Raw genomic sequence first — 57,671 nt, 5'->3', positions numbered from 1 at the left:
TGCTTCAATGCTTGGAAAACAAAATATAATTCCAAAAGAAGCTAGTCAAAAAATAACTTCTGGTCTTCTTGAAATATTAAAAAGACTTGATAGCGGAGCTATTGAAATTGACGAAACTTCTGAAGATATTCATAGTTTTGTTGAAGGTACTTTAACATACTACATCGGTGAATGTGGCAAAATGGTTCACACTGGTAGAAGTAGAAATGACCAAGTAACATTAGATTTAAGATTGTATTTGAAAAAATACATCTTATCTCTTAAACAAGATATCATAGCTTTAGAAGAAGTTCTTTTAGAAAAAGCTAATGAAAACATAGATACAATAATGCCAGGATACACTCATATGCAAAAAGCTCAACCAATAACATTTGCTCATCATATTTTAGCATATGCTGAAATGCTTAAAAGAGATTTTGGAAGATTAAGCGATTGCTATAAGAGAGTTGATGAAATGCCACTTGGTTCAGGTGCATTAGCAACATCAACTTATCCTATTGACAGAGAAGCTGTTGCTCGTGATCTTGGTTTTTCAAAAGTTACATTAAACAGTTTAGATTCTGTTTCTGATAGAGATTATGTAATTGAAACACTTTCTTGTCTTTCAATTATAATGATGCATTTATCAAGATTCTCAGAAGAAATAATTCTTTGGTGTACTAATGAATTTAGCTTTATCGAACTTGATGATGGTTATAGTACTGGAAGTAGTATTATGCCTCAAAAGAAAAATCCAGATGTTGCAGAATTAGTTAGAGGTAAAACTGGTAGAGTTTATGGAGATCTTATAACTCTTTTAACTGTAATGAAGGGAATCCCTCTAGCTTATAACAAAGATATGCAAGAAGATAAAGAAGCTCTTTTTGATGGATTAGATACAGTTACTCTTTCACTTAAAACTTTCTGTGGAATGATTAAAACAATGAAAGTAAAGAAAGATAATATGAGAAAAGGTGCAGGACTTGGATTTACTAATGCTACTGATGTAGCTGATTACTTAGTAAAAAAAGGTATGGCATTTAGAAACGCTCATGAAGTAGTTGGGGAAATAGTTCTTGATTGCATAAAACAAAACAAAATGATTGAAGAATTAACTATTGAAGAACTTAAAAACTTCTCTCCTATTTTTGAAGATGATATATATCATGCAATAGATTTACTAACTTGTGTAGAAGAACGTAAAGTTATTGGTGGACCTTCTACACAATCAGTTAAAATGCAAATTAGTGCATTAGATAATTTTATAAAAGAGTTCAAAGAAAACATCTAATATTATTTCTTTAAAACTCAATAGCAAACAATAAAAAGTATATTTTTCAATAATATTGAAAAATATACTTTTATACAAACTTAATACTTTTTATTTTAATTGTTTGTTATTATTAATTAAAATTAAGGGGGATAACATAAAAATGGTTAAAGTAGGAATAATCGGTGCTACAGGATATGTTGGTGCTGAACTTCTAAGATTATTATTATCTCATCCTAAAGTTGAAGTTGCAGCTTTGAGCTCAGTTTCTTTTGAAGGACAAGAAATTAGTAATGTATATAAAACTTTTTTAAATAAAACAAATTTAATTTGTAACTCTATGGATGACGTAGTTGAAAAATGTGATGTTATATTTACTGCTCTTCCTCATGGATTAAGTGAAGATATAGCAAAAAAAGCAATTGAAAATAATAAAATTTGTATTGATATGGGAGCAGATTTCAGATTATCAAATGAAGATGATTATGAGAAATGGTATGGTAAAAAATTCTCACAACCTGAATTACATACAAAAAGCGTATATGGTCTTCCTGAATTAAATAAAGAAAAAATCAAAAACTGTTCTTTAATTGCTAACCCTGGTTGCTATCCAACAACTATAGAATTAGGATTAATGCCATTACTTAAAAATTCATTAATAAAATTAGATGGCATTATTTGTGATTCTAAGTCTGGAACCACTGGTGCAGGAAGAAGTTTGGCTTTAAATACTCATTTTCCTGAAGAAAATGAAACATTTGCTCCATATAAAGTTGGAGCTCATAGACATACACCTGAAATTGAGGAAACTCTGTCTGTTATGGCAAATGATAAAGTAAGCATAACTTTCACTCCTCACTTACTTCCAATAAACCGGGGTATACTTTCAACTATTTACTGTACACCAAAAAATAAGGTAAATCTTGAAGAAATTTATAAATTATATGTAGAGTTCTATAAAGATAAACCTTTCGTTAATATTTTACCTCTTGGTGAAATTGCTTCAATTAAAAATGTAAGATTATCAAACGATTGTTATATTTCTTTACATTTAAATCATAGAGAAGATCAAATTATAGTTGTAAGTACAATAGATAACATGATTAAAGGTGCTGCAGGACAAGGAATTCAAAATATGAATATAATTTTAGGTTTTGATGAAACAGAAGGCTTAAACTTAATTGCACCAGCATTTTAATCATTTAAGAATTAACAGTTATTAATAGATTTTCATATTTTATCAAGTGACTTAAGGGGGTTATACATTTGGATATAAAATATATAGATGGCGGAGTTACAGCTCCTAACGGTTTTTTAGCTTCTGGAATACATTGCGGACTAAAGAAAAGTGATTTAAAAAAGGATTTAGCTTTAATATATTCAGAAGTACCAGCTGCGGCAGCTGGAATGTACACAAAAAATAAAGTAAAAGGCGCTCCTATTTATATAACCAAGGAGCATTTAACTAATAAAAAAGCTCAAGCAATAATAATTAATAGTGGTAATGCAAATACTTGTAATGGAAATGACGGATTAGAAAAAGCTAAGAAAATGACAACTCTTCAAGCTAAAGAATTAAATTTAAAAGCAGATGATATTTTAGTTGCATCTACAGGAGTAATTGGAGTTCCTTTAAATATAGATGCTATTAAAAATGGTATACCACTACTTACTGAAAAATTATCAAAAGATGGTTTTGATGATGCCTCTTCTGCTATCATGACAACTGATACATTTAAAAAACAATTAGCTTTAGAATTTTATATAGGTGATAAAAAGATAACTATAGGGGCAATGGCTAAAGGTTCTGGTATGATTGAGCCAAATATGGGAACAATGCTTTCATTCATAACAACTGATCTTTCTATATCACCAGAATTGCTAAATGAAGCGTTGCAAACAATTGTTAAAGTAACTTATAACAGAGTCAGTGTTGATGGAGATACAAGTACTAATGATATGGTGTTAATGCTAGCTAATGGATTAGCTGAAAATTCTACAATAACTGAAAAAGATGAAAACTATAATGCTTTTGTTGAAGCACTCTCTTCATTAAATACCATTATGGCTAAGAATATCGCTAAAGATGGTGAAGGTGCAACAAAGTTATTAGAATGTCAAATCATAGGTGCCGCTAATGAACAAGATGCTGTAGTTCTTGGAAAGAGCGTAATTAATTCTAGCTTAGTAAAAACAGCAATGTTTGGTAGCGATGCAAACTGGGGAAGAATTCTTTGTGCATTAGGATATACAAATATTGATTTTGATCCTGAAAAAGTCGATGTTTCATTTGAAAGCAGTGCTGGTTCAATTGATGTTTGTAAAGCTGGCAGTCCTCTTCCTTTTGACGAAGATAAGGCAAAAAAAATTTTAAGCCAAAAAGAAATTATTATTAAAGTAAATTTATATTTAGGTGATTCCAGTGCTTATGTTTGGGGCTGCGACCTTAGCTATGAATATGTAAAAATTAACGGTGATTATAGAAGTTAAATCAGTTAAAAGTTAATAATGATCAGTTAACAGTTGAGGATGAGATTTCCACGAAACTTTTTTAATTAATAATGAGTTTGTTCCTTCACTGTTAATGCGCATTAAAGAAAATAACAAGTCCAAAATGCCATGATTATTTTGTATCAGGCAAGGAAGTGGATTTGTCTCATAGCGAGCTATTAGAGGAATACGCTAACGTGAGCAGACATCTCAAATCTATGATTTGATGATGTTCGCTTACTCAGTGACCGTATGCGAATCGAGCTTCCTTTGATGCAAAATAGGCTTGGCAAATGGACTTGTTATTTTTTTGATTGTGCCTAACTCTTACTTCTTAACTATAAACTGAATTTGAATGGGGGTTTTAATTTGAATCATAATGAAAGAGCTGAAATATTAGTTCATGCTTTACCTTATATACAACAATATTACGGTAAAACCATTGTTGTAAAATATGGTGGAAACGCAATGATAAGTGATGAACTTAGAGAAACTGTAATAAATGATATTATTTTAATGAAATGTGTTGGGATTGAACCAATTGTAGTTCATGGTGGTGGTCCTGACATTTCAGATTTTTTAAATAGATTAGGTGAACAAAGCAAGTTTATCAATGGTTTAAGATATACAGATGAAACAACAATCGATGTAGTTCAAATGGTTCTTGGTGGAAAAGTGAATAAGAACTTAGTATCTTTAATCGAGAAATTTGGCGGAAAAGCTATTGGACTATGTGGTATGGATGGTTCTCTTCTTAAAGCTAAGAAAATAAAAACCGATGTAGATTTAGGTTACGTAGGCGAAATAACTAAAGTTAATATAGAAGTTTTAAAGATGGCTATGAATTCTGGTTACATTCCTGTTGTTGGTAGTGTTGCCTTAGGAGAAGATGATAATAAACCATATAACATAAATGCAGATATATGTGCAGCAAAAATTGCTGCTGCATTGAAAGCCGAAAAATTAATGTTACTTACTGATGTTCCTGGAGTTTTAATGGATCCAAAAGATACTTCTTCTCTACTTAGCATTTTGAGATTACATCAAATTCCTAAATTATGCATTGAAGGCGTAATAAAAGGTGGTATGATTCCTAAAATTGATTGTTGCGTTGAAGCAATTAGAATGGGTGTTGAAAAAGCACATATTATTGATGGACGTATTCCTCATTCTATTCTTTTAGAGTTATTCTCTAATGAAGGAATTGGAACAATGATCTATTAATCAGTAAAAAGTTAGCAATTAATAGTTAACTTTTCACTGATAACTAATTTAAAAAGGGGGCAATTTTATGTCATATGATTTTAATGAAGCAAAAGAACATATTGTAAATAGCTATGGACGTTTAGATCCTGTAATAACTCACGGTGAAGGAGTTTATCTTTACGATAAGGATGAAAATAAATACTTAGACTTTACAAGTGGTATTGGTGTTAGTAGTTTAGGCTATGGAAACCAAAAATGGATTGAAGCTACTACTAATCAATTAAAAACTCTTGCACATGCTTCAAATATATTCTTCACAGAACCAAGTGTAAAACTTGCTAAAGAATTAACTGAAAAATCAAATATGAAAAAAGTATTTTTAGCTAATTCAGGTGCTGAAGCAAATGAAGGTGCAATTAAGTTAGCTAGAAAATATAGCTACGATAAATATGGTAATGGAAGAAGTACAGTTCTTACATTAATACAATCATTCCATGGTAGAACTATAACTACTTTAAAAGCAACTGGACAAGAAAAGTTCCATCAGTATTTCTACCCTTTTACTGAAGGTTTTAATTATGTAAAAGCGAATGATATAGAAGATTTTAAAGATAAATTAACAAATGATGTTTGTGCTATAATGCTTGAAGCAATTCAAGGAGAAGGCGGCGTAGTTCCTTTAGATAAGGATTTTGTTCAACAAGTTGTCAAGATATGCAACGAAAAAGATGTGCTAGTAATCTTTGATGAAGTTCAATGCGGAATAGCAAGAACTGGTAAAATGTTCGGATATAACAATTTTGATGTTGAAGCTGATATAGTTTCTGTAGCTAAAGGTCTTGGTGCTGGTCTTCCTATAGGGGGTGTACTTTGCTCTTCTAAAGTTCAAGATGTGTTTAAGCCTGGAGATCATGGTTCAACATTTGGTGGTAACCCTGTAGTATGTGCAGGTGCTTTAGTTGTTCTTGATGAACTATGCAATAAAAAATCCTTTGAAGACATAGCTGAAAAGGGTGCATATGTAAAAGAACTTTTAGAAGAATCTAAAAATCCTCAAATTGTAGATGTACGTGGTTTAGGATTAATGATGGGAATAAAAGTAAAATGTGCTCCTTCATTAGTTCAAAAAGAAGCAATAAAAAAAGGTTTGCTAGTTTTAACAGCTGGTAAAGATGTAGTAAGATTACTTCCACCACTTGTTATATCAAAAGAAGAATTAAAAACTGGTATAGATATTATTCTTGAAGTTTTATCTAATATACAAGATTAGGCACATGAAAGAAAATAACAAGTCCAAAATGCCATGATTATTTTGCACCAGGCAAGGAAGTGGATTTGTCTCATAGCGGGCTATTAGAGGAATCCGCTAACGCAGCATGATGCAAAATAGGCTTGGCAGATGGAATTGTTATTTTTTTGATTGTGCCTTAAAGAGATAAAAACAAATAATCATTAGTGGAGGTATTTTTGTGGAAAAAGATTTATTAAAGATGGATGATCTTTCTAAAGAAGATATTTTAGATATATTAAATTTAGCTGATCAATTAAAATATGAACAAAAACATGGTATTGAACATCCTCATTTAAAAGGTAAAAGTCTAGGAATGATTTTTGAAAAATCATCTACTAGAACTAGAGTTTCTTTTGAAACTGGTATGTATCAATTAGGTGGAAATGCTTTATTTTTAAGTAATCGTGATTTACAAATAGGTCGTGGCGAACCAATTGAAGATACTGCAAGAGTTCTTTCAAGATTTATACAAGGTATAATGATCAGAACATTTTCTCAAGAAGAAATCGAAAAATTAGCTAAGTATTCATCAATTCCAATTATTAATGGATTAACAGATGATGAACATCCATGCCAAGTATTAGCTGATTTGATGACAATAAGAGAAAATAAAAACATTCTTGAAGGATTAAAAATTGCTTTTATAGGCGATGGCAATAACATGGCTAACTCTTTGATGATTGGTTGTTTAAAAGTTGGAATGAATTTTTCAGTTGCATCACCAAAAGATTACACTTCATCTGACAAATACTTAAATAGAGCAAGGGAAATCGCTGAAGAAGAAGGTGTTAATTTTACTGTAACTACTTCTCCATTTGAAGCTGCAAAAGATGCTGATGTATTAATTACAGATGTTTGGGCTAGCATGGGACAAGAAGAAGAACATAATCTAAGAGCCAAGGCTTTCGAAGGTTTTCAAATAAATAAAGAATTAATGGCTGTTGCTAATAAAAATGCAATGGTACTTCATTGTTTACCTGCTCATAGAGGTGAAGAAATAACAGCTGAAGTTTTAGAAGAACATGCAGATTCTATCTTTGATGAATCTGAAAATAGATTACATGCACAAAAAGCTGTACTTGTTAAATTAATGAAATAATTAATTATTATATATAAACAACTTAGGATCTAGGCTTATGTGGTAATCAACCGAAAGAAAGGAAACTATTTTACTCGGTTGCTAGATAATTTGGCTGTGGATTTCTAGCAGCAGAAGTTGTACCCATTCCCGCATGCTCCCAAGGCAAGCTTGTGACAAGCAAAAATGGAACAACTCCTGCTGAAGAAATACCTACAACCAAATTATCAACGCAACACTACGTAAAATAGTTTCCTTTCTTTCTATGATAAAATATATTTCAAAGTTCAAATCTAGTTCGTAGTTTGTGTATCTATATGCTAATTTAATTAAACAAAATTTCACAACTAACAATTCATTATAAATCAATATGCTAAGTATCTAGTTGTTCCATAAAACTTCCTAACGAAATGCTTCACAAAAACATATTCCTAATTTCTAGCTTTAGTTATACATTCAAAGTATAAACTTAAATGCTAGCTTGCTTATTTATATAATATTAAAAATTAAATGCATACCTTGTTTCCCAAAATATAATGCTCTCTTTAAGTTAACATATAACATTACTAAAAATTAAATCTACATTTAAACTAAGCAATGTATGACTGAATCATATTTAACCATATACATACTAATATATATTTCCCTAATAATACAAGTATGTTGAAATAAATAACAATAAATTAATTTTACTATAAATTTAATTTATTGTTATTTATATATTTATTTATTGCTTAATAGCCCAAAATCTTTAAATGGATAGAATACAAACTGGAACTTTCCTTTTATATCAGAAGCATCTACATACGGATCCTTCCAGTATCTCGAATCTGCTGAATCCGGTCTATTGTCTCCTAGGAAGAAATACTTTCCTTTTGGTACTTCAAATGTTCCATTATATTTATCTTTATTTTTCACATAATCTTCTTTTAATTCTTCTCCATTTACAAATACTGCTCCATTTTTTATCTCTATTTTATCTCCTGGCAGCCCTATTAATCTCTTTACTAAGTTTTCATTAAATTCATTTGAGTAAAATACAATTATGTCCCCCCTCTTTAAATTTTGAGCATCATGTACTATGCTTACTAATCCTTTATCATTTATATTTATTGTTGGAATCATCGAACCTGTTGGTACATATACATTAAAAAATAAAAATTTATTAATTAACAATGCTAATATTATGGCACTAACTATCGGCAATACCCATTCTTTTAAAAATTTATTTATAACTAGCTTCTCTCTTTTTGTACTCTTATTTCTATCCAAAATCCTACCTCCAAATTAAGTAAATTCATTTAATTAATCTTTGTTTTATTATATTCTTTAAATAATCATTACCATGTATAAATTACTCAAAATAAAAAATATCCTCAAATTTTTTATCTAATGCTATGCAAATCAATAATGCTAATTTAGCACTTGGACAAAATTGTCCTGTTTCAATTGAACTTATTGTTTGTCTTGATACACTTACCATTTCAGCCAAATCTCCTTGTGATAATTTTTTTTCAGCTCTAGCAACTTTTAATCTATTCTGTAAAACTAGTTTTTCTTCCATAACTTTCCTCTCTATCTATAGGTCGAAATAATAAATTGAAGTAATAAAATTGCAGAGCTAACACTAAAAAGAATACCCGATATTAAAAATTTTGTATGATTTAAATAATGATACTTGTAAAATGACTCTGTTGCTGCATATGCCGTAAATATTCCCCAAACATCACCTGTAGAAATACCATTATAATGCTTAAAAAATGCCAAAAATACAATAACTAAACTAAAAACGATTTTCGCATTTATTCCAGCTTTAGCACTAATGTATTCCTCTCTTTCATCTTCTTCATTTTTATTATATCTTTTATTTCTTGATAGTATTTCCTTTTTATCCATTGTATATCTCCCTTTCTATTATCATTATAATTAGTGTATCTTATCACTAGTTTACCTGTCAAGTATACTTGTCATTTTTCCATCAATACTTGTCATCATTAAATATAATCACAAATTCATTGTGAATTTTAATCTTCTTTAATATGTAATTTGGGGAATTTATTTTAATAAAATACAGATCAAAAATATATAAATTATTCTTTTTCTATCTTTCAATTTTACATAAAGTATATTCTATATATTTAAATTTATATACTCTGATATATCTGATGTAACATAAGCTCAAATTATTTTTTATAATAAAAATTCTCTTGTTGAGTATTCAATTTTAAATATTTCCTATCAAAAAAGGAGAATCATTTTTTGATTCTCCTTAAATACATATTTTATTAAATAATTTATACTATTTATTTTGTTGTTCGAATTTCTTCATAAATTCTACTAAAGCTTTAACACCTTCTATTGGCATAGCATTGTATATACTTGCTCTCATACCGCCAACAGTTCTATGGCCTTTTATATTTTCAAATCCTGCTTCTTTAGCTTCCTTTACGAATTTAGCATCTAATTCATCAGATCCAGTTACAAAAGGTACATTCATTAAAGAACGATCTTTCTTTACAACTGTTCCTTTAAATAAACTATTTGAATCAAGATAATCATATAATATAGAAGCTTTTTCTTCATTAATCTTCTTCATAGCTTCTAATCCGCCTTTATTCTTAATCCAGTTAAATACTTTTCCACATATATATATTCCATATGCTGGTGGAGTATTATATAATGAATTATTATCAGCATGAGTTTTGTATTTTAACATAGTTGGAGTTCCTGGTAATACATCATCTGTGATTAAATCCTCACGAATGATTACAACAACAACGCCTGCTGGTCCTGCATTTTTTTGAACACCTGCATAAATTATTCCAAACTTTGATACATCTATAGGTTCAGATAAGAAATCTGATGAAACATCAGCTACTAATACTTTATCTCCTGTTTCAGGCAGATCATTATATTTAAGTCCATGCACTGTTTCATTGTGGCATATATAAACATAATCTGCATCATCAGAAATCTTTAGATTCTTTAAATCTGGTATATATGTGAAGTTCTTATCTTCTGAAGATGCTATAACGTTAACTTTTCCATATATTTTTGCTTCTGCTATTGCTTTTTTAGACCATTGTCCTGTTTTAATATAATCTGCAACCTTATTTTTCATTAAATTCATTGGAATCATTGCAAATTGTTGTGATGCCCCACCTTGAAGGAATAATACCTTATAGTTATCTGGAATATTCATTAATTCTCTTAGTGTTTTTTCAGCATCCCCAATTATGCCTTCAAACGCTTTAGAACGATGACTCATTTCCATGACTGACATTCCAGTCCCCCTGTAATCTAACATTTCCTCTGCTGCTTCTTTGAGCACCTCTTCTGGTAATACAGCTGGTCCTGCTGAAAAATTATATACTCTTGACATATAAAAGCCCCCCTGTTTGATTTTTATTTTCTAATCTATAATATTATACCATAAATAATATCAATATGGCATATTTTCACGATATATTTATTACATTATTAATTATTTTTGCACTTTTTTATTTTTTCTTAATGTTATAAACATTAGAAAACCATCAAACTTTTCATGAAAATAAATTTTTTTGTCTATTAATTTTGTTAGTGTTTACTTTTCTATGTAATTTATTACATTCTTCACTACTAAATTAATAGTTCCATCACCATTTCTTTGTATTTCAAATTTACTTGAATCATGATAAGTCTCTTCATTTATATATAAATCTATTTGCTTATCTATATTAAGTCTCACTCTTTTTAATTTTTTATCAACCCAAGTTTTATCTACTGCAACTTCTTCTAATCCTTGTTGCTTTATATAGTTAGAGAAATCTTCTTTTACCTGTGGTTGTTCTTTAAACAATTCTGCTGAAAATTCATCTATATTTATAGTATCTTCTTCTTTTAATTTAGTTTTTATAGCTGTTCTAATCTCTTCTGCTTTTCCTGCATCTTCTGTAACATTTTTTCTAGTCCAATTTTCAGCCGCTTTGACAAATGTTCTTGTCATATCTCTCTCATTTGTAACAATAGTTGCACCTAAAAATGTATTAATAAAATAATTTGCTCCATATTCATCTTCATTACTGCTCTTTTGCTTATCTAAAATCATTAAATTATAATTATCCTCATCTTTTATAGGTTTAATAAAAGCAGCCTTTTGTATCTTTTGTCCACTTCCTGGCAGTCCAGCTACTTGTGGAACTATCCCAATTCCAATCTTTTCATTTACAAATTGAACTTCATGAGTAAAATTCTTAACATAATCCATTTTAAGTATTCCTATCATTGGCCCTTGATCTGTAACTATTGATACTATTATTAAATCTCCAGCTGGAATATTTATGTTTCCTTTCATTATTATAAATAATTGTCTTGCAAGCTCTTTTGATAAAACAACTAAATCTGTAGTTATTCCAATCAAATAATCTTGAACTACTTCTTTAACTATATTCCTCTCGGGATTAAATCTTCCATACTTTAATTCGTCATCTTTGAAACACTTTTCTATATGCTTATATAAAAAAGCATATATATCTTCATCTAAGTCTAAACTATATTCATTTAGAATAGGTTCTTCCCCATTGCTATCTAATATATGTATAACTGCTTCATTTATATTAATGTCATTTATGTATTCCATTTGAGATTCACCATCCAATTAAATTTATTAGACATACCAAAAATAGACTCAAATATGAACTCCTATTTTTTAATATGTCTTAACTTAGTTATTATAATATTTAATTCTAGTAAAAAAAAGACTTGAATATATGAACTATACTAGAAATTATAGTAATTATAATATAAGATTAAACTATCTAAATACTAATTTTTTAATCTACAGGAGGATATTTTATGCAAGAATTAGAAACTCGAATAGTTGATATAGATGTTGATCACATAAGACAAATCTTAATTTCAACTGGTGCACAAAAAGTTAAGATGGAAGATCAAATTAATGATATCTATGATTTTGAAGATGGGAGATTTCTAAAAGAAAAAGGTTATGCTCGCATAAGAACTGTAAATGATAGACTTAATAATAAAATTGTATATTTCATGACAACAAAAAAAATGCTATCTCAAGAAAGATTTAAAGTTATGGAAGAAAATGAAACTATAATAGATGATAAGATAATGGGTGAAGGTATATTTAAATCTCTTGGTTTAATTTTAAAAGAATCAAACAAAAAATATAGAGAAAGTTATAAAATTTTCGATTCCTTGATTGAAATAGATATAAATGATAAAAGCTTTTGTCCATTTCCCTATTTAGAGATAGAAACTTCTTCTGAAGAAAAATTAGAAAAGATAGTTAATATCCTTGGTTATACATTAGAAGATACAACCTCTGCAACTATCTATGATATTTTAGCAGAAAGAGGATTGCTTAATAATAATCCTAAGGGTATTTAGGCACATTCACATAAATAACAAGTCCATATGCCTTAAATTATTTTCTAGCAAAATTATATAAAGCATATAAAAAAATAAACTATATAAAATACTAAAAATATTATCCTATATCTCCTTTTAGGCATAAGCAAAAAATAATAGACCAAAGATGCGATGCATATTTCTTGTCAGGCAAGGAGGTGAATTCAGCTCATAGTGAGTCTATTAGCTAAATTTGCTGACTAAGTATGACTTGGAATAATCAAGCATACTGGTCTATTATTTTTTGGATTGTGCCTTATTTCGCAAATTATTATATAGAATTAAAAATAGATGTAGGATAAAATATATTTAGAGATGGATATACTTTTAATCACCCGAACGAAAATAATGTACATTACATTCAGACTTATTAATAAAAGGAGGAGATTATGGAAAATTGCGAACAAAATATAAAATATCTAAAATTACTTGCAAAGCAATATCCAACTATTGCAGATGCATCAACTGAAATAATTAATTTAGAAGCTATTCTTAATCTGCCAAAAGGAACAGAACATTTTTTAGCTGATCTTCATGGTGAATATGAGCCTTTCGTTCATGTATTAAAAAATGGTTCCGGTGCTGTTAAAATAAAAATCGAAGAAGTCTTTGGTAATTCTTTAATGGCTTCAGAAAAGAAAAGCTTAGCTACATTAGTATACTATCCAGAACAAAAGTTAGAAATCGTTTTAAAGGAAGAAAAAGATATAAATGATTGGTATAAGATAAATTTATATAGGCTAATTGAGTTATGTAGGCATGTATCTTCTAAATATACAAGATCAAAAGTTCGAAAAGCACTTCCAAAAGATTTTAGCTACATTATAGAAGAATTATTACATGAGGAATGCGATAGTACTGACAAACAAGGTTATTATGATGGAATAATAAATACCATAATAGAAATTGAAAGAGCAAAGGAATTCATAATTGCTTTATCAAATCTTATCCAACGACTAGTTATAGATAGACTTCATATTATTGGTGATATTTATGACCGTGGTCCAAGACCTGATATAATAATCGATACTCTTATTGATTATCATTCTGTGGATATACAATGGGGAAATCATGATATATTATGGATGGGAGCTGCTTCTGGTAATAAAACATGTATCGCCAATGTTTTAAGAATAGCAGCTAGGTATTCAAATTTAGATGTAATTGAAGATATCTATGGAATAAATCTTTTACCTCTAGCAACTTTTGCTCTTAAGTATTATAAAGATGATAAATGTACATCATTTATTCCTAAGCACACTGATGAAAACGGATACGGAAATTCTGAAATTGAGTTAATTGCAAAAATGCATAAAGCTATAACAATAATTCAATTTAAGCTTGAATATGAAATTATAAAAAGAAGACCTGAATTTAAAATGGAACATCGTCTGCTTTTAGATAAAATAGATTATTCAGCTGGTACTATAACGCTAAATGGAATAACTTATGAGCTTAATGATACTAATTTTCCTACTATAAATAAGGATAAACCTTTTGAACTTACAAGTGAAGAAAAAAAATTAATAGATAAAATTCAAGTATCATTTTTAAACAGTGATAAATTACAAAAGCATATTCTATTTCTATTTACTAAAGGAAGAATATATTTAACATATAACTCTAATTTGCTATTTCATGGATGCATACCATTAAATAACGATAAATCTTTTAAAAGTCTAGTCCTTAATGGAAAAGATTATAAAGGTAAAAAACTTCTAGGTAAGTTTGATTCCTTAGCTAGAGAAGGTTATTTCAATAAAAGAGGAAGTTCTGAAAAACTTTATGGAATGGATGTAATGTGGTACTTATGGACAGGTGCATGCTCATCTCTTTTTGGTAAGGAAGACATGGCTACTTTTGAAAGATATTTTATTAAAGATAAATCTACTCACAAAGAAAAGAAAAATCCTTATTATGACTTTAGAGATTCTGAAGAAATGTGCAATATGATTTTTGAAGAGTTTAATCTTAACCCTTCAGAATCAAGAATAATAAATGGGCATGTTCCTGTAAAAGACAAATTTGGTGAAAGTCCAATAAAATGCAATGGAAAACTTATAGTTATCGATGGTGGTTTTGCAAAAGCATATAGAAAAGAAACTGGATTAGCTGGCTATACATTAACATATAATTCTTACGGTTTACAGCTAATCTCTCATCAACCTTTTAAATCAATTGAAGATGCATTTACTAATGAAATTGATATACTATCGTCAAGAAGAATAGTAGAAAAACTTGATAGAAAAAAAGTTGGTGATACAGATGTCGGACAAGAATTAAAAACTCAAATTAGAGATTTAAAACTATTACTCAACGCTTACCGAAAAGGTTTAATTAACGAAACTAGATAATAAAAATCACTTATAATTTAAAGTTATGTGGTAACTTACCGAAAGAAAGGGTGCTCTGTTGTTCCGGTTACTAGAGAAAATGATTGTGGATTTCTAGCAGCAGAAGTTGTTCCATTCCAGCATGCTCCTTAAGCAAGTTAATGACATGCAAGAATAGAACAACTTCTACTGAAGAAATCCTACAGTCCTTTTATCAACGTAACACTACACAAAAGAGCACCCTTTCTTTCTATTTTATAATATGCTTAAAAAGTATAAGTCTAATTCATAGTATTCTTATCTTCATGAGAATGTAATCAACTAAAATTTCGCAACCAACAACTCCTTATAAATCTCATTCCTATTATCTTTTTCAAAATCTAAATGTCCACTTAGTGAAAATCCTAATACTCCAATTCTATTAGGATCTACATTAAATTTTTTGTGGTTATATCTTATTGGGATTATATAAAATATTTATTATGTTATGATTAATAATTAATTACAAATCTAAAATTATTTAATAGCATAAATAAAAAGGTCACATATTTATCAATTATAAATATGTGACCTAAAAATAACTTTTAATTTAATTTTTATTAGTTAGCCTTTGTAAGAACATTATATCTAAAGTTTACAACGATGGCTAATACTACTCCAAGTCCTGTAACTATAATATTAAATAATATAACGTTTGATACATTACTTGATATTGCTCCAGTTACAGCTGGAACTGTAAAGCTTGCTATACTTGATGCTGAATATACCATTCCAGTAATTTTACCTTTACTTGATGGGAATATATCTGCCATAGCTGTTAATGCTAATTGAAGTACTCCACCCGCTGCTGCAAATCCTATTACAAAAGCACTAATCAAACATATTGTTGGAGTTGGTGAAACATATAATATAATAAGCATAATAAGAGAAATAAGTGGATATATAAATACTACTCTTACTGGTTTTATTAAACTCTTAACTAAAATTGATGTTACAATAACTGCTAATATACTACCTATGCTATAGTAACTTACTAATTTTAATGATTCCGCTTGTACCATGCCAGCAACTTCTCTTCCATAGCTTGGAATCCATGTGTTTATAACCATGAATGTAGCTGTTGAAGTAAATCCGATTACAATCAGTGCAATTCCTTCTATCCAGAACTTAGATTTCTTATCGCTAACTTCTTCTGTAGCTGCAACTTCTTCTTTCTTATCAGCATTAATAGCTGGGAAAGGTCTTGTGAACAAATAAATTGCATTTATAACAAGTACTATGATACAAAATACAAATGAATATCCATACCAAAGGTTCTTAGAAACTATGATACTTACACCCATTGGTAATAAAAATTGTCCAGCTGAAATAAATGCTTTATTAAATACATTTGCTGAGCTTCCTGCTTCCGGGAAACATTCCATTAATGCAGGAATAGTTCCTGAATCTAAGAATGAGTTTGCCATACCAGCAAGTATTCCGAATATGAATGCTACTGTAACGTTAGGACTTACTAATATTCCTGCAAAGAATAATATGTATGTTATTATACCTAAAATAACAAATGGTTTTCTACCAAATTTATCTGATAATGCACCAGATATATATAAAACAATAAATCTACCAATTCCTAATGCTGATATTACATAAGCTACTCCAGCTTTATTCGTATGTAATTGCTCAATTAAATAATTCATATTTTGTGAAAGTATTATAACTCCCATTCCGTGTATAAAGTAGTTGATGTATAATCCCAATGCTGTCGGGAAGTATTTATTATTTCTCATAATTTACTCCTCTTTTTTGTAATTTTAGTTCTCTGCCATTAACATATTTATGGCAGAGATAATGATTAAAAATTATTTTAAATTATATTATTCAATTCCTAAGAATTCCTTCATATGCTCTATTGGCATTTCTTGTCCAGTCCAAAGTTTAAATGCTTCTGCACCTTGGAATAACATCATTCCTAAACCATTTATTGTAGGACAACCAACTTCTTCAGCAATTTCTAATAATCTAGTTTTTGTTGGTGCATATACAACATCACTTACAATAAGATCAGGTCTTAACATATCTTTTTCTATGTAAGTTTGGCCTAATAATGGTTTCATTCCAACTCCTGTTGCATTTGTGAATATAAAGCTATCAGCTATCTCTCTTCTTAAAGTTTCTTTATCATCTAAATCATATAGTGTAGCTTTACAATTTGTTTTTTCATTAATCTTCTTAACTGTTTCTACAGCTCTTTCATAGAATTCATCTTTTCTATTGAATATTGATAATTCTTTAACTCCATCTAATGCAGCTTGAACTTCTATTGCAGTAGCAGCTCCGCCTGCACCTACTATAGTCATCTTCTTACCGATTACATCAAATCCTCTTTCTTTAAGAGATCTCATGTATCCTACTCCATCAGTTATAGTTCCAGTTAATACTCCATTATCATTTATAACAGTATTAACTGCTCCTGTTAATTCTGCTGCTGGACTAAGTTTATCTAAATATTTATGGATAACTGTTTTATTAGGCATTGATACATTACAGCCTCTAGCTTGCATTGATTTTAATCCATTAACTGCAGCTTCTAATCCATCATTTCCCACTTCAAAAGCAAGATATGCATAATCTAGTCCTAAATATTGAAATGCTTCATTATGCATTTTTGGTGAACTTGTGTGCTTAATTGGTGTTGCTAATAATCCTATTAATGTTGTATAACCTGTAATACGTTTTTCCATGTTAATCTCTCCTCTATATAACATATAATAATTAAACTATAGTTTTAATCTATTGCTAAATTTAATTATATTTATTAACTTAGTATTTGCTACGTTAAATAATTGTTTATCACGTTAAATATTTAACACTTAACTTTAAGTTAATTATAAGATACTTTATGACATTAATCTAATCGTTTTTACCCTGTTTATTAATAGTTTTTTTCTATCAATATATATAAGCAAATTGGACTTAAAATTATGTGGTAAGTTACCGAAAGTAATGATTCCCTTTTGCTCTATTGGTATAGAATATGGCTATGAATTTCTAACAATAAAAGCTGTTTCATTCCTGCATGCTCCCTAAACAAACTAGGAACAAGCAAGAATGAAACAGCTTTTACTTAAGAAACACCTATAGCCATATTCTAAATGCAATGCTACGCAAAAAATAACAAGTCCAATTTACCATTGAAAATAGATTGGTAAATGGACTTGTTATTTATTTGAATGTATCTAAATTAAGTTTAATCTTTCTAGTGTTTCAATAGTAAGATATCTTCCTTCATTTGTTCCTTCGATTATTCTTCTAGCTCTAACACTATCTCCGATATTCATTATTTCAACATCTTTATCTTCAAAATGTTCTTCTAATTCTGGTAATAATGTTGCTACGCCTCTCATACCAAGACATACAAATCCAAAATCGAATTCTATTTCTTGATCTTCATTATCTACATTTACTTTAAAGTTATCGTCTCTTACTTCAAGAAGAGATGTGCTTGTCATAGCTCTAACTTCTTTTTCTTTTAGCATAGTCATACTTTGAACTTTAGTAACTACATCTAGGTCACGGCCTATCATTGGTAATCTTTCTATGATTGTAACGTCTGCTCCCTTTTCAGTGAAGAATTCAACAACGTCTAATCCTACTGCTCCTCCGCCAACTACTGCAACTTTCTTACCTTTTACATCTAATTCTTTAAACATTTCAATATCTTTTATTAATCCAAATATTGAACGTACTTTTGATCCTTCTTTATCAATTCTGTCTAAAAGACCTGTAATTGGTGGAAGTAATGGTACTGATCCTGTTGCATTTATTATTACATCTGGCTTTAAGTTTTCCACTGATTCAACTGTAGCTTCTGTTCCTGTAAAAGTAATTAAGTTCTTTAATTTATTAGCTCTATTAATTAAGTAATCTGGGAAATCATTTATTCTATCTTTAGCTGGTAACTTAGCGATTTCTCTTGCTAATCCACCTAAGTATGATCTCTTTTCAAATAAGAATGTTGTACATCCTGCTTCCGCTGCTGTACATGCTGCTTCAAGTCCTGCAGTACCTCCACCGATAACTACTACGTTAGTTGTCTTATTAACTTTTCTTCCTTCAAGTGTATCTTCATTTATTACATCTGGATTTATTGTACATCTTAATGGTCTATTTAATCCTATTCTGTGTCCTGCACATCCAATATTACATGAGATACATTTTCTTAAAGTATCTTCTTTTCCACACTTAACTTTATTTGCCCAATTTGGTTCAGCTATAAGTCCTCTACCCATTCCGATTAAGTCAGCTTTTCCTTCTGCAAGGATATCTTCTGCTACTTGTGGGTTTCTTATATTTCCTGTTGTTATTGTTGGCTTATCAAATTTTTCTCTAACAGCCTTAGACATATATGCACGCCATCCATCTTCTAAATAGTTTGCATCTATTTGGAATTGAATTGTGTCATTTAATGCTGATGATACGTTAAATATATCAACTTCTGCATTTAAGTATTCTAAATATTCTAATGTATCTTCTAAAGTATTTCCACCTTCTAAGAATTCATCTGCACTTATTCTTACTATAATTGGGAACATTGGTCCTACTGCTTCTCTTACTTTATCAATTACCATTCTTCCAAATCTAGCTCTATTTTCAGCGCTGCCACCAAACTCGTCAGTTCTCTTATTGTATAGTGGTGATAAGAATTGACTTATTAAATATGAGTGACCTGCATGTATTTCAACTGCATCAAATCCTGCCATTTGTACTCTCTTAGCAGCTTGAGCATACTTTTCAACTATTTCAATTATTTCTTCTTTAGTCAATTCTCTTGGAATTGCTCCACCTGTTTTAGATGGTACATTTGATGAAGATACTGGTTGTATTCCTATTCTAGATGGAACTGCTGATGCTCCTGAATGATTAATTTGTACTGCTACGCACGTTCCGTACTTATGTAATCTATCAGTTAACTTATAAAATCCTGGAATAAAACAATCATGGTTCATTCTAAGCTGCGTTGTTCCGTTAGATCCCAATGGAAAATCAACACAAACATTTTCTAAAATAATTAATCCTGTTCCGCCCTTTGCTCTTTGTTCATAGTATTTAATGTGTTCTTCTGTTAACTCTCCATTAGCTCCACCGAAATTACTTCCCATTGGTGGCATTACTATTCTATTTTTTATAGTCATAGTCTTTACTGTTAATGGTTTAAAAATATTATTATATTTCTTCATTGTTCTTCCTCCGCAAAACTTCTTTTTTTATATTTATTGATAAATTTTTAACTTTGTTTTATAAATAAAAAAGTGTTCTTTCAACTATATTTAGTGTAATATGTGTCATTCCATAAATCCAATACATATTTACTACTTTATATATAGAAAAGTTCTATAGATTTCATTACATTTTTTTTAATGCAACAAATCCTCTATTAATATGATGTTAGTTGAATGCAAGAACAAAAGTGACGGCGTTACTTTTAATTAATGGCTAATATAGAACAGTATATTAAACGACCAGTTTTTTCATAATTTATTCTATAAAATAGGCTTTATCATATCCACCTATATGTAAAAAACTATTAACTAGATTTAAGCTTTAAAATATATTGGATACTAGAAAGAAATGGTGCTCTTTGTTAAGTGTTACATTAAGAAAAGGACTGTATTATTTCTTCAGTAAAAGTTGTTTCATTCTTGCTTGTCATTAACTTGCTTAAGGAACATGCAGGAATGAATACAACTTCTGCTGTTAAAACTCCACAATCCTTTTCTCTAGTAACCGGAACAAAAGAGTACCATTTCTTTCGGTTGATCACCACATGGGTCTAAGTAATAAATTATTTATCTATAATATTTTAAAAACTATATGTTTATATTATGCAGCTTTTTTCATTACAACATTGTAACGAATATTTACAACAAGAGCTAATACAACTCCTACTGCTGCTATACCCATATCTAATAAAATTATTCCACTAACACTAGTCTTTGAAATAACTCCAGTAATAGCTGGCATTACAAATGATGCTATACTTGATGAAGTATAAACAATTCCTGTAATCTTACCTTTACTTGTTGGAAATAATTCTGACATTGTAGTTAATGCTAATTGAAGAACTCCACCTGCTGCTGTAAATCCTATTAAAAACGCACTTAATATACAAATCATTGGTGTTGGATTAAAATATAATACTGTTAATGTAACAAGTGAAAATAATGGATAAATTATAACGAATCTTACTTGCTTAATCCACTTTTTAACCAATATTGAAGTAATAAATACAGATGCAATAGAACCTGCGCTATAGTAACTTATTAATTGAAGTGATGATGTTTTAGGCATATTAGCTACTTCTTGTCCATAAGTTGGTAACCATACTGAAATAATATAGAATGTAGCTGTGGCAGTGAATCCTATTAATATAAGACATATTCCTTCTATCAATAAATTAGCCTTATGATTAACTTCAATTTCAACAGCTGCTTCTTCTTTTTCAACAGCTTTAAATGCTGGGAATTGTAATTTAAATAATACTAAACCATTAATTAAAAGTATTGCTAAACATAAAATAAATGAATACCCAAAATATAAATTATTATTAACTAATATACTTATTATCATTGGTAATGCAAATTGACCTGCTGACATAAATGCCTTAATCATTATATTAGCTGAACCTGTTGCTTCTGGAAAACATTCCATAAGAGCTGGATATGTTCCTGAATCTAAGAATGAATTTGCCATACCAGCTATTAAAGCGAAGATAAATGCTACTGTAACATTTGGACTCATTAGAATTCCACCAAAGAATAATATATAAGTTCCCATTCCTAACAATACAAATGGCTTTCTTCCTAACTTATCTGATAATGCTCCTGAAGCAAATAATACAATTAATCTACCTAATCCAAGTGCTGATATAACATATGATACTCCAGCTTTATCAGTATTTAATTGTTGCATCAAAAATGTTATGTTTTGTGCTAAGATTATAGCCCCCATACCATGTACAAAGTAGTTAATATACATAGATATGGCCGTAGGCATATATTTGTTTTTCATTTTGTAAAAAACCCCTTTTCCTTTTGTTTTTTATAATTACAGACTAATTATTTAACTGCCTGAATTTATTAAAATAATATTTTCTTAATATAATCAACTGGCATTTCTTTTCCTGTCCAAATTTCAAATGCTCTAGCACCTTGCCATAGTAACATTCCTAAACCGTTGATAGTAGTACAACCTATTTCTTATGCCATCTCTAATAATGTAGTTTTTTCTGGATTGTATATTACATCTGAAACTATTAAATCAGAGCGTAACATACTTTTTTCCACATAAGTTTGTCCTTCATAAGGCTTCATTCCTATACCAGTTGCATTTGTTAAAATAGCACTATTTGCTATTTCTCTTCTTAAAGTTTCCTTATCTTCTAAATCAAATAATGTAGCCTTACAATTTGTTTTTTCATTTATATCTTGAACTGTTTTCTTAGCTCTTTCAAAAAACTCATCTTTTATGTTAAATATAGATATTTCTTTAACACCATCTAGTGCTGCTTGTATTTCTATTGCTGTTGCTGCTCCACCAGCACCTACAATTGTCATCTTTTTGCCAATTATATCTATACCAGCTTCTTTTAAAGATCTCATATATCCAGTTCCATCTGTAATATGACCAGTTAATACTCCATTATCATTAACAACTGTATTAACTGCACCTGCTAATTCAGCTGCTGGTGAAAGCTTATCTAAATACTGACATATAACTGTCTTATTTGGCATAGTTACATTAAAACCACGAGCGTTTAATGTTCTTAATCCTTCTACTGCACTTTTTACACCTTCATTTCCAACATTAAATGCTAAATATGCAAAATCTAAACCTAATTTAGCAAAAGATTCATTATGCATTATTGGTGAAATGCTATGTGATACTGGTGTTCCTAATAATCCTGTTAATTGAGTTTTTCCTGTGATACGTTCTCCCATTTTAAATATCTCCTCTAATAATTATTGTTAAATATATAACTAATCTTGATATAGTTTATGGTGCTTACTTTTTGAAAAATAAAAAGTAAACAATTAAATTATTTTTAGTTCTATGCACATGAAAGAAACTAGCGACTCCAAAATATCATTATAAAAAATAATCTTGACATATAGATTTGCTGTTTTGTAAAATGTGCCTTAAACTTAAGAATTACATGTTTTTTAATTCTCAGATAGAATTTATTCTTTTAAAATAATTTCTATCTGAGATTAAAATTTTCTATTATATATATTGAAATTAAATTAAGTTTAATCTTTCTAATGTTTCAATAGTAAAGTATCTTCCTTCATTTGTTCCTTCGATTATTCTTCTAGCTCTAACACTATCTCCAATATTCATTATTTCAACATCTTTATCTTCAAAATGTTCTTCTAATTCTGGTAATAGAGTTGCTACGCCTCTCATACCAAGACATACAAATCCAAAATCAAATTCTATTTCTTGATCTTCATTATCTACATTTACTTTGAAGTTATCATCTCTTACTTCAAGAAGAGATGTGCTTGTCATAGCTCTAACTTCTTTTTCTTTTAACATAGTCATACTTTGAACTTTAGTAACTACATCTAGGTCACGGCCTATCATTGGTAATCTTTCTATGATTGTAACGTCTGCTCCCTTTTCAGTGAAGAATTCAACAACGTCTAATCCTACTGCTCCTCCACCTACTACTGCAACCTTCTTACCTTTTACGTCTAATTCTTTAAACATTTCAATATCTTTTATTAATCCAAATATTGAACGTACCTTTGATCCTTCTTTATCAATTCTGTCTAAAAGACCTGTAATTGGTGGAAGTAATGGTACTGATCCTGTTGCATTTATTATTACATCTGGCTTTAAGTTTTCCACTGATTCAACTGTAGCTTCTGTTCCTGTAAAAGTGATTAAGTTCTTTAATTTATTAGCTCTATTAATTAAATAATCTGGGAAATCATTTATTCTATCTTTAGCTGGTAACTTAGCGATTTCTCTTGCTAATCCACCTAAGTATGCTCTCTTTTCAAATAAGAATGTTGTACATCCCGCTTCTGCTGCTGTACATGCTGCTTCAAGTCCTGCAGTACCTCCACCGATAACTACTACGTTAGTTGTCTTGTTAACTTTTCTTCCTGCAAGTGTATCTTCATTTATTACATCTGGATTTATTGTACATCTTAATGGTCTATTTAATCCTATTCTGTGTCCTGCACATCCAATATTACATGAGATACATTTTCTTAAAGTATCTTCTTTTCCACACTTAACTTTATTTGCCCAATTTGGTTCAGCTATAAGTCCTCTACCCATTCCGATTAAGTCAGCTTTTCCTTCTGCAAGGATATCTTCTGCTACTTGTGGATTTCTTATATTTCCTGTTGTTATTGTTGGCTTATCGAATTTTTCTCTAACAGCCTTAGACATATATGCACGCCATCCATCTTCTAAATAGTTTGCGTCTATTTGGAATTGAATTGTGTCATTTAATGCTGATGATACGTTAAATACATCAACTTCTGCATTTAAGTATTTTAAATATTCTAATGTGTCTTCTAAAGTATTTCCACCTTCTAAGAATTCATCCGCACTTATTCTTACTATAATTGGGAACATTGGTCCTACTACTTCTCTTACTTTATCAATTACCATTCTTCCAAATCTAGCTCTATTTTCAGCGCTGCCACCAAATTCGTCAGTTCTCTTATTGTATAGTGGTGATAAGAATTGACTTATTAAATATGAGTGACCTGCGTGTATTTCAACTGCATCAAATCCTGCCATTTGTACTCTCTTAGCAGCTTGAGCATACTTTTCAACTATTTCAAGTATTTCTTCTTTAGTCAATTCTCTTGGAATTGCTCCACCTGTTTTGGATGGTACATTTGATGAAGATACTGGTTGCATTCCTATTCTAGATGGAACTGCTGATGCTCCTGAATGATTAATTTGTACTGCTACGCACGTTCCGTACTTATGTAATCTATCCGTTAACTTATAAAATCCTGGAATAAAGCAATCATGGTTCATTCTAAGTTGTGTTGTTCCGTTAGATCCCAATGGAAAATCAACACAAACATTTTCTAAAATAATTAATCCTGTTCCGCCCTTTGCTCTTTGTTCATAGTATTTAATATGTTCTTCTGTTAACTCTCCATTAGCTCCACCGAAATTACTTCCCATTGGTGGCATTACTATTCTATTTTTTATAGTCATAGTCTTTACTGTTAATGGTTTAAAAATATTATTATATTTCTTCATTCTTCTTCCCCCGCAAAACTTTTTCTTATATTTATTGATAAATTTTTAACTTTATTTGATAAATAAAAAAGCACTTTCTAACTATTTTTATTGTAATACGATACTTTCAATAAATCTAATGCATATTTAGCACTTTATTTATAGATTAAATCTATAAGTTTTGATATACTAATACAATAATAATCGAAGTAATTGTTAATATATTATTAATGCTATATACGAAAGGACAGATAATTAATGAATTTAAATCATCTTCATTATTTCAGAGTTTTAGCAAAAGTCGAACATTATACTCAAGCTTCAGCTGAACTTTCTATAACTCAACCAAGTTTAAGTCATGCAATTTCAAGTTTAGAAAAAGAACTAGGGACTTATTTGTTTGAAAAACACGGAAGAAATGTACGCTTAACTAAATACGGAAAATTTTTCTATAAATATGTAGATTCTGCACTAAGCGAATTAGAATTAGGTGAGAAAAAATTAAGATCTTTAACTAGTGATTCTGCTGGTACAATTGATTTAGCATTTATTTATACACTAGGATCTCATTTTATCCCTTCTCTCATAAATAATTTTCTAAGCAATGATAAATATAAAAATATTTCTTTTTCATTTGGTCAGGGAAATACAAAAAATATAATAGATGGATTGAAGAATGAAAAGTTTGACTTGGCTTTCTGTTCATTTTTAGAAAACGAACCTACAATTGATTTTATTCCTATAATGAAGCAAGAATTAGTTTTAATTGTTTCACCTGAACATCCCCTTGCTTCAAAAAATTCAATAGATTTAAAAGATACAGCAGAATATCCTTTTGTATATTTCAACAATGAAAGTGGTATTCGTCCTGTAATTGATAATTTATTTTCTCAAATTAATATAACACCTAAAATTGCATGTGAAGTAGAAGAAGATACATCTGTAGCTGGATTAGTTGCTATAAACTTTGGTATTGCTATTGTTCCAAATATTCCGGCATTAGATTCATTCAACGTTAAAATTTTGCCTATAACCAATCCATTATATGAGCGCTTTATTTATCTTGCTTCTGTAAAAAATGCGTATTTACCTCCATCAGTAAACAAATTTAAAAAATTTGTTATTGATAACTCTTCACTGAATTTAGATTTATGATGTAACTTAAACTTATGTGGTGGCTAACCGAAATTAGATACATATTTGTTCCATATGACTATGAAAATTTCGCTGAAAGACCTATTACACAAATATGTATCCAATTTCTCTGTTTGTTATATATTAAATTCTCAATTAGAACCCTTATAATTATAAATAAAAATGATAATTTACTTACTTCACAACAACTATTACCAAAAAATTAAATAGTGCATTAAATAATAATTTCATGCACTGTTTATTCTTATTTTGAGTTTATATAAGTTGTGATAATGAATTTACATTTCAGTAATTTAAATTAACTAAAGTACCAAGTAAATATTCTAAAATCCTTAACGTAACTTATATATATCAAATTTTTTAAATAAATCCTTCGATTTTTTCCATTCTCTTATAAGAATTTTGTATTATTTCTTTTGGATAACCTACATATTCTAAAAGTTTAATTGCATTTCGTGTTTTCGATATGCCCTTTTTTAGCTTATAATCAAACTTTAATCCACTTTCATTATCTACTTCTTCACTAAAATGATAGAAATCATAATTTTCTTTAAGCATATCTGAAAGTTCTCTATCATGAGTAGCAACAATACAAATAGCTTTTCCCTTATTAATATAATTAAGAATTTCTGCTGAAGACGATATTCTTTCAAGAGGGTTTGTCCCTCTAAATATCTCATCTATTGGACAAAAAACTGGGATTTCTTTTTGTGACGCTTTTATTATTCTTAAAATAGATTCTGCTTCTGCTAAGTAGTAGCTCTTTCCGTTTATAATGTCATCTTTTGGACTTAGTGATGATACAATATTTAAGAAACAGCCTTCATATTCTTTTCCTAAAACAAAATTAAAAGTCTGGGCTAAGAGTATATTTGTGCTTACCATTCTTAAAAATGTTGACTTACCAGACATATTAGTTCCAGTTAACATAATTCCTTTTTTAGAAATTTCAATTGAATTTGCAACTGGCTTTTTAAGTAAAGGATGTATACCATCTTTTATTTTTAATGACGTTGCCTTAATAAATTTAGGCTTACTGTATTTTCCATCATTATTATTTTGATAAATTGCAACTGAAATTAAGGCATCAATCTCTCCTACTAAATAATATAATTCTAATATTGTATCTTTCTTTTCTATTAATTTTCCACTTATTTTATAATATATACTCTCTTGCAGAAAAAAAGGAACAGAAAGCATGTCTATAATTCCAAAAAAAGAATTAGTCAATGTAAGCAAATAGGTTGATTTATCTATAGCACTTAATTCATTTAATAAATCCTTCATTTTAGCAGTGTATGACTTAATTTCATTATTTTTAATACTAGATAATATTTTAGCCGCATCTATTAACTCCCTTAAATAAACAAGGCCTACAGTATTTATAGTATCTCGTTCCTTATTATGTACATATATTTTTGTATATATATCTAGCATTAATATTATCATTACTTTAGGTTCTCTTAATATAATAGCTGCCAAAATCCATACTATAGGCGTCAATCCCAAAATAGTATATAGATAATATTTTAACTTACTCACCGAAAGTAACCCATTTATCATTTCAATTAATCTATTTTTTTTGTCATAGCACATATCAAAAAATATTTTTCTTAAATTTACTGTTAAATCTATATCTTTTTTAAATAACTCTATTAAGTTTCCTCTTTTGTCCAACTCTTCTTCATCCATAATAGGATTTCTAAGCATTTTATATAAAGCTGCTTCTCCTTCAGCTGAATAAGTTCTATCTAATTCATTAAACACCTCATCCATTATCAGATCATTCCATGTTTGATCATCAATAGTAAAATTATTTTTCTCACTTAAATCAAATAATGTTTTTATTTTGTTTAAATCCCGTCTCTTATACTTATTTGAATAAAGATCTTTTTTCAAAAAACTTCTGCTAACTGAAATACTCATAAATTCACTCTTTTCTACTTTTAACATTATAAATTATTTTAATTTAACCTATGTAAAATTTATCATAAATTATTTTTTTTGTAAAATTTAACCGATATTTTTGAATATATGTATAATATTGCAATCAATATACAAATTACTATAATACTAACTATTTCTTCAAATCCCTTGCTAAAGTAATTAACAAGCCTATAAGTATTTTCATTACCTATTGTTTTTATAAATAAAATTGGAGCAAAAATTGCTTTAGAAATGATGATATTTGTTGCAACTAACTTTAACATTTTACTTCCTCCAATTTTTTATGTTTTCATATGCGGTTTCCAAACATATAATTGCAATAATTAACCACAAAAATTCAATTTTCTTTTCTATTATATACTCTGTAATATTTGATACTAACATCATTGAATTTAACATTTTATTGCCTCCTATATTGAATTAAAATTTTGTATAATTTTAATACAATATCTTTTTACAGATATTATCTTAACTTAAAATTTATAAATCTCTATTAATATAAAATTTCAAAGAAATAACTAGTAAAATTAGAACTGCTATAATTAAAAAAACTTAATGCAATCATAAGCATAAACAATTGCAAATGCATGCTATTTCTATATGATTTAAATTCATGTCCAATAAATTTCATCAACTATCATTTCAATACAGTGATAAAAATTTTTACTCTACCATAATAAAAAAAGTACATATAATTGCAATCACGATGTATAGATAAGGTTCTAATTTAATAAAAAGAGTATCGTTAGAATCAATGTGAACTACTGTTTTATCCGCAAGTTTATAGAAGACCTTTCTCATAATGTTGAAAATTATCCATCCACAGATAGTTCCTACAACATTCATTATTAAATCATTGATATCAGTTTCGCGATTTCTTACAAATAATTGGCTAACTTCAATAGTAAAGGAGAAAAACAATCCATAATACAGGGTTGGCTTTAAGTTTCTGTATTTTTCCCATAGAGTTGGTAATAAAAATCCAAAAGGCATAAATAACAATATATTAAGTACATCTGTAATTTCAAGTCCATTATTAAAAGGAATCACATTTATATGAGGATTAAATATTGGTTGATTTGATTTTAATAGTATTCTCCATTCAAACAAAGTAGGGAATCCTACTTCTTCTAACGCAATCATAAGATACAATATAAAAAAACATCCAAATAAGTAATGTTGCCATCGTATATCTTTTTTAAGGTACTTTCCATTTTTATTTAAGGCAACATTTAGTACAATTATAAAAAAAATTAACATTATTAAACTTTTTATCGCGCCCATTTTTTCCACCCCTTCAGTTTCAGTATTTTTATTTCAAAATCGAATTTTTGTAACCTTTTCCGATCATTCAGCTATTTAACAAATATATATTCCCACAATATTATAATTAAATAAATACATTTTTCTACAAACCTACAAAACAATGCATAAAAAGAAAATACTTAATTATAATATTCATTTTCTCTGAAATATACCGTTTATGCATATAAATGCACATTATTTGAAAATAATATTGACTTTTGATAATTAAATCTATTGTATTAAAAACGTGGATTTGAAAAAAGCTAACAACTAAAATAACCTGTTATTAACGTACCATAAGCAATTACTTCCAAATAAAAAAATAAACATTAATACAGTACATATGCTAATTAGCATATGTACTGTATTAATGCATTCTCTTATACTTTTGATTCGAGTGAGATTATGCTAAAGAATTATTAAAATATATATCAAAAACAATTTCTTTTGATTCTAATTTAACTTCAAGACACCCCTTATGTGAAGTAATTATTTCTTCTACATTATATAAGCCATACCCCCTTGTGCCTATATTTTTAGTAGAATAACCTCGTGTAAGTATCTCATTTACGTTAATATTATTAGACTCTGCAATCTGATTTTTAACTATTAAATGAGGTATCTTGTTTTTCTTTAAAATTTTAATTTCAATATTCTTTTTAATGCAGTCATCCTTCATTACTTCTTCAAAAGCATTATTTAATAAATTATTTAATAAATTTGATATTTCATTATAACCAAAAATGCTATCTAAAACATCATTATCAATTCTATATTGAAAATTAATGTTATACTTTTTAGCTTTGCACATATTTCTGTATATTATAGATTTCATAATTATATTATCAATATATATAAGTTCATTTATTTTATTATCATATATATCTTCATCTTTAATGTAATTTCTAATCGCATTGCCAATCTTATTTTCATCTACAACTTCTACTATTCCGCGGATTGTATTCTTATAATTAACAAAATCATGTTGTCTCTGCTTTATTTCCTGAACTATTTCATTAATTACTTCATTATATTCCTTTGATATTTTCAATTTTTGATTTTCTTTCATCCCTCTAATAATAGATATATATATCAGTATTTGAGAAACAACAGATATAGCAACTATTATAGCTGTAATAAATAAATTATTTGAAATCATTGTATTATTATAAATTAAAATAATCTTAAAAATTATAACATCCATACTAAATGTTGAAATAAAATACATACTAACATCATTATTTATTCTTTCAAAGCTAATTTTCTTATTCCAATTTACTTTTGAAAAAATAACTATAGTAACTAATGTTAATAACTCTCCACTAATAGCATTAATATAATCATCATGAACAACTATATTAATAATCAAAGAAATTATTAATTGAAAACTCATCTCTATAAATAATATTAAAAAAAGCTCTAATGTTACATCTTTTAATTTTTTTTCATATATAACTTTAACTACTGTTATTAATATTATATATGCAAAAATAAAATTTAATTTAAAATATTCATCAAAAGTAAGTAAGCTTGAACAAATAATTATACTAAATAATAATCTATAAAAACTATTATTTTTTTTATTTAGGATTACCCATAAATAAATTATATTTATAGTATCTAAACTATTTATAACAGCGTCATTTAACATAGTATTTACCTACTTCTTTAAACTCTAATACAATATTTTTTTTAAATTTATATCCTAACAAAGCAGTTTTAGAATAATCCTTAAAATATATATAACTTAATCTAAGATCCAATTTTTCTATTTTAAATATGTAATTTTTATTTACAGCAAAAGATTTGTGACTTTGAATTATATCTTCATGATTAATTAGCTGAAGTATTTTTTTTAAACTTATATTACTATATGTATAAACTCCATCAAATGTATTTACTTCACAGTTTCTCCCATTAACTTCTATAAATAAAATATTTTTTATCTTTGCCCTCACAAATATACCATTTCTTATTTTTATAACAAGTTCTTTGTCCTCAACCTTATCTAATTCATTATTTTCATTATTTAAATCATAAATATCCTTATTAATAAGTTTATTCAGCATAACTTGTACCATATGTTTGTCGTACGGCTTCAATATATAATCATAACAATGTGTTTGTTTAAATGCTTGCAACATATAATCTACATGAGTTGTTAGAAAAACAAGTTGAGTAAATTCATATTTAGTCATGTTCCTAATCTTCATTGCAAGATCTAATCCAGAAGAATCTTTTAAACTAATGTCTATTAAAAACATATTAATGTCATTATTTTTGATTATGTCTAGAGCTGTACTTTCACTATCAGCTTCATAGATTTTTATAGAGCTGTATGTAGATAAAATCATTGTTTTTAGAACTTCCCTTTGCATAGAATCATCTTCTACTAAAATAATAGAATACAAAATATCACATCCTTATATTATTTAATAATATATTTTTCTTTTTAGTTTTTATTTATAATCATATAAGTATCATCTATATGTTTAATAATATTCGCAAGTTTACTAATACCTATCTATTTATAAAACGTATATAAAGAACAAAAGAGTCTGCGATACGCTCTCTCTTAATCACATTTTTATAAACCGACTTCCACTTATCCGTTGATATAACTAGCCTTCAAAATCAAAAAGTTCTAAAATAGTTATTTAGTTTATAATTTTTAACTTAATCTTGTCCATTATTCGTAAAGCAATAATGGTTTATTGAGTATACCTTTTTTAAAAAAATAATTTCAAAGAATTTTAATTTTTTTGTATAACTGGTCTATACAAAAATAAAAGCTTGTAAGTATTTCTCCCAAAATACTTACAAGCCTTCAATCATAATCAAAAAAATATATCAATAATACCCAAATGCAAATAAGTTTCCTAGACTAACCGTATTTGGGACTTGTTTTTTATTGGGTTATCTTATTTTTCTATTTATAGAATACAATATTTTTAAATAATATACAAATTTTTCATTATTACTTCTTTACTTATTCACATCAGAAAATTTAAGTAAAGCAAAAAATGTAAAAAAGAAAACCTCCAAAATAATTTCAGAGATTTTCTAATTTATTGTGCGGAATATGAGCTATTATATATCTTTATAAATTCTTACATATCTTTATAAAATTAATAATTAACATTTTAAATTTTATACGTCTAGTAGCTTGAACACTTTCTACAGGCGCTGCATGTAAATATTCATTTGCACATCACATGCATAAATTACACTTCCATAATATATAATTGTTAGCTTGTATACCACTTGTATTTAGAATTAAGTTTTCACTAATTAATATTGAATAAATAGTAATATACTTGAGTAAATTTAATGTAAATAATATGAATACTTCTAAAATTTTCAGACTAGTTTCCAGTTGTTATTTTTCTTGTAAATGTTGTAATATTATCAGTATTAATAATACCTATTCTTGGCATATTCATTAAATCACTAGAATCTGTAGCCATTCCTCCACCTGCTTTAAATGCCATTTTTACATTTAAGCTTTTTAAAACATTAATAAGATTGTTACTTGATTCACCAAATGGATATGCAAAGTATTTTACTTGTTTGTTTGTCATACTTCCAAGTTTAGCGGTTGCACCACTTACTCTTTTTGTTAGTTCTGCAGTACCCAAATTTGCAATATGTCCATGTGTTGTAGAATGATTCTCCAACTCTATTTTGTTGTTTGCAACTGTTTTGAGTTGATTTTCATTCATTATTCTAATCATATCTGATGGATTTCCCCAAGATGTTCCAATCTGATCTGTAACAACATATTCTGTAGCATTAAATCCATATTGTTTTAGTATAGGATACGCATTGTTATAAAAGTCCATCGTTGCACCATCAAATGTTAAAAGAATTGGTTTAGCTGGCATAGAAGCTTTTTTAGTAATAATGTTATAAAACTGATCATTGGTAAGTGTAGTATATCCGTTATCTTTTAAATATTTCATTTCCTGTTTAAATTCATTTAAGCCTATTTGCCATGTATCACTTACATTAGGATTTGCTTCGATTCTATGATACATTAGTACTGGAATTTTTACCGATGTTGCAGCATTTGCATTTATAGAAGTAGACACTGAAAAAAATAAACTTAATGCGACTGCTCCAACACACATTTTAATAATTTTTGATTTTAACATAATTATCCCCCTTCAACATTTTCATATTCTTTTTAATAAATTAGAAACCACTGCAACTTCTTATACTATATAAGTTGTGATAATGAATCTATATTACAATTAAGTCCACAAAGCAAAGTTCTGAACATGCAATATAGAATCCTTAACTCAACTTATATATTTTTATCTCCATTACGATTGAAGTCTCAGTTATTTCACTTGGATACTTAATCATCTACTTCTTCAATAGACTTAGGCACATTCAAAAAAATATCAAGTCCATCTGCTAAGCCTATTTTGCATTAGAGGAAGCTCGACTCGCATACGCTCACTGAGTAAGCGAGTCACACCAAATCATTTTTATATGAAGTTAACTCATAAATGAGTTAACTAAGTTCAAGAAACCAAATCATAGATTTGGACTTTCACTTATCTGCTCATGTTAGTGGATTCCTCTAATAGTCCACTATGAGACAAATCCACTTCCTTGCCTGATGAAAAATAATCATCACATTTTGGACTTGTTATTTTCTTTCATGTGCCTTATTAAATATTTCTCACACTTTGACTTAAGAGTTAAATTGCCAATAATCCATATTAAATAAGTTTTTATTATTAGCTCCATTAAACTTAAAGAAAATATTATGGACACCACTGACGCTCTTTACATTACATTGCATTTCTTTCCATTTCTGCTCTCCACCTGTAGCATTTACATTAAGAGTACCAATAAGTTGACCATCTAAACTATCAAGATGTATTTCTATTGTTCCACCTACAGTTGATGCAATATTTGCTTTGAATGACTTAGCTCCAGTTCCAAAATCAGCTTTTGATACAGCAAGCCAATCTCCATTATTTATGCTCGTAACATCAAGATTAATACTATTTACCATACTTCCTGGTGCCTGGCATCTTTCGGTTGAAATACCTCCATTCCATCCAATAGTTTCTGCTTCAGTCCTTTTATATGGATTAAGATTCGCAACTTGACCTACACCTTGCATGTCTTCTTGTACATTTTTAATAAGTCCGCTTCCATCATATTCAACCTTGTTAATATGAGGAGAACGATATCCTTTTTTAATTCCCATGGCTTTTCCAAGAGTTTGAGCATGATATGTTACATACCATTGATTATTAAATTGAAAAACTGCATGATGATTATTTCCACCTACTCCAAAATAAGTTTGGGGATTTTTAAGGAAAGTCCCTTTATACGTAAATGGCCCCATAGGATTATCACTTACCATATATGCAATTTCCCCTTGAGGCGGAGTTCCAGTTGGATGTGTACCAGAAAAATTAGAACAATATGAATAATAGTATTTGCCATTATATTTGTGAATACCAGAATCCTCAAACATAAAAGGAGCATCGATTGTTGATGCACTTCCAGTGGTATGAATCATGTCACTATCTAATTTTATGACTCTGCCTGTTTTAGGATTTGCAATTTGACTTTGAGTAGGATTCTTTCCTCCTGGTATTCCTCCACCAAAATACAAATAACCTGTTCCATCATCATCAATCAATACTGCTGGATCAAAAAGCCATTCAACACCATTAGCTCCAGGAGTATTGGTAGTAATCATAGGTTTTCCAAGAGGATCTTTCCATGGTCCAATCGGTGTATCTGCTGTAAGAACTCCAATCGCCCCTCCATTATTTGCAAAATACATAAAAAACTTCTCTTTTCCATTAATAACTTTATGTGTAACAGCTGGAGCCCAAGAATTACTTGCCCATTTTGCTGGACCATTTGATCCTGCAACTGGAATTTCACCATGATCTGTCCAATTGACCATATCATCAGATGAAATACAAGTTATTGATTTGATATTCTTATAATCATTATCAATTATATTTCCAGTACTGTCATACTCAAAACTGTCACTACTCATATAAATGTATACTCTTCCATTGTAAACCATCGCATATGGATCTGCTCCAAACTTTTGTGTCATAAGAGGATTAGAATCCCCTGGCATTTTGGCAAGTGCACTTGTACTTGCAGCTGATGTAGACTTATTTGTACTTCCTAATGTAGCGTTTTCTCTACCTGTACTTGCACTCGCCGTATACGTATTCAACCCAGGCCCAAATAATAATGCAAAAGTCAATAAAAATGTTGCTGATCTTCTAATCATATTCCTAATTCCCCCTTAAATAAAACAATATTTCCCTTCATTTGTAACACCACACCATTAAATATCAGTTCTACCTATAAATGCACCTCCAATTCAGACACTTTACAATCTTCTGCAATTTTCTATTTATTGCATAATGATTTTTTACTCTTTGTTGTTAAATAATACAAGCAACAATAAGCTACTTATATTCAAGCAAATATTACCATATATGTTACTTCAAGTAAACATTTTCATCTTCAAACATACAAAATTAGGATTAAAAAGAAAGAAATATTTCATTCTTAAGCAAAAAAATCAGGACCTGCTTTAACAAGTCCTGATTTTTTTAATTACTGTAATCTAAAATGTATTATAAAACTAAAATAATTTTGAAAACCTGCTGCTTTAGTTAATTTAGACACAGCATAAGTACTATTATAATTTTTCACGTCTCTTTGTAGATTTTATAAATAATTTTCTTAAAGATTCCGTATCATCTTCTTGAATTGCATTCTTAATTTTGTCTAACTCTTCTTCAAAACTCTCTATAGATTTCAATAAATTGTTCTTATTTCCGAGGAAAAGTTCACTCCATAAATCTTCATTTATATTAGCTATTCTCGTTAAATCCCTATAACTATCTCCTATGAAGTTACCTGTTTCTCTACCTTCAATATCACTGTTTACCAAAGCTACAGCAATTGTATGAGGAAGTTGGCTTGTATATCCTATCATTTCATCATGATATTCAGGAGTTATCCTTTTTACTCTTTTAAATCCTAATTTATAAACTAAATCTTCTATTAATTCTAAGTTTTTTTCTTTATTTCTCTCAACTGGCGTTAGAATATAGTTTGCTCCCTTAAATACTTCACTAGTCGCAAAATCTATTCCTTTTTTCTCTCTTCCTGCCATTGGATGTCCAAAAACAAAATCAATATTTTGTGGTAATATATTAACTATATCTTCAATAAACATTTTTTTAATACCTGTAGCATCTGTAATAATTGCTCCATCCTTAAAATTATGTTTATTATCAATAATAAATTGCTTAACTAATCTAGGATATAGAGATATAATTATCAGATCTGCATCTTTTATAATTTCTTCTCCATTTGTAAAACCCTCTTTTATTAAACCAAGTTTTTTGGCTTTTTCTAATGATTCTTCATTAATATCTATTCCATAGACATTTTCAAATCCAGCCTCTTTTAAAGCCATTGTGAATGATCCCCCAATTACCCCAAGACCTATAACTACTATGTTCATATATATAGCCTCCTCAAGAATTAAATTTCTTTATCTTCTATTTTAGCTACGGCTTTAACTTTAGTCATTAATCCATCAAATTGATCTGGTGTAAGTGATTGTTGACCATCACTTAATGCATTTTCTGGATCATTATGAACTTCTATCATAAGTCCATCAGCTCCTGCCATTATAGCTGCTTTAGCCATTGGTTCTACTAAATAAGCTTCTCCACCAGCATGGCTTGGATCAATTATTATAGGTAAATGTGATAATTTCTTTATTACTGGAATTGCTTGTAAATCTAATGTGTTTCTAGTAATAGTTTCAAAAGTTCTTATACCTCTTTCACATAAGATTACATTTGAATTTCCACCAGCCATAATATATTCAGCTGACATTAACCATTCTTCTATAGTTGCTGATAAACCTCTTTTTAATAATATTGGTTTATTAGTCTTACCAATTTGCTTTAATAAATCAAAGTTTTGCATATTTCTTGCACCAATTTGTATAACATCAACTTCATCAACAAAAGTATCTATATAATCAGTTGACATGAGTTCTGTTACTATTGGAAGTCCTGTTTCTTGTTTTGCAATCTTTAATAATTTTAACCCTTCAAGTTCTAACCCTTGGAAACTGTATGGCGATGTTCTTGGCTTAAATGCTCCTCCTCTTAAAAAGTTAGCACCTGCTGCCTTTATTCTCTTAGCAACTTCAACAATTTGTTCTTCACTTTCAACTGAACATGGACCTGCCATTATTCCTAGCTTTCCGCCACCAACTATTGAACCTTGAACATTAATTACAGTATCTTCTGGTTGGAAAAGTCTATTAGCTTTCTTAAAAGGTTCTTGTACCTTCATAACTCTATCTACACCTTTAAGAACTTGCAACTTCTTAGGATCTATTATAGATGTATCCCCAACAACACCTATGATGTAGTATGTAGCGCCTCTTGAAAGATTAGTTTCCAGTCCTTTTCCTTCAATTACAGCCTTAACCTTTCCTATTTCTTCATCGCTTGCCTTTGGTTTCATAATAATTATCATATTAAATCCTCCTGTACTTCTCTTTTAATTAATTTTATTTTTATTAATTTTTTTTCTACTATTCTACTATTCTTCATATATATTATAATGGATTCGCAAATTTTTTTCACCAAAAATATCAAATAAGCAATATATAATAACAATTTTTATAACATTTTTACTTTTTTCGTGTCATTTATTATATTTTTAAATCTAGCTATTATCTCATCAATATCGCTATCATTCACGACTATTTCATCCGCATATTTTTTATAAAGTTCATATCTTTCCTCATAAAGTCTTATTACTTTTTCTTTTCCATCTTTAAGTAAAGGTCTTTGTGAAACATCAACATCACTAAGAATTCTATCTACAGATCTATCAAGAAAAATAATTAAACTTTCTTCTTTTAATATATCTATATTCTTTGCCTTTTTAATAACTCCTCCACCTGTAGAAATTAACACATTTTCATATTTCATAAGATCTTTACAAGTTTCAGTTTCAATATCTCTGAAATAATCTTCACCATTTTCAAAAAGTTGTAATATTGTTTTGCCTGTACTTTCTTGGATATATTCATCCATATCAAAAAACTTCAATGATAATTCCTTTCCTAGTTTCTTACCAATTGTCGTTTTTCCACTACCAGGCATTCCAATAATAACTATTTTATTTTTCATACTTAGCCCCCATATAAATATTATTTTATTTACGGCACATTCAAATAAATAACGAGTCCATCTGCCAAGCCTATTTTGCATCATGCTTCATCAGCGGATTCCTCTAATAGCCCGCTATGAAACAAATCCACTTTCTTGCCTGCTGCAAAATAATCATGGCATTTTGGACTTGTTATTTTCTTTCATGTGCCCAAATTGTTCATTAATACATTGATATACTTCATCCATGACTTCATCGCTAATAGATGTTTCCTGCCATATTTCTTCTGATTTTACAGCCTGACCGACTAGCATTTCTAATCCACCACAAACTTTTTTATTTAATTTTTCTCCAATTTCTAAAAACTTAGTTTTTCTTGGATTATATATTATATCAATTAGTGTAGAGAAATTATTTATTACCTCTTCATTAACCGCACTTACTCCAACATTAGGATACATTCCTACTGGAGTTGTATTTATTAAAATATCGCCTTTAATTTCTTCTATATCTTCATAAGTTACATATTCAACTCTAGAATCTTCGTATTCTGAAACATTGGTTTTTGCTCTTGAAACTAGATATATTTTTTTAATATCATGATCTAAAAGAAATGTAACTATAGCTTTTGCTCCTCCACCAGTTCCAAGGACCATAGCAATTTTGTCTTTAACTTCTATTTTGTTTTTATTTATTATAGTTCCAAATCCAAAATAATCAGTATTATATCCATATAGCTTATTATCTTTTAAAAAAATTGTATTAATAGCCTTTATTTTTTGTGATTCTGGTGATATAAAATCTAGATATTTCATTATATCTTCTTTATAAGGAATAGTTACATTAGTTCCCTTTATCTTAAGAACTCTTAAAGAATCTGCAAATTTACACAAATCATCTTTCTCTACTTCAAAAATTTTATAAGCACCTTCAATATTTAATAATGAAAAAATTTCTTTATGTATTTGCGGTGAAATACTATGAGGTAATTTATGACCTAAAACTCCATAGAAATCCATCTTATAACCCCCTCTTCTATATAACTTATTTTTCTTATTTTATATATTTTTTATAAGAACCAATTAATTTAAAATAAGCACTGCTTTGTTCAATTAGCTTTAAAGCTGTCTTTACTTCATTACTTTCGATGTTGCCTTCAAAATCGACATATAAGAAATATTTCCAAGCTCCCTTTTCCATTGGTCTAGATTCAATTTTCATCATATTAATATTATTTTCTGCAAAGTGTCTTAATAGCTTATATAATGTTCCAGCTTTGTGTTCAAGAGAAAACACAACACTTACCTTATCGCAACTTGAATCTGATTCAAATTTCTTTGATATTATTATAAATCTAGTTGAATTTTCACTTTGATTATTTATATTTGCTTTAAGAATTTCTAACCCATATATTTTTGCAGCTCTTTTACTTGCAATTGCAGCCTTTGACTTATCCTTTAAATCACTAACAAGCTTTGCACTTACAGATGTACTATGGAACGGTATAAGCTTCCAATCAGAATGTTGTTTAAAAAAGTTAGTGCTTTGTTCAAATGGCTGTGGATGTGAATATACTTCCTTAATATCATCCAAAGATGTTCCTGGGATTCCCATTAAATTTTGGTCTATCTTTATACATTCTTCTCCTACAATATAAAAACCATATTTATATAAAAGATCATATACTCCTGAAATAGCACCAGTTGAAGAATTTTCTATTGGTAAAACTCCATATTGTATTTCATCATTTTTAACAGCTATAAATACATCTTCAAATTCATCATAAGCTTTTGAATCATCAGCAGTTCCAAAATATTTAATCATCGCTTCTTCACAAAATGATCCTACAACTCCAAAGAATCCAACCTTACCTTGCTTTTGTTTATTTGTTTCAATTACATCTTTTCTATCTTCTTTAATAGATTGTGCTTCTTCTACTTTTCTACTTTGTAATTCTCTAGAAACTTCCATTAAATTAACGAAAAATTTCTTAGTTTCTTCACCATAATCATTATTATTTAGATATCCTAAATTTTTTTCAATAACTTCATCTTCTCTACTTCTATTGAAAATAGGTAAGTTATTTTCCATTTTATAATTTATAACATTAATAACACTGTCCATTCGTTCTTCAAAAAGCTTAGTTATTTCTTTATCTATTTCATCAATTCTTTTTCTGTAATCATCTATATCTGCCATTTTACACTTCTCCATTCTTTTATAAATGTGTGATTATTCTAAATAATTTTTAATGTAGAATTTAAATCACTAAGTCAAGTATTCCAATCGCTGTTACTGCTTCAATTACCGGTACTGCCCTTTGTACAATACATGGATCATGCCTTCCTTCAATTACAAGCTCGGCATCTTTCTTTTCACATATATCTACTGTTCTTTGTGCTTTTGAGATTGATGGTGTTGGCTTTATTCCAACCTTAAATAATATTGGCATTCCATTAGTGATTCCACCAGTGATTCCACCATTATTATTTGTATAAGTTTTTATTTCATCTCCATCATAATAATACTCATCATTACACTGTGAACCTCTTAATTCACTCATTAAAAAGCCTTTTCCAAATTCTATTCCTTTAACAGCTGGTACTGAAAACATTAAATGTGCCAATGTAGACTCGACTGAATCAAAAAATGGATTTCCAACTCCTGCACTTATTCCTAGAACTGTACATTCAATAGTTCCTCCTACTGAATCTTGATCCTTTTTTGCTTCTAAAATTGTGCTTCTCATTTCATCTTCTTTTTCTGGAGCTAAAAGTGGTAATTCTTTAACTTTTAATTTTTCTAAAAGTTCTTTGTTTAAATTAACTTCATTAAAACTTTTATCTTCTATTTTTCCAACGCTCTTAACATGAGCTCCTATACTAATTCCCTTTGCTTCTAAAACCTGCTTACATATTGCTCCCGCAAACACTAATGGGGCAGTGATTCTTCCTGAAAAATGACCGCCGCCTCTATAATCATTGAATCCATTATATCTAATAAATCCAGGATAATCTGCATGTCCAGGTCTCATCAAATCTTTAAGCTTACCATAATCCTTAGAATGCATATCTGAGTTTCTTATTACTGCACATAATGGTGTTCCTGTGGTCTTGCCTTGGAAAAATCCACTTAAAATTTCTGGAACATCTCCTTCTTTTCTTGCAGTAGATAACTTACTTTTTCCTGGTGCACGTCTTGCCATTTCTTTCATGACATCTTCCATATTAATTTCAACACCCGATGGAAGTCCATCAATTGTGATGCCTATTCCAACACCATGAGATTCACCAAAAATAGAAACTTTTAATTTATTTCCCCATATTCCACTCATCAAATGAACCTCCTACGTTCTTAAAATCCTTCCAAAACTCTGGATATGACTTAGAAACACATTCATAATCCTTTAATATTATAGGTGAATCACATACTGTAGATGCTATCGCTAGTGTCATTGCAATTCTATGATCTTTATGACTCCAAACTTCTACATCACCTTTAAGTTTTGTAACTCCTTCAATAATTAATCCATCTTCTTTTTCTATAATTTTAGCACCCAATTTATTAAGTTCAGATGTTACAGCTGCTAATCTATCACATTCTTTTATTCTAAGTCTTCCTGCATTTATTATCTCTGTTGTGCCTTCACTTAAAGCTGCAGCTAAAGAAATAACTGGGATTATATCAGGACATTGAGAACCATCAATAATAGTTGCTTTTAAATTATTATCCACTTCTCCAATTAGTCCATTATTTTTATTCTTAAAACTTACTCCCATTCTTTCTAAAATATCCATTACTTCCTTATCCCCTTGAAGGGAATCTGTTTTCAAATCATTAACAACTACGTTATTTAGAAGTGCATCAGCAGATAGGAAAAATGCTGCTTGAGAATAATCTCCTTCTACTCTGTAATCTCTACTTTTATAAGTTTGATTTCCTTTGATTATAAATTCTTCATAATCTTTATTTATAACATCTATTCCAAAGTCTTTCATTGCACTTAAGGTTAAATCAATATATCCTTTTGATTCTAACTGAGTTGTTATTATAATCTTGGAATCTCCATCTAATAAAGGAAGAGTAAATAATAATCCAGTTATGAATTGTGAACTAATATTACCTTTAAGTCTAAATTCTCCAGCTTTTAACTTTCCTTCAGTTTTTAAATCTAAAATGCCTTCTTTATGAGTGTACTTTATTCCTTGTTCATTAAATATATTGTAATATGTATCTAATGGTCTTTTACCTAAGTTTCCTCTTCCAACAAATCTATTTACTCCATCAAATAAAGCTGCAATAGGAACTAAGAATCTAAGTGTTGAACCTGATTCATTACAATCTATAGTTCTCTCTTCTTTTATTTGATCATTGACCTTGTTAGCTGTGGATTTTATTCCTGTCACTTCAAGATATTCTTCTTTTTTAGTTATCACAGCTCCAAGAGATGACATAGCATCAATTGTTGCAATAATATCATCTGAATAATCTATATTAGTAACTCTGCTTGCACCATCTCCAAGAGCTGCACAAATTACTGCTCTGTGAGCCATACTCTTAGATGGTGGTATTTTAACTTCCCCTTGTAACTTTTGGGGATAAATCTTCAAGTTTCCCATCATCTCACCTCTAATTCCTTCAAGATAAAACTTCAAATTATTTTTTAATAGCTTTTTAATATATATGTTGCAATATGATTTATTCTATAATTATTTTTATTTTTTTGAAAAGCCGTAGATTTTTCTTCCTATATCATTCATTTTTCATGATTTAATAATGTCATAGATTTGTAAAATTAAATTTTACTGACACAATCCGTTATATTTTGTGAAATTTATACTAAGAAAAGAACTTAACATCAGTTTTTTCTAAAAATGAGTCGCCAATTCTCTTTAGTAATACAACTTTTAGAACATTATCAATATTTTTTTTATCTAGTGATATAGTATCTAATATCTTTGAATTATCTTCAATCTCAACTTCATAAGGAAGTCCGTATTGAATTAATATTTCCTTAATATCTTGCGATATACCTTTTTCACTAATTCCTTTTTCCTCTGAAATTTTGCTTATTTCATACATACCTATTGCAACAGCTTCCCCATGAGTAAACTTCTTAAAATTATAGTATGTTTCTATAGCATGCCCTAGGGTGTGTCCAAAATTTAATAACATTCTTTCCCCTGTATCTTTTTCATCGTTTTCCACAACACACTTTTTTATAAAGCAACATTTGTGAATAATTTTTTCAATATTGTTCATAACTTCCTTTTTAGTTTTTAAACTTTTTAAGAAATAAAAGAACTCTTTATCTTTTATACATCCATACTTGATAACTTCAGCCATACCATCTGTAAAAAATCTATCACTTAAAGTTTCTAACACATTAGGATCTATTAAAACTAACTTAGGATGATAAAAGCTTCCTACTAAGTTTTTCCCTCTTTCTAAATCAACTGCAACTTTTCCACCTACGCTACTATCAACTTGAGCAAGTAATGATGTAGGTATTTGAACAAATGGCACTCCTCTTAAAAATGTTGATGCTACAAATCCTCCTAAATCTCCAATAACTCCTCCACCAAGAGTTATTATTAAATCACTTCTTGTAAACTTAAAATCTAAAAGTTCATTATAAATTAAAGGAAGAGTATTAAAAGACTTAGTTTCTTCACCTGGCTCTAAAACCATTAACTTAACATTATATCCTTCATTAACTAAATTGCTCTTAATTTTATCTCCATAATGTGCATCTACATTTTTATCTGTTAGTATAAATATCTTTTTCCCTTTGTAGATTTTACTTATCTCTAAATTAATTTCATCAATTAATCCCTTTTTTATGATAATCGGATAACTTCTTTCCTTTAAATCCACAACTAACTCTTCCATTTATCAACACTCCTCTTTCCCAATAAACAGTTAGTAGATATCATTAAAATCACATTATAATTAATTTATTATTCTAAGATCTTTTAAAGTGAAAATCTTCATAAACTGTTAACTGTTCATTGTTGACTCTTAACTAACTTAAATTTCTCTTCCAACTGCTGCTGCTATAACTTTTAATTCTTCCATAAGCTTAGCGAACTTGTTAGGTTTTATTGATTGTGGTCCATCACATAACGCATTTGCTGGATCATTATGAACTTCTATTATAAGTCCATCTGCACCAACTGCTATTGCTGCCTTTGCTAATGGTTCAACCATCCAGTACTTTCCTGCTGAATGACTAGGATCAACAACTACTGGTAAATGACTTAACTTCTTAACTGCTGGTATTGCACTTAAATCTAAAGTATTTCTTGTGTAAGTTTCAAAAGTTCTTATTCCTCTTTCACAAAGAATTACATTTTCATTTCCTCCAGCCATAATATATTCAGCTGACATTAACCATTCTTCTATAGTTGCAGATAAACCTCTCTTTAATAATATTGGCTTATCTATTTTTCCAAGTTCCTTAAGTAAATCAAAGTTTTGCATATTTCTAGCACCAACTTGAATTACATCTACATTTTCTACAAATGTTTCTATATCATAAGGTGACATAAGTTCTGTAACTATAGGCAATCCTGTGTTTTCTCTTGCCTTCTTTAAAAGTTCTAATCCTTCATATTTCAATCCTTGGAATGCATATGGTGAAGTTCTTGGTTTAAATGCTCCTCCTCTTAAGAAATTAGCCCCAATATCCTTAACTTCCTTAGCTATATCAGTTATTTGCTCTTCACTTTCAACTGAACAAGGACCTGCAATCATTGCTATTTTATTTCCACCTATTTTCACACCATTAACATCAACTATTGTTGGTTCTGGATGAAACATTCTATTTGCTTTCTTGAAAGGTTCTTGAACTTTCATTACTCTTTCAACAATTCCATTTGCTTCAATGCTTGAAGGATCAATTTTAGTTGTATCACCTACTAATCCTAAAATACTTTTTTCAGTTCCTATAACTGGATTTACTATTACTCCTTTAGCTTCAAGTTGTTTTGTTAATTTTGCCACCTCTTCTTGACTTGCCTTTTGCTTTAAAATTACTATCATGTTTATTGCCCCCTTGCATTTATTTTGTTTTTATTTGATATTGTATAATTTATTTAAAATTTTGGGTAAGGTGTATATTTTTATCACTTTATCCAATTTTTAAAATAACTTTTTATAAAAAAAATAGAGCTCATATTCTAATGAGCTCTATCTAGTATCGATAGTATTTATCTAAATATAAAAAAATTCTATATAAATTTAATCACTCATTAAAAAGATATTATTCAGTTTTTTGCAAAATAAATAGCCAGCGCTAAAATAAAAGCCCCAGAACATAAAATAAAAAAAGCTATAAAATTTTTGCATAACTAATTTTTTAATATCCTTTTTCATGATTTCTTCTCCATTTCTGATTTAATAATTACTAAACAAATATCAATTCAATAATTGTCTGTAAGATTTATCTTTTTTATCATTATAACAAACTAAAATAAATTGTCAATGATAATTGATAATTTTTTATTTTTTTCCACGAATTTATATGCATTTATCAATAATATTTTCTTATTGATATTGTAAAAGAAAAATTTCTTGTAATTATTTTCAACTTTGATATATAGATATTTTTTGAAAAATTCATAAAAAATATCTATATGTAAATAATAGACAAAGTATAGTAAATTACATTCAAAAATAATAAGGTGGAAAATAACAATGATGATTAAAAAATTTTTGTGTATTCTTTTAACACTTTTCACATTTATTTTTATGGGATGCAACAACAAAATCTCTATAAAAAATAAACTTGAAGAAAAAACTCCAAACCAAGCTTCAGCTAGTTCAAATAAAGAATTAAGTTTAAATTACACTAACTTTAATGGTTTCAATATGCCTAAAGACAATGTCATATTTAAAATTGATGGTAAAACTTTAAACCTCACATTGCCAATATATCTAGATAAAAATAGATATTATATTTCTTTAAACGAATTTATTCATGAGCTCAATGGAAAAATTGAAAAAGATGAAAATTTATTAAACATAACACTTAATGATAAGAATTATTCAATTAACTTATCAGACAATATAGTTACAAACTATAATAATAAATTTTCTCTAAAAAAATCATTATTAAACGAAAATGATATATATTATATAGGATTTTCTGATTTTTCAAATATGCTAAATCTCTATACCAGATGGAACAAGGATACAAAAACGATCAATTGTAAAACAAATGATTTTGTTATGAAAGATATTACTCCATATAAATCAAAAATAGATCAAATAGGCCTCATAAGATTTGAAGATGTTGGATTAAGCTCACAAGATTATTCTAAAGATTATTTTGAAAAACTAAGGATAATAGCAAATTATATGTATCAAAGAGAGATTCCTTATCATATTGCATGGATTCCAAGGTATGTAATCCCTAATTACAATATTGATAATGATCCTTTGAGTAAGAATAATTTTGAAATTGCAGAAATGGTATATAGTCTAGATTATTTTTCAACTCACAACGGAGTAATTGGTCTTCATGGATACACTCATCAATGTAAAAATGAAGAATCTGGCGTTAGTTTTGAATTTGGAAGAGTTGAACCTTCTACAGGCGTATTTAAAGAAAAAATTGAAAAAGCTATTGAGACAGCTTCTTATTTAGATATTCCAATAGGTTTCTTTGAAACCCCTCATTATGAAATTACTTCTGAACAAAACAAAATTGCTGAAAAATATTTTAAGATTCTTTACTATCCATTTAATGATTATGGCTTAGATAATGCATCTTTAACAAAGCCTCAGCTTAGCCCTTATAACAAGTCTTCTTACTATATTTCTACTCCACTTAATTATATTCCTGAAGGCAAGGAAGATATTACTTTAGCTAATTTAAAAAATGCTAATATAAATAATATGGGAAGTGTGTTTTATCATCCAAGTTTAGAAGATGATTATATTTCTCTAAGCGAAGATGAAGCAGGATCTCCTAACTTTACATATAAGGATAACTCAACATTAAAAAGACTAATAGATATCTTAGAAGAAAAGGGCTTCAAAATGATTAAAGTAACAGATATCTAAATAATGGACTTAAAATTTAAAGTTATGTGGTCGCTTACCAAAATTAGGAATATGTTTTTGTTTCGGTTTCTAATGAATTTTATGGATGATTCTAAGAGCACAAGTTGACCCCAAAATGCTAGCCTCAAATTCAAGCTTTGAACTAGCATATTTGGAACAACTTATGCTCTAAGAATCAAACCCATAAAAATTCCTTACGAAACACTCCACAAAAACATATTCCTAATTTCTAGTTTTATCTATAAATATTAATATAAGATTTTATTTAATCCTAACCATCTATTAAGAACATTGAACAGCTCATTTTCAAATGTCTACTACACAAAAATATTCTTGATTTCTAGTATAGATATAAATTCAATTTCAGTAATTATATATTTTAGGCACAATCTAAAAATAACAAGTCCATCTGGCATAAATGTTCTTATATGCAGCATAGCTGCCCTTCTTTAATGTGTATATTTTTCATAAAAGGAAGTTTGATTCGCATAACACTCACTTATTAAGCGATTCACACCAAATCACAGATTTGGACTTTCACTTATCTGTTTATCAATAGATTGTCCTAATAAGCTCGCTATAAAAACAATCTGCCTCCTTGTCTGATAACAAATATTCATTCCAAATCATATTTGTTACTTTATTGTTTCTACATTAATAATTAATATTATATACTCTACACTAGTAATCATAATATTTATAACTTTTATCAATATATATGTTTATCTATATGAGGATGTGAAAAAATCTAGTTTGTGCAACAATTATATAAAAAATAACTACTTAACATATGAAGTTATAACGATTTGCTTGTTGTAAAATTTTGTTTAATCACAATGTCCTATAAATAAGAAATCTCCTCTATGGATAAACATATTATTAACTATATTTAAAGTTCTACACTAGAAATAAGGGTGAATTCTTTTGCGTAGCGTTGCATTGATAATTTGGCTGTAGGATTTCTACTGTTAGAAATCCACAGTCAAATTATCTAAGCAACCGAGCAAAAGAATTCACCCTTATTTCGGTTAGCTGCCGCCTAATTCAAAGTTGTTTGTCTATACTACAACTTTAGTGTTATTATCATACACTTTTTCTTTAGGAAGCATTTTAATTGAAATCAAAGTGAACATGAAAATAATGAAAAATCCGACTAAATACATAATTGAATATCCAAATTTCACTTGAATTGCACTAAACATCTGGGGATATATAAAATTTGCACCTGCTGACCCTAGTACATTTACAAGTGAATATGTTCCTGCTACTAAATTGTCATCTACAACATTTCTAATATATTTAAATAAAAATGTTAGATAACATGCATACATTACTCCATGTAATTGATCACCTAATACAACTAAAATAACATTTGAAGTTGAGAATAATAATATCCTTGTTGCTGCTATAAAAAACGCCATAATTAAATATTTCTTAGGATCTTTATGGTTTAGAAATTTTCCAACAAACATAAATGACAAAAATTCTAAAACAACTCTTGAGAATATAGATTTACTGTATATAGAGTTAGCTAAATCAGCATTTTCTGTTATCTGTATTAAATAAGTTGAATATGCAAATTCTATTGCAGTATAAGTACCAATAATTAGAACATTTGAAATTGCAAGGATGATTGAATTTTTATTTTTTAATATATCCTTTAATTTCAATGTGCTTCTTTGTTCTTTTGAATCAATATTTTTAAATTTTGAAGCTATTATAAATACAATTAAGGCTGTCATTACAGCTCCTAAAATATGTATGCTTTTAAATCCATATTTTAAAATCATAGTACCACTTAAAAGTACTATGCATCCAAAACCTATAGATCCCCATTTTCTTATTTGTGAGTATTCCATTTTTTGTTTACTGCACATTCCTTCAACATATACTTCATAAATCGTACTTGATGTCTGCACAATAATTCCATATAGAATTGCGTAAAGATAAATAATTGATTTATTTATAAACATTAAAAATAGTATCATACAAACTAATGCACTTAAATGAATCATTACAAACTTTTTCTTATTGTGAATTGCAGAAAATTTACCTACTAGGATTTGTTGTGAAATAATCGCAAATAATGCTCCTATTGAAACTACTTTTCCTACTTCACTTAATGATAATCCAACTACTTGATTTAAATACGGTACATAAAAAGTCGTTACAATACTCATTACCCCATAATTTATAAATGTAGATAATGAATAATAGAATTTAATTTTGTCTTTCATGCTATACTCCAATCTATAAAATTAATTTCTTTTTTATATTTACGCACATTCAAAAATTAACGAGTCCATGTGCCCTATATAATTTTTCCTTGGTATCCATTATTAGATATTACATTATTTGATAATATATATCAAAGCTTTTTTGATTGGGTCTTATTCATCTTTACTTTTATATTGTGCAGTAATTGCAATGTTATTACCAAGATAATATTGTAAAGCCATCTAAAATTATTTAAATCATATGTAAATAAAATAACAAGTCTAAAATGCTATGTATATTTTGCATCAAACAAGAAAGTACAATTCACTAATAACATGTTATTAGATTAATATGTTTACGAAGTTTGACAAGACATATACTCGCATATTGACTTGTTATTTTTTTGATTATGATTAATATTATAGTATTGGTGATACTAATCTAATTAATGATTCTTTAATTCTAATAGAAAAACTTCTATTATCATATACTTCTTTTGTTAGTTGTTCTGAATCTTTGATATCTTTCATAAATTGCATTTCCCCTTCTTTTGCAATTCTATCATCATAAATAAATGCATTAACTTCAAAATTTAATTTAAAACTCCTAATATCCATATTAGCTGTTCCTATACTTATTACTGCACTATCTGCAACTATTGTCTTAGCATGAATAAATCCATTCTGATATCTATATATTTTTATTCCTGCTTCTAATAATTCCCCTATATAAGAGCTTGCTGCCCATTGCATAAAAAAGTGATCTGGTTTACCTGGTATTATTATTCTTACATCAACACCAGATAATGCTGATATTTTTAATGATTCTAATATAGGCGAATCTGGAACTAAATATGGTGTTTCAAGGTATACATTTTGCTTTGCATTATTTATAAGCTTAATATATGCATTTCTAATGTATTCCTCTTTATGGTCAGGTCCACTAGTTACTATTTGTATCCCAACATCTCCAACTGTCTTTCTATCTTTTAATGAATATTTATCATAATCATCTATTTCTTCCTGTGCTGCATAACACCAATCAAGCAAAAATCTTTCATTTAAATCATCAACTGCTTCCCCTTCAATTTTTACATGAGTATCTCTCCAAAATCCTACTTTAGGATCTTTATTTATGTATTCCTTTCCTACATTAAATCCTCCAACATAACCATACTCTCCATCAATTACAACTATTTTTCTATGGTTTCTATAGTTTATACGAGTATTTATATGTGGTAAAATTCCCGGAAAAAATATAGAAAATTTTCCTCCACAATTTAAATATTTTTCAAGTGCTTTTTTTGTTAAATTACGAGATCCCATACTATCTACTAATAATCTAACTTCTAATCCACATGCTGCCTTTTTAGTGAGTTCTTTTATTATAGCTTTTCCAAGAATATCATTTTTAAATATATAATATTGCATATGAATATATCTTTTTGCATTTCTTATATCTTCAATTAATTGTTTAAACTTATCTTCACCATCTATATATACTTTTACATTATTATTTGTTGTATATTTTGCACCTGAATGATTTAAATTCATTCTTCTTAAATCTAAAAAACGTTCTCCACCATCATGGTAATGGATATTCGATTCATATTTGTCATTTATATTTTTTCTTTTGTCTTGATCGACTTTTATTTTTTCCTTAAAAATCTTTTGCCTACTTAAATTTTGTCCAAGCACAACATATATCATAAATCCTAAGCCAGGCAACACCAATAATATTAAAAGCCAAGCCCATGTTGTAGTTGGATCCTTTCTCTCTATAAAGATTAATGATAATGAGAAAAATATATTTAAAACTAAAACTACAACTGATAAAACTAAAATTATATCCATATTCTCTCACTTCCTTTTACTATGAAATATTCACATGTAGATAATAGAATAAATTTTAGGCACGTGAAAATAAATAACAAATCCAATTTGCCATGGATATTTTTCATTAGGCAAGGAGGTGAATTGCCCTCATAGCGTGTCTATTAGGTCAATTTACCGACGCAGCATGATGGGAAATAGGCTGGCAAATGGACTTGTTGTTTATTAGAATGTGCCTTATCTATTATTATACTATTGTATCATAATAACTTATTATAACTAAAATCATGCTCTTCATTAATATTGTTATATACAAAATTCATTCCTTTTTCAAGTAACGAACATCTTCCCTCATTAATTTATATTCCTGATGAAAGTACTAAAGCACATTCAAAAAAATAATCAGGACATTTTCGACTTGTTATTTTCTTTCATGTGCCTAATCCTAAACTAACGATTCTAACACATTCACTTTCATCTTGATAATAGCACAAATGATTATCTTTACCATAATTAGTTCTTTTTTGTTGGATTTTATTGTAAATTACATATTTTAGTGATAAATTATATATTGAGAGTTAAACATTTACAAAAGGGGGAAGTAAATATGAATTCTATTGTTTTAGTAATCATTGGCGCATTAATTTTAATTCTTGGTTATAGGTTTTATGGCGCTTTTATTGCAGCGAAAGTATTAGTTTTAGATGAAACTAGAAAAGTTCCATCTGAAATCTACAATGATGGTAAAGACTACGTACCTACAAATAAATGGGTGCTTTTAGGACATCATTTTGCTGCTATTGCAGGTGCAGGTCCTCTTATAGGTCCAGTATTAGCTGCTCAATTTGGATATCTTCCAGGAGCACTATGGATATTAATAGGATCTGTTGCAGCAGGTGCAGTACATGATATTATAATGTTATTTGCATCAGTTAGATTTGATGGCGAGTCCATAGCTGAAATTGCCAAGCGAACTTTAGGCAAGAGGATTGGCTTTATAACTTCAATTTCTGTTATTTTTATACTTATAATTACAATGGCTGGTCTTGGTTTACCAGTTGTTAATTCACTTTATAATAGTCCATGGGGAACATTTACTGTTGGTTCAACTATTCCTATTGCAATCTTTGTTGGGATTTATCTAAAATATATAAGACCTGGTAAAATAGTCGAAGGTACTATAATAGGAATGACTTTAATATTACTTGCAGTTATCTTTGGACCACAAATTGAAAATACAGCACTAGGACATTTTTTAACTCTTAATACCAAGCAATTATCAGTTGTATTGGCATTGTATGGATTTTGTGCTGCCGCTTTACCTGTATGGTTATTATTATTACCTCGTGATTACTTAAGTACTTATATGAAACTTGGAGTAATCGGTGCTTTAGTTGTAGGAATAATATTAGTTAGACCACAACTTCAAATGCCAGCAATAACACAATACGTTCATGGTGGCGGTCCAGTTGTTGGTGGTAAAGTCTTTCCTTTCTTATTTATAACAATAGCTTGTGGTGCATTATCAGGCTTCCATTCACTTATAAGTACTGGTACTACTCCTAAGTTAATTAAAAATGAAAAAGATATTTATCCAATAGGTTATGGCTCTATGGTACTTGAAGCCTTTGTAGCATTAATGGCATTAATCGCTGCTACTGCTTTACCAACAGCTGATTATTTTGCAATAAACTCATTACCAGATGTTTTTGAAAAATTAAATTTAGTTCCAAAAGATTTAGGAATGCTCGAATCTCTTGTTGGTGAAACACTTTCTGGAAGACCTGGTGGTTCTGTATCTTTAGCAGTTGGTATGACATACGTATTTCATAATATACCAATTCTATCTAAGATAATGCCTTACTGGTATCACTTCTGTATAATGTTTGAAGCTTTATTTATCTTAACAACTATAGACTCTGGTACAAGAATAGGAAGATATTTATTGCAAGATTTATTCGGTAAAATGTATAAACCACTAGCTAAAAAAGAGTCTAAATTCAACCTAATATTCTTTAGTGCATTGATGTCAGTTACATGGGGTTCACTACTTTATAGTGGCAATATCTCAACTATATGGCCATTATTTGGTGTAGCTAACCAAACTCTTGCTGGAATAGCATTTGCAATTGGTACCTCAGTACTTATTGATATGGGTAAAAGGAAATATACTCCTATAACAATATTACCTATGATATTTATTTCAGTAACAACAATAACTGCATCTATTGAAAATATATTTGATAACTATATTCCAAATGGAAAAACTGTACTAACTATATTATCTTTTATAATACTTGCTATGCTGATTATAATCTTATATGAATGCATTAAATCTTGGAAAAAAAATTGGAATAAATATTCTAATGATAAAATTCTAACTGTTACAGATAATATATAGTTTTAAAAAATTCTATATTTATTTTCACGTACTAAATTATATTTTCTAATCACAGCATAAAAAATTTCTCTATAAAAAATTGATAGTTATTCATTTTAGGCACATAAAAGAAAATAACAAGTACAAAATAATCTTGGCAGATGGACTTGTTATTTTTTGAATGTGCCTTGATAAGTCTGCAAATGAATGACTATCAATATTTTTTTAATCTTTATTGTATTTATATTAACTTCACTAGTTCGCTACTTAACAAAATACATTTTTCATTCTTTCATGTGTCTTAATTTTAGTTTTATGCAACCCAAGCTCCATTTTCATCAACTGTGTAACTATCAACTGTTATACTACTTGCCATAGAACCATCAGAATATAAATAGTACCAATTTCCATCTACATATATCCAACCTGTTACCATAGCTCCATTATCATTTAAATAATACCACTTTTCATCAACTTTATTCCAACCTTTTTGCATTATGCCTGTTGAATCCATTAGATACCATTTACCTTGAATTTCATTCCATCCAGTAACAGCACTTCCGTCTTTAACATATTTCCAATTCTGGCCTTCACTTTTCCAAGCTGCAGCATTGCTTGTCCTATCGTTAATCATCCTTGCAACATCAGCATTTGGTATTGTGTTTTTATCATTCTTATCTTTATTGGATTTACACCAATCTATTAGTGCATCTCTAACATAAATATGAGTATCATTGGAAACATTAGATCCACCATATTTTTTGAATGCACTAAATCCATCTCCACCTTGAGCCATAAAATCAGGAATAGCTACAGATAAACTTTCAGTATCACTAATTTCAGTTCCATCTTCTCTTGTTATAGACTTAACTCTTTGTCCCGATGGAAGATTTGAATTATAAGTAAATTTAATTCCTGATACTTGGAACCCCTTACTACCATCTGCAACATTTTGCTCCAATGCCTCTTTTATTTGAGCCTTTGTCATACTTAATTTAAAAATAGTGTTATCAAAAGGCATAAATTGCCACATAGTGCCTACTGTAATTTTACCTTTTGGTATGTCTATTCTAAGTCCACCATTATTTTGAAATCCAACATCGGCTTTAACTGCATTTCTTGTAACATCTGCAGCCCAATTTCCTAAAATCGATGAGCCATATGGAGAAGCATCCAATTTTCTTGTTAAATCTTTATCTGCATTTTGCCCTATAACTTCATTTGTTAATGGTTCTACATTTTTGCTAAACTCGTCTACAATTTTATCAACATCACTATCTGTTTTTGGATTACTTGCTTTATACCCATTTTCGTTATCTAAAGCTACAAAACTAGTATTAATACTTGGTGCATCAAATACAACTTTCTTATCATCAGTTATTTTAAACTTAGCATCTATGTATCCTTTACCATAAACACTTGCAATAAAAATTGGAATATTTGTAATTTTAGCTATTGCTGCTGTTTTAGTGTGACTATGTCCTGCGAATACTGCGTCTACATTTTTTAGCTTATTAGTTATATCAAAGATTTTTCCTGTGGTATTATCACCATTATCTCCTTCATGAACTAAAGCTATTGTTACATCCGCTAAATTATTTTCCTTTATTTCTGCTGCAACTGAATTAATTTCATTTGCAATATCAGTAAATTCGTAGTCTTTTACATATTTAGGTGTTGATGTTATTGGTGTTTCAAGTGTTATTCCACCAACAACTGCAATCCTAACACCATCTTTAGTTATAATTTTATATGGTTCAAATACCCTCTTGCCTGTTTGCTTATTATAAAGATTACTACAAACTATTGAATATGATGCATCTTTCATAGTTGTATTTATAATTGTATCTAGACCCCAATCGAATTCGTGATTTCCAAGAGCTGTTACTTCCATTCCAATTTTAGACATTACCTTTTGAACTGACACCCCTTTTACAAGGTTTGATAATGCAGACCCTTGATATAAATCTCCTCCACCTAAGATTAGTGTCCTATCTGGATTTGATTTTTTTACATTTCCTATTCTATCAGCTAAAACTCCTGCAACTGGATTTCCTGATGAATCTTTTAATGTTCCATGAAAATCTGTAACTTCAACAATATCAAATGTTTTTCCATTTTCTGTAGCATGTCCTACAATTGGGAACGCTGTAATTAATGTGGTTGTAAGGAATAAGCTCGTTAAGAATGCTATTGCCTTTTTAGTTTTTAATATTTTTTTCAAAATATCACCCCTAATATATCAATTTAATACATAATACACTAATTATACATAATAATTATCAATATATCTATTATTTAACATAGAATTTAATTTTTTGACATATAAATCTATAACTAAATATCATATAGTATTCAACAAATAAACCTGCAGGTGACTAAATAAATTAATTACTGACTTTTTGTTCCTGATTTTGTATTTTTAGAGGAAAATGTATTTATTTAATTTAGCATATGTTTTAACATATACTTGGTTAAGAAATTAAATAAATTTCTTAGCTAAAAATATTGTATTACTAAATAAGGGGGAAAAATGTTATGGTTTACAAAAAGATGCTTATACCATTGTTATCACTTAGCATTTGTTTAACAGGTGTTTCTTTTGAATGTAAAGATGCGAATGCAGCTGTGGTAACATCAAATTCATCTTATGAGTCACAATTTAATTCTATTGCACTAGCAAAAGGATATAAAGATTTGACTCAAGGAAATCCGTGCATGACTCAAAAGTTTGCTGCTGATCCAGGGGTGATGGAGTATAACGGGAGAGTGTATGTATATTCAACAAATGATCATTACATGTATGACAGTAAAGGGGCTGTAATTGCTAACTCATTCGATAACGTTCAAACAATTAACTGTATGTCTTCTGATGATATGGCGAATTGGACTGATCACGGTACAATTAACGTTGCTGGAAGCAATGGTGCTGCTAAATGGGCAACACATTCATGGGCTCCAGCAGCAGCACATAAAACTATAAATGGAAAGGAAAGATTCTTTCTTTATTTCGCAGATAGAGGAGGCGGAATTGGAGTATTAACAAGTGATTCACCAACAGGACCATGGAAAGATCCACTAGGACATGCCCTAGTTAATAAAGCTACTCCAAATTGCTCTAATATTACTTGGCTTTTTGATCCAGCAGTTTTTATTGATGATGATGGAAGTGCATATTTATCTTTTGGCGGCGGTGTTCCAAATGGACAGGCAGCA

General features: G+C 28.7%; 44 protein-coding genes and 1 pseudogene (2 of these 45 cut by a window edge). 12 read left to right on the top strand and 33 right to left on the bottom strand.

Translation table 11 applies throughout. The features are described from left to right. The 6 genes from argH to argF all read left to right on the top strand — a co-directional run. Nucleotides 1-1,270, top strand: the 3' portion of a protein-coding gene (gene argH / locus CLSA_RS03505; protein ID WP_022744019.1) for an argininosuccinate lyase. It extends 119 nt beyond the left edge of the window; only the last 1,270 of its 1,389 coding nucleotides appear in the window; its start codon lies beyond the left edge, outside the window; the stop codon is at nucleotides 1,268-1,270. Nucleotides 1,271-1,412: 142 nt separating this feature from the next. Beyond that, nucleotides 1,413-2,447 (top strand): N-acetyl-gamma-glutamyl-phosphate reductase, encoded by a 1,035-nt coding sequence (gene argC, locus CLSA_RS03500; protein WP_022744018.1) that lies wholly within the window; start codon nucleotides 1,413-1,415, stop codon nucleotides 2,445-2,447. Between the two features lie 68 nt (nucleotides 2,448-2,515). After that, entirely contained in the window at nucleotides 2,516-3,739 is a 1,224-nt protein-coding gene (argJ, locus tag CLSA_RS03495) for a bifunctional glutamate N-acetyltransferase/amino-acid acetyltransferase ArgJ (RefSeq protein ID WP_022744017.1), read from the top strand. A gap of 369 nt (nucleotides 3,740-4,108) precedes the next feature. After that, nucleotides 4,109-4,963 (top strand): acetylglutamate kinase, encoded by an 855-nt coding sequence (argB, locus tag CLSA_RS03490; RefSeq protein WP_022744016.1) that lies wholly within the window; start codon nucleotides 4,109-4,111, stop codon nucleotides 4,961-4,963. Between the two features lie 67 nt (nucleotides 4,964-5,030). After that, nucleotides 5,031-6,215 (top strand): aspartate aminotransferase family protein, encoded by a 1,185-nt coding sequence (locus CLSA_RS03485; protein WP_022744015.1) that lies wholly within the window; start codon nucleotides 5,031-5,033, stop codon nucleotides 6,213-6,215. A 199-nt stretch (nucleotides 6,216-6,414) separates the two neighbouring features. Continuing rightward, the gene (argF, locus tag CLSA_RS03480; protein ID WP_022744014.1) at nucleotides 6,415-7,335 is read left to right on the top strand and encodes an ornithine carbamoyltransferase; all 921 of its coding nucleotides are present in this window, start codon (nucleotides 6,415-6,417) and stop codon (nucleotides 7,333-7,335) included. Between the two features lie 70 nt (nucleotides 7,336-7,405). On the opposite strand, the gene CLSA_RS24185 is transcribed toward argF, so the two are convergent. From CLSA_RS24185 to CLSA_RS03455, 6 genes are all read right to left on the bottom strand, one after another. After that, nucleotides 7,406-7,537: a hypothetical protein gene (locus CLSA_RS24185; RefSeq protein WP_022744013.1), complete on the bottom strand. Its 132-nt coding sequence runs from the start codon at nucleotides 7,535-7,537 to the stop codon at nucleotides 7,406-7,408. A gap of 500 nt (nucleotides 7,538-8,037) precedes the next feature. After that, nucleotides 8,038-8,586, bottom strand: a complete 549-nt coding sequence (gene lepB / locus CLSA_RS03475; protein WP_022744012.1) for a signal peptidase I — start codon at nucleotides 8,584-8,586, stop codon at nucleotides 8,038-8,040. A gap of 82 nt (nucleotides 8,587-8,668) precedes the next feature. Continuing rightward, nucleotides 8,669-8,878: a helix-turn-helix transcriptional regulator gene (locus tag CLSA_RS03470; RefSeq protein ID WP_022744011.1), complete on the bottom strand. Its 210-nt coding sequence runs from the start codon at nucleotides 8,876-8,878 to the stop codon at nucleotides 8,669-8,671. A gap of 11 nt (nucleotides 8,879-8,889) precedes the next feature. Next, nucleotides 8,890-9,210 carry a DUF6442 family protein gene (locus tag CLSA_RS03465; RefSeq protein ID WP_022744010.1) on the bottom strand — a complete coding sequence of 107 codons (321 nt, stop codon included), beginning with the start codon at nucleotides 9,208-9,210 and terminating at the stop codon, nucleotides 8,890-8,892. 403 nt (nucleotides 9,211-9,613) lie between these two features. Further along, entirely contained in the window at nucleotides 9,614-10,696 is a 1,083-nt protein-coding gene (gene serC / locus CLSA_RS03460; protein WP_022744009.1) for a 3-phosphoserine/phosphohydroxythreonine transaminase, read from the bottom strand. Between the two features lie 204 nt (nucleotides 10,697-10,900). Continuing rightward, on the bottom strand, nucleotides 10,901-11,935 hold the full coding sequence (locus CLSA_RS03455) for a nucleoid-associated protein (protein ID WP_022744008.1): 1,035 nt from the start codon (nucleotides 11,933-11,935) through the stop codon (nucleotides 10,901-10,903). A 215-nt stretch (nucleotides 11,936-12,150) separates the two neighbouring features. Between CLSA_RS03455 and CLSA_RS03450 the strand changes: the two genes are divergently transcribed. Together CLSA_RS03450 and CLSA_RS03445 are read left to right on the top strand one after the other, a co-directional pair. Then, nucleotides 12,151-12,711: a class IV adenylate cyclase gene (locus tag CLSA_RS03450; RefSeq protein ID WP_022744007.1), complete on the top strand. Its 561-nt coding sequence runs from the start codon at nucleotides 12,151-12,153 to the stop codon at nucleotides 12,709-12,711. A gap of 410 nt (nucleotides 12,712-13,121) precedes the next feature. Further along, nucleotides 13,122-15,086: a fructose-bisphosphatase class III gene (locus CLSA_RS03445; protein WP_022744006.1), complete on the top strand. Its 1,965-nt coding sequence runs from the start codon at nucleotides 13,122-13,124 to the stop codon at nucleotides 15,084-15,086. A 578-nt stretch (nucleotides 15,087-15,664) separates the two neighbouring features. Here the strand turns inward: CLSA_RS03445 and CLSA_RS03440 are convergent. The 7 genes and pseudogenes from CLSA_RS03440 to CLSA_RS03415 all read right to left on the bottom strand — a co-directional run bounded on the left by CLSA_RS03440 (nucleotide 15,665) and on the right by CLSA_RS03415 (nucleotide 25,361). Further along, nucleotides 15,665-16,852 (bottom strand): MFS transporter, encoded by a 1,188-nt coding sequence (locus CLSA_RS03440; protein ID WP_022744005.1) that lies wholly within the window; start codon nucleotides 16,850-16,852, stop codon nucleotides 15,665-15,667. Between the two features lie 87 nt (nucleotides 16,853-16,939). After that, nucleotides 16,940-17,806: a shikimate dehydrogenase gene (locus CLSA_RS03435; protein ID WP_022744004.1), complete on the bottom strand. Its 867-nt coding sequence runs from the start codon at nucleotides 17,804-17,806 to the stop codon at nucleotides 16,940-16,942. Between the two features lie 495 nt (nucleotides 17,807-18,301). Continuing rightward, on the bottom strand, nucleotides 18,302-20,302 hold the full coding sequence (locus CLSA_RS03430) for an oxidoreductase (protein ID WP_022744003.1): 2,001 nt from the start codon (nucleotides 20,300-20,302) through the stop codon (nucleotides 18,302-18,304). Nucleotides 20,303-20,718: 416 nt separating this feature from the next. Next, on the bottom strand, nucleotides 20,719-20,889 hold the full coding sequence (locus tag CLSA_RS23035; protein WP_155762479.1) for a hypothetical protein: 171 nt from the start codon (nucleotides 20,887-20,889) through the stop codon (nucleotides 20,719-20,721). 56 nt (nucleotides 20,890-20,945) lie between these two features. Further along, nucleotides 20,946-22,133, bottom strand: a complete 1,188-nt coding sequence (locus CLSA_RS03425; protein ID WP_022744002.1) for an MFS transporter — start codon at nucleotides 22,131-22,133, stop codon at nucleotides 20,946-20,948. 68 nt (nucleotides 22,134-22,201) lie between these two features. Continuing rightward, nucleotides 22,202-23,062 (bottom strand): annotated as a pseudogene (locus tag CLSA_RS03420) (shikimate dehydrogenase). 298 nt (nucleotides 23,063-23,360) lie between these two features. After that, entirely contained in the window at nucleotides 23,361-25,361 is a 2,001-nt protein-coding gene (locus CLSA_RS03415; protein WP_022743999.1) for an oxidoreductase, read from the bottom strand. 237 nt (nucleotides 25,362-25,598) lie between these two features. Between CLSA_RS03415 and CLSA_RS03410 the strand changes: the two genes are divergently transcribed. After that, nucleotides 25,599-26,495: a LysR family transcriptional regulator gene (locus CLSA_RS03410; RefSeq protein WP_022743998.1), complete on the top strand. Its 897-nt coding sequence runs from the start codon at nucleotides 25,599-25,601 to the stop codon at nucleotides 26,493-26,495. A gap of 360 nt (nucleotides 26,496-26,855) precedes the next feature. Here CLSA_RS03410 and CLSA_RS03405 read toward each other — a convergent pair whose 3' ends face one another. The 17 genes from CLSA_RS03405 to aroF (CLSA_RS03330) form a co-directional block, all read right to left on the bottom strand. Next, nucleotides 26,856-28,421, bottom strand: a complete 1,566-nt coding sequence (locus tag CLSA_RS03405) for a MutS-related protein (protein WP_041716047.1) — start codon at nucleotides 28,419-28,421, stop codon at nucleotides 26,856-26,858. Nucleotides 28,422-28,483: 62 nt separating this feature from the next. Next, nucleotides 28,484-28,705 (bottom strand): hypothetical protein, encoded by a 222-nt coding sequence (locus tag CLSA_RS03400; RefSeq protein ID WP_022743996.1) that lies wholly within the window; start codon nucleotides 28,703-28,705, stop codon nucleotides 28,484-28,486. Between the two features lies 1 nt (nucleotide 28,706). After that, complete coding sequence (locus tag CLSA_RS24180) at nucleotides 28,707-28,841, bottom strand: hypothetical protein (RefSeq protein WP_022743995.1); 135 nt, start codon at nucleotides 28,839-28,841, stop codon at nucleotides 28,707-28,709. Nucleotides 28,842-29,105: 264 nt separating this feature from the next. After that, entirely contained in the window at nucleotides 29,106-29,726 is a 621-nt protein-coding gene (locus CLSA_RS03395) for a VanZ family protein (RefSeq protein ID WP_022743994.1), read from the bottom strand. A 424-nt stretch (nucleotides 29,727-30,150) separates the two neighbouring features. Further along, nucleotides 30,151-31,398, bottom strand: a complete 1,248-nt coding sequence (locus CLSA_RS03390; RefSeq protein WP_022743993.1) for a GHKL domain-containing protein — start codon at nucleotides 31,396-31,398, stop codon at nucleotides 30,151-30,153. Continuing rightward, entirely contained in the window at nucleotides 31,388-32,158 is a 771-nt protein-coding gene (locus CLSA_RS03385) for a LytR/AlgR family response regulator transcription factor (protein ID WP_022743992.1), read from the bottom strand. Before CLSA_RS03385 ends, CLSA_RS03390 begins: the two co-directional genes overlap by 11 nt. Nucleotides 32,159-33,112: 954 nt before the next feature. Next, a complete protein-coding gene (locus tag CLSA_RS03380) occupies nucleotides 33,113-33,901 on the bottom strand; it encodes a polysaccharide deacetylase family protein (protein WP_022743991.1) in 789 nt (262 codons plus the stop codon). A 548-nt stretch (nucleotides 33,902-34,449) separates the two neighbouring features. Beyond that, nucleotides 34,450-36,030 carry a glycoside hydrolase family 43 protein gene (locus CLSA_RS03375; protein WP_022743990.1) on the bottom strand — a complete coding sequence of 527 codons (1,581 nt, stop codon included), beginning with the start codon at nucleotides 36,028-36,030 and terminating at the stop codon, nucleotides 34,450-34,452. 417 nt (nucleotides 36,031-36,447) lie between these two features. Next, nucleotides 36,448-37,281 carry a prephenate dehydrogenase gene (locus tag CLSA_RS03370; protein ID WP_022743989.1) on the bottom strand — a complete coding sequence of 278 codons (834 nt, stop codon included), beginning with the start codon at nucleotides 37,279-37,281 and terminating at the stop codon, nucleotides 36,448-36,450. Nucleotides 37,282-37,301: 20 nt separating this feature from the next. Next, nucleotides 37,302-38,315, bottom strand: a complete 1,014-nt coding sequence (gene aroF / locus CLSA_RS03365) for a 3-deoxy-7-phosphoheptulonate synthase (RefSeq protein ID WP_022743988.1) — start codon at nucleotides 38,313-38,315, stop codon at nucleotides 37,302-37,304. 146 nt (nucleotides 38,316-38,461) lie between these two features. Beyond that, nucleotides 38,462-38,977 carry a shikimate kinase gene (locus tag CLSA_RS03360; protein ID WP_022743986.1) on the bottom strand — a complete coding sequence of 172 codons (516 nt, stop codon included), beginning with the start codon at nucleotides 38,975-38,977 and terminating at the stop codon, nucleotides 38,462-38,464. A 153-nt stretch (nucleotides 38,978-39,130) separates the two neighbouring features. Then, complete coding sequence (gene aroE / locus CLSA_RS03355; RefSeq protein ID WP_022743985.1) at nucleotides 39,131-39,976, bottom strand: shikimate dehydrogenase; 846 nt, start codon at nucleotides 39,974-39,976, stop codon at nucleotides 39,131-39,133. A gap of 34 nt (nucleotides 39,977-40,010) precedes the next feature. Continuing rightward, nucleotides 40,011-41,156, bottom strand: coding sequence for a prephenate dehydratase (gene pheA / locus CLSA_RS03350; RefSeq protein ID WP_022743984.1), 1,146 nt, complete (start codon nucleotides 41,154-41,156; stop codon nucleotides 40,011-40,013). A gap of 61 nt (nucleotides 41,157-41,217) precedes the next feature. Then, the gene (gene aroC / locus CLSA_RS03345; protein ID WP_022743983.1) at nucleotides 41,218-42,291 is read right to left on the bottom strand and encodes a chorismate synthase; all 1,074 of its coding nucleotides are present in this window, start codon (nucleotides 42,289-42,291) and stop codon (nucleotides 41,218-41,220) included. Beyond that, the gene (gene aroA, locus CLSA_RS03340) at nucleotides 42,269-43,576 is read right to left on the bottom strand and encodes a 3-phosphoshikimate 1-carboxyvinyltransferase (RefSeq protein ID WP_022743982.1); all 1,308 of its coding nucleotides are present in this window, start codon (nucleotides 43,574-43,576) and stop codon (nucleotides 42,269-42,271) included. The genes aroC and aroA overlap by 23 nt, the downstream gene beginning before the upstream one ends. Before the next feature lie 220 nt (nucleotides 43,577-43,796). Further along, nucleotides 43,797-44,849 (bottom strand): 3-dehydroquinate synthase, encoded by a 1,053-nt coding sequence (aroB, locus tag CLSA_RS03335; RefSeq protein ID WP_022743981.1) that lies wholly within the window; start codon nucleotides 44,847-44,849, stop codon nucleotides 43,797-43,799. Nucleotides 44,850-44,987: 138 nt separating this feature from the next. Beyond that, complete coding sequence (gene aroF, locus CLSA_RS03330) at nucleotides 44,988-46,001, bottom strand: 3-deoxy-7-phosphoheptulonate synthase (RefSeq protein WP_022743980.1); 1,014 nt, start codon at nucleotides 45,999-46,001, stop codon at nucleotides 44,988-44,990. A 657-nt stretch (nucleotides 46,002-46,658) separates the two neighbouring features. On the opposite strand from aroF (CLSA_RS03330), the gene CLSA_RS03325 reads away from it, so the two are divergent. Next, the gene (locus CLSA_RS03325; protein ID WP_171770634.1) at nucleotides 46,659-48,026 is read left to right on the top strand and encodes a DUF2334 domain-containing protein; all 1,368 of its coding nucleotides are present in this window, start codon (nucleotides 46,659-46,661) and stop codon (nucleotides 48,024-48,026) included. A 1,058-nt stretch (nucleotides 48,027-49,084) separates the two neighbouring features. Here the strand turns inward: CLSA_RS03325 and CLSA_RS03320 are convergent. After that, nucleotides 49,085-50,263, bottom strand: coding sequence for an MFS transporter (locus CLSA_RS03320; protein WP_022743977.1), 1,179 nt, complete (start codon nucleotides 50,261-50,263; stop codon nucleotides 49,085-49,087). Nucleotides 50,264-50,662: 399 nt separating this feature from the next. Then, nucleotides 50,663-52,096 (bottom strand): cardiolipin synthase, encoded by a 1,434-nt coding sequence (gene cls, locus CLSA_RS03315; protein ID WP_022743976.1) that lies wholly within the window; start codon nucleotides 52,094-52,096, stop codon nucleotides 50,663-50,665. Between the two features lie 586 nt (nucleotides 52,097-52,682). Between cls and CLSA_RS03310 the strand changes: the two genes are divergently transcribed. Further along, nucleotides 52,683-54,476, top strand: a complete 1,794-nt coding sequence (locus CLSA_RS03310; protein WP_022743975.1) for a carbon starvation CstA family protein — start codon at nucleotides 52,683-52,685, stop codon at nucleotides 54,474-54,476. 292 nt (nucleotides 54,477-54,768) lie between these two features. On the opposite strand, the gene CLSA_RS03305 is transcribed toward CLSA_RS03310, so the two are convergent. Next, nucleotides 54,769-56,679, bottom strand: a complete 1,911-nt coding sequence (locus CLSA_RS03305) for a 5'-nucleotidase C-terminal domain-containing protein (RefSeq protein WP_022743974.1) — start codon at nucleotides 56,677-56,679, stop codon at nucleotides 54,769-54,771. A 314-nt stretch (nucleotides 56,680-56,993) separates the two neighbouring features. Here CLSA_RS03305 and CLSA_RS23730 point away from each other — a divergent pair, with 314 nt between their 5' ends. Next, nucleotides 56,994-57,671: the 5' portion of a family 43 glycosylhydrolase gene (locus tag CLSA_RS23730; RefSeq protein ID WP_022743973.1), read on the top strand. It continues 1,335 nt past the right edge of the window; only the first 678 of its 2,013 coding nucleotides appear in the window; it begins with the start codon at nucleotides 56,994-56,996; its stop codon lies beyond the right edge, outside the window.

This window comes from Clostridium saccharobutylicum DSM 13864, assembly GCF_000473995.1.
GTDB lineage: Bacteria > Bacillota > Clostridia > Clostridiales > Clostridiaceae > Clostridium > Clostridium saccharobutylicum.
The sequence above is the reverse complement of the archived record's forward strand: the minus strand, read 5'-3'. Positions and strand labels throughout refer to the sequence as shown.

What these genes read in the sequence shown, in the direction of transcription:
- argC (WP_022744018.1), top strand. Translation starts at nt 1,413, where the DNA reads ATGGTTAAAGTAGGAATAATCGGTGCTACAGGATATGTTGGTGCTGAA.
- CLSA_RS03485 (WP_022744015.1), top strand. Translation starts at nt 5,031, where the DNA reads ATGTCATATGATTTTAATGAAGCAAAAGAACATATTGTAAATAGCTAT.
- CLSA_RS03470 (WP_022744011.1), bottom strand. Translation starts at nt 8,878, where the DNA reads ATGGAAGAAAAACTAGTTTTACAGAATAGATTAAAAGTTGCTAGAGCT.
- CLSA_RS03465 (WP_022744010.1), bottom strand. Translation starts at nt 9,210, where the DNA reads ATGGATAAAAAGGAAATACTATCAAGAAATAAAAGATATAATAAAAAT.
- serC (WP_022744009.1), bottom strand. Translation starts at nt 10,696, where the DNA reads ATGTCAAGAGTATATAATTTTTCAGCAGGACCAGCTGTATTACCAGAA.
- CLSA_RS03455 (WP_022744008.1), bottom strand. Translation starts at nt 11,935, where the DNA reads ATGGAATACATAAATGACATTAATATAAATGAAGCAGTTATACATATA.
- CLSA_RS03450 (WP_022744007.1), top strand. Translation starts at nt 12,151, where the DNA reads ATGCAAGAATTAGAAACTCGAATAGTTGATATAGATGTTGATCACATA.
- CLSA_RS03445 (WP_022744006.1), top strand. Translation starts at nt 13,122, where the DNA reads ATGGAAAATTGCGAACAAAATATAAAATATCTAAAATTACTTGCAAAG.
- CLSA_RS03440 (WP_022744005.1), bottom strand. Translation starts at nt 16,852, where the DNA reads ATGAGAAATAATAAATACTTCCCGACAGCATTGGGATTATACATCAAC.
- CLSA_RS03435 (WP_022744004.1), bottom strand. Translation starts at nt 17,806, where the DNA reads ATGGAAAAACGTATTACAGGTTATACAACATTAATAGGATTATTAGCA.
- CLSA_RS03430 (WP_022744003.1), bottom strand. Translation starts at nt 20,302, where the DNA reads ATGAAGAAATATAATAATATTTTTAAACCATTAACAGTAAAGACTATG.
- CLSA_RS03425 (WP_022744002.1), bottom strand. Translation starts at nt 22,133, where the DNA reads ATGAAAAACAAATATATGCCTACGGCCATATCTATGTATATTAACTAC.
- CLSA_RS03415 (WP_022743999.1), bottom strand. Translation starts at nt 25,361, where the DNA reads ATGAAGAAATATAATAATATTTTTAAACCATTAACAGTAAAGACTATG.
- CLSA_RS03410 (WP_022743998.1), top strand. Translation starts at nt 25,599, where the DNA reads ATGAATTTAAATCATCTTCATTATTTCAGAGTTTTAGCAAAAGTCGAA.
- CLSA_RS03405 (WP_041716047.1), bottom strand. Translation starts at nt 28,421, where the DNA reads ATGAGTATTTCAGTTAGCAGAAGTTTTTTGAAAAAAGATCTTTATTCA.
- CLSA_RS03400 (WP_022743996.1), bottom strand. Translation starts at nt 28,705, where the DNA reads ATGTTAAAGTTAGTTGCAACAAATATCATCATTTCTAAAGCAATTTTT.
- CLSA_RS24180 (WP_022743995.1), bottom strand. Translation starts at nt 28,841, where the DNA reads ATGTTAAATTCAATGATGTTAGTATCAAATATTACAGAGTATATAATA.
- CLSA_RS03395 (WP_022743994.1), bottom strand. Translation starts at nt 29,726, where the DNA reads ATGGGCGCGATAAAAAGTTTAATAATGTTAATTTTTTTTATAATTGTA.
- CLSA_RS03390 (WP_022743993.1), bottom strand. Translation starts at nt 31,398, where the DNA reads ATGTTAAATGACGCTGTTATAAATAGTTTAGATACTATAAATATAATT.
- CLSA_RS03380 (WP_022743991.1), bottom strand. Translation starts at nt 33,901, where the DNA reads ATGTTAAAATCAAAAATTATTAAAATGTGTGTTGGAGCAGTCGCATTA.
- CLSA_RS03375 (WP_022743990.1), bottom strand. Translation starts at nt 36,030, where the DNA reads ATGATTAGAAGATCAGCAACATTTTTATTGACTTTTGCATTATTATTT.
- CLSA_RS03370 (WP_022743989.1), bottom strand. Translation starts at nt 37,281, where the DNA reads ATGAACATAGTAGTTATAGGTCTTGGGGTAATTGGGGGATCATTCACA.
- aroF (WP_022743988.1), bottom strand. Translation starts at nt 38,315, where the DNA reads ATGATAATTATTATGAAACCAAAGGCAAGCGATGAAGAAATAGGAAAG.
- CLSA_RS03360 (WP_022743986.1), bottom strand. Translation starts at nt 38,977, where the DNA reads ATGAAAAATAAAATAGTTATTATTGGAATGCCTGGTAGTGGAAAAACG.
- aroE (WP_022743985.1), bottom strand. Translation starts at nt 39,976, where the DNA reads ATGGATTTCTATGGAGTTTTAGGTCATAAATTACCTCATAGTATTTCA.
- pheA (WP_022743984.1), bottom strand. Translation starts at nt 41,156, where the DNA reads ATGGCAGATATAGATGATTACAGAAAAAGAATTGATGAAATAGATAAA.
- aroC (WP_022743983.1), bottom strand. Translation starts at nt 42,291, where the DNA reads ATGAGTGGAATATGGGGAAATAAATTAAAAGTTTCTATTTTTGGTGAA.
- aroA (WP_022743982.1), bottom strand. Translation starts at nt 43,576, where the DNA reads ATGGGAAACTTGAAGATTTATCCCCAAAAGTTACAAGGGGAAGTTAAA.
- aroB (WP_022743981.1), bottom strand. Translation starts at nt 44,849, where the DNA reads ATGGAAGAGTTAGTTGTGGATTTAAAGGAAAGAAGTTATCCGATTATC.
- aroF (WP_022743980.1), bottom strand. Translation starts at nt 46,001, where the DNA reads ATGATAGTAATTTTAAAGCAAAAGGCAAGTCAAGAAGAGGTGGCAAAA.
- CLSA_RS03325 (WP_171770634.1), top strand. Translation starts at nt 46,659, where the DNA reads ATGATTAAAAAATTTTTGTGTATTCTTTTAACACTTTTCACATTTATT.
- CLSA_RS03320 (WP_022743977.1), bottom strand. Translation starts at nt 50,263, where the DNA reads ATGAAAGACAAAATTAAATTCTATTATTCATTATCTACATTTATAAAT.
- cls (WP_022743976.1), bottom strand. Translation starts at nt 52,096, where the DNA reads ATGGATATAATTTTAGTTTTATCAGTTGTAGTTTTAGTTTTAAATATA.
- CLSA_RS03310 (WP_022743975.1), top strand. Translation starts at nt 52,683, where the DNA reads ATGAATTCTATTGTTTTAGTAATCATTGGCGCATTAATTTTAATTCTT.